The sequence below is a fragment of the Arthrobacter sp. UYCu712 genome (genome assembly GCF_040547005.1).
In the GTDB taxonomy this organism is placed as follows: domain Bacteria; phylum Actinomycetota; class Actinomycetes; order Actinomycetales; family Micrococcaceae; genus Arthrobacter.
This window is the reverse complement of the sequence record NZ_JBEPOZ010000018.1, coordinates 54532-96602: the sequence shown is the minus strand read 5'-3', so window position 1 is coordinate 96602 and position 42071 is coordinate 54532. Positions and strand designations below refer to the sequence as shown.

Genomic DNA, 42071 nt, shown 5'->3' with positions numbered 1-42071 from the left:
CGGCCCAACGAAGTCCACTCTGGTTATCAACAGCCAGCCCTGGCAGCGTAGAAGAATCCACTCAATCCGCTGTCCGAAATCCCCGCAGCAGCTCAGTGCTCGGTGAGGGATCCCTGTCGGACGGAATCGGAGGGCCCGATCCGACGGACTATGCTTTGACCGTGGCCAAAATCTTCGATTCCATCGACAAGAACCTCCAAGCGTGGATCGAGGAACAGCCCATGTGGTTCGTCGCAACCGCGCCGCTTGGAGCAGACGGGCATGTGAATATGTCCCCCCGCGGCCACGACTCGTTCTCTGTCCTGGGCGCCCACCGAGTCGGCTGGATTGACTACACCGGCAGCGGCGTCGAGACAATCGCACACATCCGAGAAAACGGCCGCGTGTGCATCATGTTCAATTCGTTCGGTAGCCGGCCCCGCATCGTTCGACTGCACGGCCGAGGCTCAGTGTTCCTTCCGGGTGAGGCAACATTCAAAGAAGTAGTGGCACTTCACCCCGAGCACCCAAGTACCCGAGCGGTCATCACGGTAGACGTCACCCGCATCAGCGACTCGTGTGGCTGGGGCGTCCCCGTCATGGAAATGACCGGCGAGCGTGACCTTCTTCGCTTGCAGGCCGAGAAGAAGGGCGCGGACGGCATGGCCGAGTACCGCGCCGAGAGGAACGCGTGGAGCATCGACGGTCTACCCGGGTTCCCCGCAGAGGCATAGTTGACACTCGGGAGGTGAGTCTCTCGCGACCGGCCCCGGTCTCGAAAAGGACGTGGTCGCTTCGGGATCCCCTTGCGGACAGCTCCGTGCGCCAAATAACGCTGTGAAAACGCCGCCATTTATCGCTGAAAGTCACATGCATGGCCTAGGCCAGCAACTGCGCGGAACATGTCAGCAGGCTCCCGCGGCACGCTGATCTACCGGCTTACGCGACACTCGGCTCCGCTCTCGTCAACATCTTTTTCATGACGACGCGCGGCCAGGCATCCAAACCATGTGCACTTTCTACTTGCACGATCCGACGCACACCCTGCGACCACTGGCATTCGGGCACCCGCACGAATCCTAAGCGCGTGTAATAAGGGGCGTTCCAGGGAACTTCTTCAAAGGTCGTCAACGTCATTCCTTCGAGTCCTCGTGCCACAGCCCAGCGAGCCACTTCTTCGATGAGTGACCGACCAAGACCCTGGCGGGCGTACAGAGGGTGGACGGTCACCTGCTCGATGTGGGCGCGCCGATCAACGTCTTCAACCAAAATGTAAGCGACCGGTTCATCGCCCGAGTCTGTGGCGACCCATGCCCTGCCCTCTCGCTGGTACGCGGCCAGGTCATCCAAGTCCGGTGGCGAGTCGTTAGCGATGGCTGCCATGTTGATAGTTCGAAATGCTTCGCCGGCCGCGACTTCGATGTCCCGTATCCTCGGGAGGTCTTCTCCCCGCGCTTCCCTGATCACACGACTAGTCAATCAGAGGCAACCCGCAAGAGAGCGACAGTCGACAAGGTGGCATATGGAGCCAACGGCACAAGTGTCGTCTGGTCTTAGGCTAGGCGTCATGGCAGTCGTTCACAGAGCTACGTTGATTCCGTCGAAAATGAAACTCCTCAAACGCTGGCTGCCCAACCAACCGTGGTTCAAGGAGAACGGTCCAACGAACCTAGGGCGTGTCGGCTCCTTCCGTTTTGATGATCCCGACGGTGAGGCCGGCATCGAAACACTTATCGTTGCAAGTGAGAGCGCAGTTTTTCAGGTTCCGATGACGTACAGAGACTCCCCTCTTCAAGGTGCCGACCCGTGCCTGATTGGCACTATGGATCGTTTCTCGGAAAGAGATGGGTTTACGATGCCGCTGGTGATCGCGTCTATGCGTCCGCCTTGGCCGCCACCATCCTGACCGGACAGCCACAGGCCGACCAATCCTTCGAGGTCGACGGGCGGCTTGAATTAATTCCTGAGTCCGTACACCTGCAGAGCACGGGAACGCCAGAGACCAGCATTCCCATCATCTGCTCGGCAGTTCCCGATATTGTGGACGGAGTAACAACCATCCATGCAGGGGAAGTGGACCTGTCGGTTAGTCGGGTACTCGATCTAATCAGCGAGCCTTTTGGGCAGAGGCTCCTGACAGCCACGTGGGATGAGCAGACCATCCCGGTGCAACTCGCTTCCGTGGTTCGAGTCTGACAAACCCATGGCGCTCGCCCAAGGTTCCCTTCCTGACACCGGGTTCATGTTGGCTTGCCATCGGCCGTCAACCGCTACAAGCTGACACACATGAGTGATGTTGCCAAGGCGGAGTTGCGCCGGTATTTGCAGGATGGCCGTAATGCGATTGTGTGGAAGCTCGAGGGCCTGTCTGAGTACGATCTACGCCGCCCCTTGACGCCGACCGGCACGAACCCCCACCGGGCTGGTCAAGCACCTAGCCGGGGTCGAAGCCGAGTACTTCGGCGTAGTCTTCAACCGACCCTTCGCTGAGGAATTAAAATGGCTTTCGCCCAATGCCGAGCCGAATGAGGACATGTGGGCGCGGTCTGAGGAGTCCCGCGACGCGATCGTCGGCCTATATCAACGGGTGTGGGCACATGCCGACGCAACAATTTCCCTGCTGCCGCTTGATGCTTCCGGCTACGTGCCGTGGTGGCGTGAGGCGAGCAACCCGGTCAGCTTCGCCCGCATATTGGTCCACGTGACTGCCGAAACGCATCGGCATGCCGGTCATGCAGACATCGTGCGTGAGTTGTCCGACGGCAGCGTCGGACACCGGGACGGCAACGACAATATGGCAGCCGTGGACCCGGCGTGGTGGCACGAGTACTGCGATCACCTAGAGTCGGTTGCACGCGGTTACGGGGGCAAGACCCAACCGCGCGCAACCGACACTCACCAGCACCGATAGCGGCGTTACACGCCAACCGTGCCATCGCCGAGCGCAAGGAAGCCGGGGCCGGCCGGGCAGCGGCGTAGTCGGCCGAGATGCGGGAGCTGAGGAAGCGCAACCGCTTATTGGAGCAGGAGAATGAGATTCTGCGCCGTGCCGCTGCCTATCTGGCGAGGGACATCAACCCAAAATTAGGTACCCGCTGGTCACGGATCTTGCCGCCGACAGAATCCCCGTGGCGGTGACCTGCAGGGTGATGAAGTTCAGCAAGCAGGACCGTCTTGTTAGGATCAAAGGAGTCATCAGCCTCCGACGGATCAGTGCGCGGTTGAAGTATCCGGAGTGTCAGCGTGCCGCACATCTTTATGCCATCACGGAAACACCGGCACGCGGCCGCAGCAGTTCCCGTCGCGCGCAGCAGGCGGTTGATATTCCCGGGTTTCACGTCCAAGAGTTGAGGTTAGATGGTCCTTCAGAATCGGGCGAAAGCCACCCGTGGGGCTATCATCATCGGAGCCGCTGCAGTCTTTGAGGAGCACGGCTACGGGAGTGCCAGCCTGACCCAGGTGTCTGAAGCGGCCGGGGTGACCAAGGGCGCACTCTATTTCCACTTCCAGTCCAAGGAAGATCTCGCCCGGGCTGTCATCGAGGACCAGCATCGGATCGTCCTGGCCGAAAGCGAAAGCATCCTTAACGAGGATCGGCCAGGCCTGACGGCCATGATCATCCTGTGCCGCGCTTTCGGCCTCCAGCTCCTGCACGAGCCAGTTGTCAGAGCAGGCATCCGCTTGACGTTCGAAGCGACGGCATTTGGTCCACCCGTACGCGGCCCTTACGAGGACTGGATCGCCGTCATGGAGCAGCTGACCGAGCGGGCCAAGACGGAATTGCAGATCAGGCTCTCCGTCGATGCCGCAGCATTCGCCCGATACATTGTTGCCTCCTTCACCGGAGTTCAGATGGTCTCCGGCGTGCTGACCGGCCGCGCGGACGTCATGCAACGGATCGAAGAGATGTGGGGGATCCTGCTGCCTGGGATCATGCATGAGAATTTTCACGAGGACCCCCGGGCCCTCTCCCGACTAATTTCCGCCGCAATCCCCAGCCCGGCTCAGAGTCCTACCGTACCGGCGCCCTGACCGGCTCGTCCGGCCAACGCCCTCCTCCGGCTCCCTCCCCCAAACTTAAACCGGATGACCGTCTTGTTTATGCGGTAGTCATCATTTACTCTTGTCACAGATCCATTGGGACCTCCGCTCGATGAGCGGCTGTGACGGCGCACATATTTGGGGGGCGCCTGCACAGAACGCCGGGATTGGAGCTCCCCGCGGGCCCGGCCCTCTTCCACGAGAGCATCCGCCACGGCGATCCCTTGATTTCCGGCCGGGACCACCAGGACAGCTCGGCAAAACGTCTCTGCCTTGTCCGGGCGTGCATCACTTTCCGTGGCAAAGGGGTTCTTTCGGACTCCAGGTCCGTATCCTGTTGCACAGGTAGGGGCCACTGACGGCGGCGATGCTCTCCACAGTCGCCGGTTTGACTTGATGAATTCCTCAGAATACGATTCTGATTCGCGCCCCGATGCATCCCCCAAGAGCATCGGGGCGCTTCCATGTCCGCTCACAGATGGGCCCCTCTGGGGAAGGCGAGCTCAGCGCATACCTAAGCTCGGCTCAGCATGGGTTCTGAGGCTGGCCCAGGGCATCTCGCTAGGCGTGGGCGGCGGCGTAGGCCTGTTGAATTTCCTGGCGAATTCGTGCCCGGCCACGTGCCAGGGCCTTTTACCTCAAGTCAGGATTCACTCCGGATGGGGCGCGGAAGCTCTTGCCGCCCGACTGGAGCGAGCTGCCAGAAATAAGATTGGTCCGTTCCTGAGCTGCGGAGTGAAAGTGTCCGGTAAAGGATCGGCGAATTCAGGCGGTCGTTGCAACGGCGGGTTTTTCTGGTTCAAATAGTAGCCGTTCCATGGCTTGGGCGGGGGTGATGCCGCCCAGGGTCTTGCGGGGTCGGTCGTTGAGTTCGGCTGCGACTTCGAGCAGCCGCTCGGGTGAGTGCACGGACAGGTCGGTGCCCTTGGGGAAGTACTGGCGTAGGAGTCCGTTGGTATTCTCGTTGGTGCCGCGCTGCCAGGGTGAGTGCGGTTCGACACCAACGGCGCCTCCAACGGGCCCACCGAAGCCATCAACGGCGTCATCGAAACCACCCGCCGGATCGCCCGCGGCTTCCGCAACTTCACCAACTACCGGCTCAGATGCCTACTCGCCGCCGGCGGCCACCGCCCCTACCGAAAGAACACCCTCAACCATGCCTAAATGCGAAGGGCCGCATAAGCACGGACGACCAAAGTGAGGCACAGATGAAAGGATCATAAAGGAGTTTTCATAAACCCATTTCCCAACGCTGAGTCGCCGCGTGGATTGTGAAATGGACCCGCATCCGCAGGCTGCCCAACCACCAGGGCCAAGTACCAGCCTGACGCCAACGGCAGTGCCCAAGGTTTTCCAAAGCTTGGGTGTCTAATATCCCACTACGGGTTGAAGTATTTATGGCCAGTAACCGAGGACTGACTATAGGAGGGATCCCTTTCCCTGCCCGGACCGTGCACAAAAACTGAGGTTGAGGCCAAAGACACGATGCGCGGTTAAAGATAACCGAATACACAACTCAATAGCCCGCCGGTACCTCACCCCGGCGGGCGCCGGAGTTTAAATTGCATTTCCTGATTCGATGGCGCTCTGTTTGCGAGGACCCGCGTTTAAGCACTCCGGCTTCGCAGGCTCCGACACCGCCCATACCATTCTTCCGCGAAACTTCGTAGCGAAGCCACGTCCGCCGGTTCGGAGGAATCCCTTATTCCGAGGCTACCGATCACCATTGGGGGGGGTGACCGGCAGCTCCGGCAGGGCCACAATGGACGTTGTCTCAGCTAACAGCGCTTCGGGAGGCGCGGTTCTATGACGTCTATAATCAAGTCCCTTTCATGGACTGCCATCATCCGGAGAAGTCCTTCCCGCGAGGCGAGTTCAATGTCCAGGGCCGTCGCTGCAATGTCCTCCAAGGCTTCGGGCATCCAATCCGCGGATATGCCGCCGGGGTGTGAGAACTTCTCGGAGGAGCGGAACAACGCATAGCGGATCACTTTGCCTTGCAGCTCGGCAACAAGGAACTCGATCTCAGCCAACAGCTGATCCGTCCACATGGCGTCGGTTATCGCGCCGCCGCGCCGGGTGCTGTCCGGCCCTTGGCCACGAAGCTCTGGCTCCTGCTCCGGCCGGGCGGGTCCAGGGTCGACCGCAGCGGGCCCGGGTCGCAGATCGGTGCTCTTGGATGCGGATTGATAAACGGGCGGCCTCGCATCGGTGTGATGAACTCCTGGTGGGGGCGCCGGCTGGGGCGCTGCCAGGGTCCGGGGCAACACATTAAGGCTTATCGGACGTCCGGCAATCGGGATAGGCCCGCAACAGCGGAGGGCTTGGCGGGATCAACACGCCAGCCGGGTTGCTTAGAGGTCTTCCTTGGCGAGGGCCTTTGTTTCGGCCGGCGTCGGCCGTCCGAGGCGCTCATCGAGGGTAACGCGCAGCCGGGCGGCAGCCACCTGGACGCGGTGCTCCGAGGGGGTCATGGCCCTGCCTGTCGCCTGGGCGTCGTGGCGGGATCCATGGGAGGTCTTCTTCTCCGGTGTGCTGGTGCTCATGATCTTCCCTCCCCGGTGTCGTCTGCCGTTGTCCCATTCTCGCCCATGTCGTCCGCGGAGTCCACGACCCCACCCGGGTCACTGCCGCCGTCCGATGCTCCGTTGACGGACTTCCAGGCAATATCAAGCAGCTCGAGCTCTTCGTTCCGCGCCAGGTCGCTGTGGGCCAGGACATCCAGGGTGGCAAGTCCGAGGGCTTTGGTGTTTTCGTCCTCATCGAGCGCGCGGTCCAGGGCCCATTGGGTCCTCTTCCACCACTCGGCCCGGTCGTCAGCGATCGCTTTCTGTTTCAGCGTGCGCCAGCCGATGAAGGCGGCTGCAACGGCGCCGAGGACCACAGCGATGGGCCCGAAGGCGGCAACAATCTGCCACCACTCGGCGGTGCCCGAGTGGACGAACACGTCTATGGGCGGCGGGGATGGGGTTGGGGGCACGTCACCAGCCTAAGGCGGGCAGTGACGTGGTCTGGTTTGCCCGGTCCCAGCGGCGTGGCCGGTGGTATCCGGAAGTCCTCCCAGACGCAGCCGCTGAACGTGACGTCCTTCGTCTCCGAAACGGCCGCCGTGCGGCCCGGCGCCGTCTGGTACTGCCAGTAAAGGTTCGTGTGGGCGATGACTTTGTCCGGCGGTGGGGCGCCCCACGCGCTCTGGTCCTCCGTCGTGTGGGCATCCCCGACCAGCGTCACGTCGTAGCCGCGCGTCAAAGCACCATGGATCGTGGACCGGATGCATTCATCCGTTTGTGCTCCGGTGACGACCAGGCGTCCGACACCGGCCCGGGCCAGCACGTCCTCCAGTTCGGTGCCCTCGAAGGAGTCGCTGAACGCCTTGTGCACCAGCGGTTCGGCGCTCCGGCGTGACAGTTCCGGGACGTACTCCCAGGCCTCGCTCCCCCGTTCGAGCTGTCCGTCGGAGTGCTGGATCCAGACGATCGGGACGCCCTCCTTACGGGCTTTGTCCACGAGCGCGCTGATGTTGGCAACGACGTCGTCGCGCCGGTGTGTCCCCGCCATGACGCCGTTCTGGACGTCGATCACCATCAAGGCGGTGCGGGGCCGATCTGCAAGCGTGGTCATGACGAGCTCCTGGTCCTCGGGCGCCGTTCGGGCAGGGTCCTGCCACGCGGATCATGCTAGGCCGATACATTGCCAGGCGCTACAGGCCGGACCGGACCTTGACGCCCACGCCCGCCGCTGGCACGCGCGGGGATCCCTCGAGATGCCAGTGCCAGTGGCTCAAGGTCCGGGACATGGACTGGCGTTCCGTCCCTGTCGAGGAAAGCGCCGAACGGCTGCGCGATCAGACCGGAAGCGGGGATCCCGGGGCGCGCACGACGAGCGGCCTGGTCGCCTACCTCGACGGTGAGCCGGCCGGCTGGTGCGCCGTCGAACCCCGCACTGCGTATGCGCGCCTGCTGCGCACCCGGGTCCCGTGGACCGGGCGGACGGAAGACAAGGGCGACTACGGCGTCTGGGCCGTGACATGTTTTGTCACCCGTTCCGGGTTCCGCCGCCGCGGGATCAGCCGCGCACTGGCGCACGCCGCCGTCGACTTCGCCCGTTCCCGGGGGGCGCCCGCGCCGTCGAGGGCTATCCGATGATCACGGAGCCTGGCCAGGAGGTCACGTGGGGTGAACTCTATGTCGGCAGCCGCAGCATCATTGCCGCCGCCGGGTGTCATGAGGGTCACTGCCCGGAACCGCCGTCTCCCAGCCATTTCCCGGTTGGATGCTGTACGGTTCAATCCCGGAAAGCCAGATCAACAGAAGCGAGAATCAACCAGGTGGCAACCGACTATGACGAAGTCCGATCCGATGTTGCGGAATCACGCAATGCCTCTCTGGAGGCCCTGCGCTCGGCAAATGCGCCGGACGCACGCAGCGTCGGCCGGGAACTCGATGAGGCCGACACCTCAGAGGGTGTGGAACTGCCCGGCGCCGATCTTTCAGGTGAGGAACTGACTGTCACGGTCATCCCGCAGAAGGAAGATGAGTTCACCTGCTACTCCTGCTTCCTTGTCCGGCACCGCTCGCAGCTCGCGCGCGAAAAGGCAGGTCACTCGTACTGCGCAGATTGCCTCAGCTAGCCGCACCGCCGCTTCACAAATCGTGCCAGGACCGCGCCGCGCATGCCCTGCGCGGCGCGGTCCGCCATTGTCCTGATTGACGATGCGGCGCCTGCCGGCACGTGGCCGGAGGCAGGACTGAATGTGGAACACCCAGTCGCAGGATGAAGCTGACGCTCTGTCCGCAGCGGCCGACGACGACCCTACCGCCGCTGACGGCCTCCGTTCCGGAGGGCCGGCTTCCGAACAGACCGGCTCCGGTGCCGCAGCCCCCGCGGCGGAACGCCGCACCTGGAGCCTGCAGCGCGAATGGTCCCGGGCCTTCGCTTTTATGCTGGCCGCCCTCCTCGTCAGAGCACTGGCCACGATTATCGGCGTCCATGGAGTCATGGACCAGGTCCGGGACACGGCGACCGACCTCCACCACCACTCGATGACCGTCGCCGGGCTGCGCAAGGACCTTGACGCCCACGAACAGGCCGCCTACCGGCTGCTGTCCGGTGCGTCCGCCGACAAAACCGCCTTCCTCCGGCAACAGGAGGACCTCAACCGCCGGTTCGACGATGCCGTCCTGGCTATTCCGGCCGAGCGGGACATGCGGTCCACCCTGGTCGGGGTGCGGTCCGCCTGGAAGGACGGCCTGGCGCCCGCGGCCTGTGGGGAAGCCAGGTGGAAGCCCTCACCGGCAACCACGTGGCCGAGACTCCGGCCCTGGCCGCGTCCGGCGCCGGCATCCGGGCCGGATTGGACCGCATCCAGGGCTCGGCCCTGGAGGCCATGGACAGCGGCCTGGCCCAAAGTGCCGAACTCCAGCAGATCGTCATCGCCGCCCGGATCACGCTGTTCGGGCTCGGGGCGGCCTGGGTGGTGTACTTCCGCAGCCGGATGGTCAAGTTCCTGCTCCGACCCGTGGAGGGCCTGCACCGGGGCGTGCTCCAGTTGAAGTCCGGGGACTACAACTACCGGATCGGTGTGGTCCGGCGCGATGAACTGGGGGAACTGGCCGAGGCGTTCAACTCCATGGCCTCCGCTGTCCACGACAGCCACCTGGCCCTGACCCACCGCGCCACCCACGACCCGCTGACCGGACTGGCCAACCGGGCCGCGCTCACTTAGTGCCTGGCATCCTCGCTTACCACGGTGAGCTCCGCAAGTCCCGGCACGCGGGCCTGCTGATCATCGACATTGACGACTTCAAGGGCGTCAACGATTCGCTGGGCCACGAAGGCGGCGATGCGCTGCTGGTCCAGCTGGCGAAACGGTTGCAGGGCTGCGTGCGCGCCCAGGACCTGGTCGCCCGCCTGGGCGGCGACGAGTTCGCGATCGTGATCATGGACGACGCCGACAGTTTGGTCACCGGCGAGATCGCCGGCAGGATTCACGACGAACTGCGGGCACCGTTCTCGCTCGGCGAAGTCCGGCTGAAGGTGTCCGTCAGCATGGGCGCCGCCCGGAGTCGTCCCGAGACGAATGACCCGGCCGAGCTGCTGCGCCAGGCGGACTTTGCGGTGTACATGGCCAAGCACCGCGGCAAGGGCCGGTACCAGCTCTTCGATGCCGAGGGCTACGACAAGATGACGTATCGCGCAGTCCTCCGGGCAGACCTGGCGGCTGCAGTACCTGCCCGTCAGCTGCGCCTCGACTACCAGCCCGTGGCCGATCTTCAGACCGGGAAGATCCTCGGTGTCGAGGCCCTCGTTCGCTGGGAGCATCCCACGTTGGGTCTGCTGGAACCGGCGGAGTTCATTCCCCTCGCGGAGGAGACGGGAGACATCGACGCCATCGGTTCCTGGGTGCTCAAGACGGCAATCCACGAAACCGCCCGGTGGCGTCGATCGATGAGCCATTGCGAAAACCTGTGGGTTTCGATCAACCTTTCCACGCTGCAGCTGCCCAGCCCGCATAACCTGGCTGCCATCGAAAAGATCCTCACCGACCCCGCGGCGCAGGCGCATCGGGTGGTCCTCGAAGTCACCGAAACGGAGCTGGCCAGCAGCGTCGACGGCGGGATCACCGCGCTCAACACGCTCAAGCGGCTCGGCGTCCGGATCGCCATCGACGATATCGGGACCGGCTTCTCGTCCCTGAGCACGCTCGCTGATCTGCCTGCGGACATCCTCAAGATCGACCGCTCATTCCTCGCCGGCCAGCTAGCCGACGGACCGTCCGCGGCCATGCTCGAGGGCATCCTGGGGCTGGCCCATAAGCTAGAGCTCGAGGTGATCGCCGAGGGCATCGAAGACGACGTCCAGTTGTCCGTTCTGCGCGGCCTTGGCTGCCGCATGGGTCAGGGGTTCTTGCTGGCCAAGCCGGGCCCCTCCCACCTGATCCAGGCGCTGCTCGGGTCCCGCACCCGGCTCCAGCCACCCTTCGAGGCCCAGCAGTCTGGCTCTTGACGCCGCCCGGCGTCCGGCTTTGATCCGCACCTCCGGTGCTATTTCCCCGCGTCGGGCGGACAATGAGTTGTAGTTCCTACTGCAATTACAGTTCCCACGCAGAGGATGGTGCGCCATGAAGATTCGCAGCGGCCGGGCGGCACTGCAGCTTCCGTTCCTGGCTGTTTTCTTCGCTCTGATACTCGCCGGAACAGGCGGGTGCGCCAGCGGCGGCGGAAGCCCGGCCGCGACGTCTTCGGCGCCGCCAGTTGCGACCGCACCGGCGAGCGAGGCCGCAACCGGCACCCCGGACTCCACCAGCTCAGCAGCGTCCATCACCATCAAGGACTTCGGCTTTGGCGATCCAATCTCTGTGTCCCCGGGCGCGACGGTGACGGTGACCAACATGGACACCGCGGAGCACACCGTAACGGCGGACCAGGGCTCTGCGTTTGATGTGGAGATCCAGGGCGGTGGCGCAACGGTTACCTTTAGGGCTCCGTCGGCGCCTGGAACGTATGCGTTCCATTGCACTTACCATCCCGGCATGCACGGGACGCTGACGGTCAAGTGAGCGCGCCAAGCCGCACCGGAAAGAGCGTGGGGCAGCGGCGACGCGGGTTGCCGTTGCGGATAATGACCGCATTGGCCCTCCTCATTGACGCCGCCGTCCACATCCATCTCGCCCCCGGCTACCAGGCCGGCAGTTCCGGCGGGCTCGGCCAGGGCACGTTGTTTCTGCTCGAGTCCGCCGCGGCAGTCCTGGCCGCCGCGTATGTCCTTCTGCGCGGGAGCCGTGCCGCCTACGCGTTTGCCTTCGTGGTGGCGCTGAGCGCCTTTGCCGCCGTGGTCCTGTACCGCTACGTTGACATCCCGGCGTTCGGGCCGTTTCCGGCGATGTACGACCCCACCTGGTTTATCGAAAAGTCGCTGAGCGCCATGGCGGAAGCCGCCGGGGTTGTCCTGGCCGGCATCGGCTTCATTCGGGCCGGGCGGACGGTGCGGGCCAGCAGGGCAGGCTGACGGCGTCGTCCGTTCTGAACCGCCAGAAGCGGTGCCCGCGGTTGTTGTCAGCATGGCGGCGAGGTGGTTCATGGACGGCAAGGCGGCGCAGCGGGCGGTGGCTGACGTGACGGCGGCGATCGGATTGTTCCTGGCCGCCGCCACTTGGCTCTGCCTCACAGCTGCTCCCGGAACCGGCGTGCAGCACTTATCCCTTGCCGCCGGCGCCGTCGTGGCCGGACGCACGGCCGCCTCCGTCCTGGGCCGGGATCCGTTGTACTGTTCCTCCGCGGACCGCGGACCGCGTCACGCTTGTCAGGTCCGTCCTGGCCGCCTGCCGCGCTGGCTGCTGCCGGCCTGTTGTCCGGTTCGACGCCGGGCGGCCTCATCGCCGCTATTGGCACCGCAGCCTTCCTGCTCGACGCCATCGACGGACGCGTGGCCCGGTCCACGGGCACCGCGTCCGCAGCCGGTTCGCAACTCGACTCCGACACTGATGCCTCCCTTGTCCTCGTGCTCTCCTGCGCCGCCGCAAGAAGCACCGGACCGTGGACCCTGGGCATCGGCCTTTCGTACTACGCCTTCCTGGCCGCCGGCTGGTTCAGGCCCTCGCTGCGGGATCCCCTGCCCCCGAGTACTGTCCGCAAAGTCATCGGCGCCTTTCAGCCGTGTGCCCTGCTGTTTGCCCTGGCACCAGGCGTACCGGCAACCGCGGGCGCCGCGGCGCTTGCCGTCGCGCTTCCGCTGCTGGTGATTTCCTTCGGCCGCGACGTCGTCGGGCTGGAGCTCCGGCGCCGCGAATATCACGTCGATGCCGCACCGGCGCCGCGTGCAAGGGCGTAGACTCAAGCAAATTTTCCCGGATGAAAGCCACATCATGAACAAGAACCGCCTGGAGGCGTTCAGCGACGGGGTGCTGGCCATCATCATCACGATCATGGTGCTCGAACTCCATGTCCCCGCCGAGCCGACCTGGCGTGCGCTGCTGGAGGAATCGCCGACATTCTTCGGCTACGTGCTGAGCTTCATCTACGTCGGCATTTACTGGAACAACCACCACCACATGCTTCACCTGGCGGGGAGGATCAGCGGCGGGGTGCTCTGGGCCAACCTGCACCTTCTGTTCTGGCTGTCGCTGGTCCCCTTCACCACCCGCTGGATGAGCAACGCGGAGCTCTCGGAGGTTCCTGTGTTGGCGTACGGTCTGAACCTGCTGTTTGCCGCCATTGCCTTCTATATCCTGAGGACCGCCCTGATCCGCCGGCAGGGACGCAACGGCGCCCTAGAACAGGCTCTCGGCCGGGACTGGAAGGGCAAGGCGTCCCCATTCCTCTACCTTCTCGGCATGGGACTAAGCCTCGTGCATCCGGTCGTGGGACTGGCCGTCTACTCCGGAGTTGCGGCGATCTGGCTTATTCCGGACCGCCGTGTGGAGCGGTACATCAGGCACGGGGCGGAGCGCGGGCCGGAACCGAAAACCGCCGACCCCGCCGGCTAGAAGCCGGCTCAGCGCCGGGTCCGCTGCGCCAAGGATGCGCTAAGGAATTCCAGGATGGTCGAGGTGGGCTTCTGGACATTGGCCGAGTATTCGGGGTGCTTTTCGAGATACGTCTTGATGTACGGGCAAACGGGGACGATGGCCAGGCCGGCCGCGACGGTCTCGTCGAGGGCTTGGGCGGCGAGGATGCCCGCAAGGCCCTGGCCGCCATAGGCTTCCTCGATGACGGTGTGATAGAAAACCCGCTGCCGTTCGTCGTCGCGGTCCACATAGGCGGCCTGACCGATGACGGTGTCGCCGTCGTGCACTTCGTAGCGGCTGCGATCGGGATTGTGGCGGATGACGATCGGGCTCAATGTTGTCTCGCTGCTCTGCTGCGGTGCACCTTCGGCGTTTTCCATGTAAACAGCCTATCGATCAGCGCCCGGTCCACAGAGACGGCATCATGGAGTCATGCCCACACTCGAGTCCCCTGTCACCCTGGCCGTCGGCGAGACAACCGTCTCAGGTGTCCACACCCGCCCCGATAATCCCGTCGCCACCCTGGTGGTGGCCCACGGTGCAGGATCCGGCATGGAACATCCGTTCCTCTCCGGCTTCACCCGGGCCCTGAACGCGGAGTCTGTTGCGACGCTGCGCTTCAATTTCCCGTACCGCGAGGCGGGGCGGAAGTTCCCGGACCGTCCGCCGGCAGCCATCGCCGCGTGGCGGGCGGCCATGGATGAGGCCGCGGCGCTCTCGGCCGGCGAGCCGCTGTGGGCCGCCGGCAAGTCCTTCGGCGGCCGCATGGCCTCGATGGCGGTGGCTGAAGGCATGCCGGCGGCCGGACTGGTCTACCTCGGCTACCCGCTGCATCCTCCCGGCAAGCCGGAAAAAATCCGCGACGAACACCTCTACGGGCTGACCCTGCCGATGCTCTTCCTGCAAGGGACCCGGGACCCGTTCGCGACCCCAGCGCTGCTGGAGGCCGTCGTCGCACGCATCGGGCCGACCGCGACGCTGCAGTGGTTCGAGGGCGGCGGCCACACCTTCGAGGTCGCCGGCACCAAGCAAAGCCCGGAAGACATCGGGGCGTCGTTGGCGGGCACCGTTGCGGCCTTCCTCAAGCAGCGCGCCTAAGTCCACCCGGTCCGGCGCAGCGGCGGTTCGGCTCCGCCGGACCGCTGGACCAGGACCTGGTTGACGCCGGTTATTCCGGCCTCGAATCCCAGTGCGCTCGCGGCCATGTAGAGCCGCCACACCCGCGCCCGCCCCTCACCCGCGGCCCGCACGGCCTCGGTCCAGTGGTCCTCCAGGTTCTGGACCCAGGCCCGCAGAGTCAGGGCGTAGTGCCGGCGCAGGGCCTCCACGTCGAGCACTTCGAAGCCCCCGGCTTCCAGCGCCCCGACGGTCTCCGCGAGGCTGAGCATCTCGCCGTCGGGGAACACGTACCGGGGTATGAAGGAATCCGGGTCCGGGTCCGTGGGGCCGGCGTTCCAGGAGATGGCGTGGTTGAGCAGCCGCCCGCCGGGCCGCAGGAGCTCATGCAGCCGCGAAACGTAGCCGGCCATCTGCTCGCGGCCCACGTGCTCAGACATCCCGATGGAGCTGATCGCATCGAACGGCGCGTCGTGGACGTCGCGGTAGTCCTGCACGCGGATGTCCACCCGGTCGGTCAGTCCGGCGTCGGCCACCCGTTTACCGGCGAGGGCCGCCTGTTCCGTCGAAAGCGTGATGCCGACGACGTCGGCCCCGTAGCGCTGCGCAGCATGGAGGGCTAAGCTCCCCCAGCCGCAGCCGACGTCGAGGACCCTCATGCCGGGCTGCAGTGCGAGTTTGCGGCAGACCAGATCGAGCTTGGCCTCCTGGGCCGCGTCCAGGCCGGTGCCTTCGTCATCCCAGGCCGAGCAGGAGTAGACCATCGACGGGCCGAGGACAAGGGCGTAGAAGTCGTTGCCGACGTCGTAGTGGTGCGAGATCGCCGCGGCGTCGCGGTTCCTGGAGTGCCGCCGGCCGGCCCGGACAACCTTGGCTTCTTCAGGCGGCGGTGCCGGATTTGGGCCCAGGGCGCCGAGCCGGACAGCGGTCCTGAGGATCGTTCCGAGCTCGCGGAGGGTTGGCCGGCGGAAACGACCCGGCTCCGCGAACTTGCCGGCGGAGCTCAGCGCCGCGAAGCTGGCAAAAACGTCGCCGGGAGCGGAACACCACCAGCGGGGCGCCGGCCGGTCCCGCTTCCGAACCGTCCCAGGCCTGCAGCCGCAGGGGGATTTCACTAGTGCCAAGGACAATAGCCAGGGCTTCGGCCAGCCCTGATGCCACACCCGCCGATTTCGTCATCATCATCGCCTCACTTCCGGTGCTGGTCACGCGATACTGCTCAGCCAAATCTATGTCCCGGCAGGGCAGCCGAACAGGGGCTGGACGGCCCTGACATCCGGGCGGCGCGTCGGTCCAGGTCGTCCCGGTAGCGCTGGTGTCGTTCGGTTTCGGGGGCGGTTCGGAGGCTGGCGCCGATGCTGCGGGTGACCGTGCGGCAGGCGGTGGGGGCGGCGGCTTTGTTCTCCCGCTCGGCGTCTACTGCCGTGGCGGGTGCGGACATGCGGTGTTCCGTCCCAACTCCATTGCGCTGCTGGCGGGGCTGGTGCCGTTGGTCTGCGCCGTTGGTCTGCGCCGTCGGCTACTCCGTGCGCGGCGTGATCCGTACGCTGCGCCGCTGACACGCGGCCGTTCGTCGGGGCCGCCGGACGGCCACGCCGGGCAGGCCCGGTAGCGTCACTTCTCCGACGGTGCCGGGGACGGTATTGCGGGTGGTGCGTAGAGGCTGCCGATCAGTGCCCTGGCGATGGCAGCCGCGGGGTCGCGTCCGTCGGCTGCCGGTGCGAGGTTGGTCCACACCACCAGGGTCACCTTGTTGACGGGATCGTTGCCCATAAAGGAGTTAAACCCGGGCAGTTCACCGGTGTGGCCGTACAGATTGCCGAACTTGGCCAATGCCAGTCCGTAGAGCGCGCCGGCCGCGTCGTCCGGATCAACCGGCCTGGGGCTGTCCAGCCAGATCTTCTGCGTCCCGGGATTCAGGACCTTGCCGCCCGTGATCGCCTCGGCCCAGTTGGCGAGATCTCCGGCGGTCGAGATGCCCTGGCCGGCCGCCCAGGTCCACGACGGATTCGAGTCCGTGTAATCGTTCGGAAGGAGGGTTCCGGCTTGTGCCTGGGCGATCAGGTCAGCCGGCAGCCTGCTTGTGGCGAGCGTCAGGACATTGTTCATGTACATGTAGCCCCGCGGATGCGGGGCTGGCAGGCCATTCGAGTCCGACGGCGGAAACGAAGTCTGCGCGAGGCCGAGCGGGCCGAGGATCCGGTCCTGGATGATCCCGGCGAGCGGTTTGCCTTCGAGCTTCTCCGCGATGAGCCCCAGCAGGACGGTGTTGGTGTTCGAATAGTGGAACCCCTCGCCGGGGGCGAAGTACACCAGAAGAGGGAGGGCGATGCCCACGAGTTCCTCGGGGGTCCAGACCCGCTGCGGGGTGGTGTCCAGGGCCAGGTTGAGCTCGTACGATTCCGAATAGTTGTACAGGCCGCTGCGCATGCTGAGCATCTGTTCGATGGTGATGTTGTCCCCGTTGGGAACATCCGGCCGGTACTTGGATACCGCATCACCCAGCTTCAACCGGCCCTCCTGGACCAGCTGCAGGATGACGGCCCCGGTCCAGGTCTTGGTGATGGAACCGACCCTGATGTGGTGGGCCAGCGAGACGGGACGGTCTCCTCCCCGGCTCTCGAAGCCGTAGCTGAAGCTGACCTCCCCCGCCGGCGTGCGCAACAGCATCACCGCGCCCGGGACGAGAAGCTGCTTGGCCTGGCCTTCGAAGGTCTCCCGCAACTTGGCTTCGTCCACCGGCAGCAGTGCACCCGCGGCTGCCGACGCCGACGCCGACGCGGCGCTCGCAGGCGCGCTCGCGCTCGCGTCCGCCGTTGCGCTGGCGCTCGCCGTTGCTGTTGCCGGCGGCGGGGCCGGGCCCGATGGGGTGCACGCGCCGGCCGGCAGCAGCACCGCTGCGGCCCAACACAAAGCGGCGACTGGGCGGCGCGGGCGCCGGGTGCGGTCTGGCGGCTTGGTCATCATGTACTCCAGCCGGAACTCACCGCAGTCTTCGACTGGTTGGGAGGCTGCCGTACCGGCGTATGGAGCTTAATTTAGCGCACGCCGATGGGTAAGCAGAAGGGCCTGTCCGGAACTGCGCTCAGGCCAGGCTCAGGAGCGGGCATTGAAGACGTCGGGGCCGAAGCTGTTCAGCCCGGGCGCCCCGGCATATCCCAGCCGCGGCAACGAGAAGATGTCTTCAATGCTGGCGAGGAGACTGTAATGGTTGTACGGCGTGTCCGACGTCGTACCGCCCCTCGAGAAGGGCGAGAGGACCAGGGCGCCGGTCCGGCCCCCGGCCGTTCCGCCAGGAATCCCTGAGGGGCCGCCGCTGTTTCCTTCGGCTTCGTCGAAGGTGATGACCAGCAGGCCGTCCTCCTTGAAGGCAGGCGACGCCTGGATGAGCGGGATCTGCTCCCGGAGCCACGCGTCGGCACTGGCGAGGCCACCCGGGCTTTTATCGACGCACGGAGTGTCGTGCCCGTCGTTGCACAGGTTCGGCGTGATGTAGGACAGGGCCGGCGTCGTCGCCAGGGACTTCAGGTCTCCGGCGAACCCGGTGAAGTCCACGACATTGGCCCTGCAGTCCGGGGACGATGTGATCTGCTCGAAATACACGAACGGGTTATGGCGGGTCGCGTACTGGTCGTGGGCCTTGGCTTGCTGGTGATCGTCTTTGGCCCCGAGCGCGGGATGAAGGCAGGGTGTCTTCATATCCTCCATGTAGCCCTTCCACGTCTTTCCGGCCGCGCTGAGTTGTCCCGGGAGGGTCGGAACTGACGCTGGATAAACACAGCCGTTGCCCTGCACCTGGCCCTGCGCCGCGAGTCCGGTCTGCGTGAACGGAGCATAGGTCGGACAATCATCGCGGGTCATCGCATTTGCTGCCTGCCCCGAGATCTGTGCGAGGTAGTTCGGGTTCGAGTGATGTGCGATGCCGTAGTACTGGGAGAGCAGCACCCCCTGCGCGCGAAGCGTGGTGGACAAGTACGGGGCCGCCGAACCTGAGCCCCAGACGGCGTCGTAGCCCTTGTTCTCGAGATTGATCACGAACACGTGCCCGGGCTTACTGGAACCCGGTGCCGTCGACGGCGCCGGGGAGCCCGGACCGGGCGGCGCACCGCCTTCCGGCGGCGCCGGGTTACATGCTGTTGCCAGGGTGAGGACCACTGCCACCACCAGCCACGCGGCACGCCCTGTGACAGTTGGACTCGGGGTTCTTGCTGCGTTCCGACTCATGGTTTCCGGCTTTCTCGTTGACCGATCCGGGCCGGGCGTGCGGCCCGGTGCTGGAACTCTCGCACACCAGACTCAGGGTTGCCGGCAAAGTCGCCCAAAGAACCCTGTGAAGTCACCGGTGGTAGTTTGCAATGATGGACGAGGAGACGACGGCGCCGGACGCACACCACGCTACGCCACGCAAGCAACAAGGCAGGCCTGCCGGGGCTGCCGGGCGACAGCGCCGTTCCCCGCTGGTGGGAACAGCTCGGCCTGCCGGGGCTGATCGATATCCACACGCATTTCCTGCCGGACCGGATGATGAAGCGCGTATGGGCGCATTTCGACGAGGTCGGGCCGCTGATCGGCCGGCCGTGGCCCATCACGTACCGCTGGGACCACGATCGCCGGCTGGCGCACCTGCGGCAGCTGGGAATCCGGCGTTTCACCGCCCTGACCTACGCGCACCGGCCGGGCATGGCGGCAGACCTCACCGACTTTGCCCTGGACCTGGCGGACAGGGAGGCGGACTGCGTTCCGAGCGCAACGTTCTTCCCCGAGGACGGCGTCCTGGACCACGTCCGGTCGGCGTTGCAGCGCGGCGCCCGGGTGTTCAAGATCCATGCACAGGTGGGCGGTTTTGACCTGCGCGAACCGGTACTCGATCCGGTTTGGGGACTGCTGGCCGAGGCTGGCGTGCCGGTGGTCGTGCATGTGGGCAGCGGCCCGGTCCCCCGGCAGGGATTCACGGGGCCGGACAAGCTGGAAGGTGTGATGCGCCGGCATCCCGGGCTGACCGCCGTCGTCGCCCACCTGGGCGCACCGGAGTATTCCGAGTTCCTTGCGCTGGCCGAGGCGTATCCCCGCCTCCATCTGGACACCACCATGGTGTTCACGGATTTCTTCGAGTCGGCCGCGCCGTTTCCGCCGGAACTGCTGCCGCGGCTGGCGGATCTGGCCGACCGGATTGTGCTCGGCAGCGACTTTCCCAATATCCCCTACACCTATGCCCACCAGCTTGAGGCGCTGGAGCGCCTGCGGGATCGGGAACCGCGCCTCGACGACGAGTGGTTGCGGGCGGTCTGCTGGCACAACGGTGAACGGCTGATCGGGGCCTAGGGCCTTCAGTCCTGGCTGCGGGCGCGGCTCGGCTGCACCCGCGGCGGTTCGCCCGGCATTTTTGGGAAATCCGGCGGAAAGGGCATTTCGCCCAGCCCGGCCGCGACGTCGCGTTCCCACCAGCCAAGGAGGACGTCGATGGTGCCGGCGGTGGAGTGCATCCCGGCCCACGGGTCCCCGTTTTTCTTGAGCCGGTCCGGCACCGTGGCGATGGTGAAATCCGTTGGCTGGGCGCTCTCGAGTTCGTCCCAGCCGATGGGGCAGCACACCGTGGCGTTCGCCAGGGCGCGGGGGCTGTAGGCGCCGGCCATGGTGCGGTCGCGGTTGGCCTGGTTGAAGTCCACGAAGATCCGCGTGCCGCGTTCTTCCTTCCACCAGGCGGTTGTGATTTTTTCGGGCATCCGCCGTTCAAGCTCCCGGGCGGCGGCAATGACGGCGTGCCGGACCTCCAGGAACTCGTGGGTGGGCTCGATGGGGGCAAATACGTGCAGCCCGCGGTTTCCGGAGGTCTTGATGAAGGACGTGAGCCCCGCCTCGGCCAGCACGGAACGCAGTTCCTGGGCGGCCGGGATGGCGTCGTCGAACCCGGTGCCGGGCTGAGGGTCCAGATCGATGCGCAGCTGGTCCGGGTTGTCCGGATTCCCGGCCCGTGAAGGCCAGGGATGGAACACGATGGTGTTCATCTGCACGGCCCAGACCGCGGCCGCGATTTCGTCGAACACCAGCTGCGGATGCGAACGGCCGCTCGGGTAGACAACGGTCACGGCCCGCACATAGTCCGGAGCGCCCCTGGGCGGATTCTTCGAGAAGAACTGGTCGCCGTCGATGTTGTCCGAAAACCGCTGGAGCGTCACGGGACGGTCCCCGTTCGCGGCCAGGAATGCATCACCGACGGCGACCATATAGTTGGCGAGGTCGAGTTTGGTCAGGCCAAGCTTCGGCCACAGGACCCTCCCGGGACTCGATATCCGGATCTCCCGGGTCCCGTGCGGGGAGCTGACAGCGATGTGGGCTTCTTCCTTGGCCATGGGGACAAGCTACTCCGCAGATGTCGCAAAAGAACAGCCTGCCCCCCGCGCAGCAAAGGGTGTGTCCCCTATCCCGCGGCGGCGCCGGTCAGGACTCGAGAACCAGCAACTGGGCCTTGTCCGCGTCCCAGCCCACCCACAGCTCCTGATCCGGCAGGAACGCGGCGCCCCGGTCTGAGCTCAATTCAAGCAGCTGGAGTTCATGGCCGCCGGCGCGGAGCCGGTGGCGCACCGTTGCCCCCAGGTTGGTGGAGGACACCAGCGTCGCGGCGCAGCCGTTGCCCGCGGCGGCCTGGGTGCTGAATTTGAGGTGCTCGGGACGGATGGAAACGGCGTAGTTCCGGCCGTCGGCCCCGCGGTCCCGGACCCTGGCCAGGCCGAGGCCCCCGAGATCCACAACAGCGTGGTCCCCGTTCCGCTCGCCGATGGTGCAGGGAATGAGGTTCGTATCGCCAAGGAAACTGGCCACCCAGTCGGTCAGCGGGTGGTTGTAGACCTCTTCCGGCGGCCCGGAATGGATGATCTTCCCGTCCCTCATCACCACTATCCGGTCGGACATGGCCATGGCCTCGTCCTGGTCGTGCGTCACGAACAGCACGGAGATGCCCAGGCTCTTCTGCAGGGTCTTGGTCTCCTCCTGCATTTGCTCGCGGAGACGTTTGTGGGCGAAGCCGGAGGGAGGCAAGGGCATCCGGGCAGGCGCGGGCGCCGAATCACTGTCATGGGCAAGGCAGAGAAACAGAACCTGCGCTACGTCGACTATTACTGCTTCATGTCGCTGGCAGAATTCACGGCATGGGTACAGGCGGACGGAGACGACGAGCCGTACACCTTCCGGCTAGGCCGGCAGTAGGCGGAACCGGATCCGCCGCCGGCGTCAGCCTTTCAGCAGGTCCGCGTGGTGTTCCGCGACGACGTTCGGGTGGGCCCGCAGCCGGTAGCGCAGGGCGTTGTCGCCGTAGGTTTCCAGGATCGGGCTGTTGGTCGGATCGACCGACAGCCCGCGCGCCTTGGCCTGGTGTTCCGGCGCCACCGCCAGTTGCGGCATTTTGGCGTCCAGAGCCGGATTGTAGAAGAACGGAAGCGAGATCCGGTCGGTGCCACGCAGTGGCGAAATCACGCGGTGGAGGGTCGCCTTAAGGTATCCGTTGGTGGCCAGTTCGAGCATCTCGCCGATGTTGACCACGAAGGTTCCCGGCACCTGCGGCGCATCGATCCAGCTGCCCTGGTGCTCCACCTGGAGTCCGCCCTTTCCGGGCTCCACCAGCAGCAGCGTCAGCACGCCGCCGTCGCGGTGCGACCCCACCCCCTGCTTGGGCTCGGGGTCGGACTCCCCCGGATACCGCACGATCTTGAGCACGGGGAAGGCGCGTGCGGCGAATGCCTCGTCGAACGTGTCCTCGGGCGCGCCCAGCGACACCGCAACGGCCCGCAGCAGTGTCAGGGAAATGGCGCTCAGCCGCTCGGTCCATTCCAAAACAACGGTCCGCATTTCCGGCAGCGCGTCCGGCCACAGATTGGGTCCTTCCAGGCGCCAATAGTCCGCCACTCCGGGGCCGGCCTCCACCACGCCACGTTCGACACCGACGTCGATCTGCTCGCGCCAGTCGACGGCACCGTCGGTGAGCTCGCCACCCATCCGCGTGTAGCCCCGGAACTGAGGGCTCAAGACGTTTTCGACGGCGAGCTTCTGCTCCTCGGGGAGGTCAAAGAACTTCCGGGAGACGTCCAGGATCTGATCGGTCAGCTGCTGGGGAACACCGTGCCCGGCCAGATAGAAGAAGCCGACCTCGTGCATCGCCTCACGGAGCTCGTCCCGGAACAGTGCAGCCTCTTCAGGACCGGCATTCAAACGGGAAAAGTCGAGGATGGGCAATGATTCGAGTGGCAACGTTCTTAGTCCTATTCCGTTAACTTGGCAAGCCGGCGCCTGTACTTTCCTCAATGTTACGGACGGCGCCTGCGTGTTGAACAGTAGCGTGTCGAAATGTGTCGCGCGGCCGCCGGCACCGAAGTTGCGTGACTGCAATTATGCATTTGTGTAATGGTTGCAGTCGTGCAATTATTTAGGCATGACCGAAACCTCCCCGACGCCGCTCCGTGCGCGGAGAAGGGCAGAGACCTGGTCCGCGCTGCATGAGGCGGCCGCCTCCCTCGCCCTGAAGCGCGGCGTGGAGCACACCACGGTCGAAGCCATCGCGGAGGGCGCCGGGGTCTCCCCCCGCACGTTCTTCAACTACTTCCGGGCCAAGGAAGATGCGATCCTGGGCCTCCATGAACCCCGGGTAGATCCGGACGAGCTGTCCCGCATCTCCACCGCCGGCGACCTCCTGGCCCAGGTGTCCCGGTTGCTGATGACGGTGGCATGGTCGGCACTTGGCGGATCGGATCCGTCCCGGCGCCGCCAGTTGCTGGCCACGTACCCGCACTTGGGCCGCCGAAAGATGGAACTGATGGTCAAGGCCGAGACGCTCGTCTGCGACGCCGTGGGCGCGCTGTTGTCCGCCGATCCCGCGTGGCGGTCCGGCGTCGAGGGCTTCGGCCCGGATGACACCGCCCGGATGCTGGTGATGATCGCCGGCGTCCCGCTCCGCTTCAACCTCACGTCCGCCGATTTCGACCCGGCCCGGGGACTACAACCCGAGGACCTCGGGCCCTCCCTCGCACTTCTCCACCACTTACAAAGGAAACTGTCATGACCACCACCCCCGTCCAGGACGCAGGACCGGCCGAAGGGAAACAGCACATCGTGCTGCTGTTCGTGGGCCTGATGCTCTCGATGCTCCTCGCGGCACTGAACCAGACGGTGCTCAGCACCGCCCTGCCGACGATCGTGGGCGAACTCCACGGCGTCAACGACATGCTGTGGGTCATCACCGCCTTTATCCTGGCCTCCACCATCACCATGCCGATCTACGGCAAGCTGGGAGACCTGATGGGACGCAGGTCCCTCCTGATCGCCGCCATCCTGCTGTTCATGGCAGGCTCCGTGGTTGGCGGGCTGGCCAACGACATGGGCGTCCTCATCACGGCCCGCGTCATCCAGGGCCTCGGCGGCGGCGGCCTGATGATCCTTTCCCAGGCGGTCATCGCGGACGTCATCCCGCCGCGGGAACGCGGCAAGTACATGGGCATGATGGGTGGCGTCTTCGCCATCGCCTCCGTCGCCGGCCCGCTGTTGGGCGGCTGGTTCACCGAAGGACCCGGCTGGCGCTGGGTGTTCTGGATCAACATCCCCCTCGGCCTGCTGGCGCTGGCCGGAGCCGCGTTCTTCCTCAAACTTCCCAAGCACAGCGGCCGGCCGCGCCTGGACCTCGGGGGCATGGTGCTCGTCGCCATCGCAACGACCTGCCTCGTTCTCTTCGCCACCTGGGGCGGGAGCAAGTACGCGTGGTCCGACCCCATCATCCTGGGCCTCATCGCGGGCGCCGTTGTCAGCGCCGCAGCCTTCGTCCTCGTCGAGAGCCGCACCGCGGAGCCGATCATTCCGCTGCACCTCTTCAAGGACCGGAACTTCAACCTCTCCACGATCGCCGGCCTGCTGATCGGTGTGGCAATGTTCGGCGCCATCGGCTACCTGCCGACCTACCTGCAGATGGCATTTAGCGTCAACGCCACCGAGTCCGGCCTGCTCATGATCCCGATGATGGGCGCCCTCCTGGTTGCCTCGGTCGCCTCGGGCCAGCTGGTCAGCCGGACCGGGCGCTACAAGTGGATGCCGATAGCCGGCGGGCTGCTGGTCGCAGTCGCGCTGCTCCTGCTCTCGACCCTCAAGCCCGGGGCGCCGCTCTGGGAGATCTGCGTCTACCTGGGCGTCATGGGGCTGGGGCTTGGCCTGAGCATGCAGATCATGGTCCTGATCGTCCAGAACTCCTTCCCGCTGCGCGAGGTCGGCACCGCCACGGCGTCGAACAACTTCTTCCGCCAGATCGGCGCCACGCTGGGTTCGGCGGTCGTCGGAAGCCTCTTTGCCAGCAGGCTGGCCGCGTTACTCGTGGAGCGCCTCCCCGCCGCGGCAACGGGCGGCACGCCCGGAGGATCGAACTCGCTGACCCCCGCCGTCGTCGGCAAGCTGCCGGCGCCGATCAAAGAGGCCATCATCTCGTCCTACAATGACGCGCTGACGCCGATTTTCATCTGGATGGTTCCCCTCGCGCTGATCGCAGCCGCCCTGATGTGCTTCATCAAGGAAACCCCGTTGGCCACCGCCATCGAACACGACGTGCTGTCCGAATCGATTGCGGAGGGCAACATCCTGATCACCGCCGATGACGCCGACGACGCCGACGCCCCCGTTCCGAGCGGGGCTCACCGGAGGTAGGTACCAACCGGAGGTAGTGACACCGGAGGTAGAAACAAGCCGCGTGCAGCCCGCCATCCCGGCGGGCTGCACGCGGCTTCTGCTGCGCCCTACATCCTGCTTTTGGTCCTGGCCGTTGCCGGCGCGGTCCACGGGTCCTCCGGCCAGGGATGCCTCGGGTAGCGGCCCCGCATCTCCGCCCGGACCTGCGCATAGGGTCCCGACCAGAAGGACGCGAGGTCGTCGGTCACGGCCAGCGGTCGCCTCGCCGGCGAGAGCAGGTGGAACAGCACCGGCACCCTGCCGCCCACCAGCCGCGGCGTCTGGTCCCAACCGAAGCACTCCTGCAGTTTGACCGCCACCACCGGGCGGCCGGCGTCGCTGTCCACCTCCGGGTAATCGATTTTCACCCGTGAACCGCTGGGGACTTCAAGGCGTTCCGGCACCAGTTCGCCCAGCCGCGACGCCTCGGGCCACGGCAGGAGCCTCCGCAACGGATCGGCCAGGTCAATCCCGCCCGCCGCGCCGCCGCCGGCCAGGGCATCGAGTTCGGGAACAAGCCACTCGTTCAGCCGGGCCAGGAGGGCCGGTTCGGAAACATCCGGCCAGGGGCTGCCCAGCTCACGGTGCAGCAAGGCCAGGCGGCGGCGCAACGCGTCCGCCCCCGGCGACCACCCGATCATCCCCAGTCCGTCCCGCTCCAGGGCGCGGGCCACGGCCTGACGTCCTTCCTCTGGAGAAGGCCGGACCGGGGTGGAGGACAGCACAATCGCGCCCAGCCGCCGTTCCCGCCGGGCCGTGACCCGGCCCTGGCTGAACCGCGCCTCCACGGTGTCGGTGAGCAACTGCCGGGCCGCGGCTTCGGCGGTGTCGGCGGCCAGCGGCGCCGCGGAACGGATGACGGCGCCGGTTCCCGCCGCGTCCCGCCCTTGGGCACGGGACACCTCGGCGACGGCCAGCCACTCGTGCCCTGCCAGGGAGCTGCCGGCCGGCAAACCGGCCCGGGTACCGGAGGACATCAGGTAGCGTTCCGGCCCCTCACCGGAGACACGGCGGGCCACCCGGTCCGGGAACGCCAGGGCGACGACGAAGCCGACGGCGTCGGCCGGCGCCGGCGGGGCGGCCAGTGCAGGGGGCGCGACGCCGGACTGCTCCTGGCGGGCGACCGCCTCCATCCGCCGGACGTCCTCCGCCCAGGGCCGTGACGCGGGTTCCCTGCCGGTCCGCAGGCCGGACAACAGCCGGGTGAGGTCGGCGCCGGGGGCGCGCTGGTCCCCGGCCACCAGGGCGACGGCCTCCGCTGCCGTGTGGTGGCCGACGGTCGCGGCGCCGTCCAGCAGCGCGCGGGCCAGGCGCGGGTCGGCAGGGACGCGGGAAAGGGCCCGGCCCAGGTCTGTGGCCATTCCATCCGCCGCCACGGCGCCGATTTCGCGCAGCACCTCCACGGCCTCGGCCATTGCCGCCGGGGGTGGTGCGTCCGGAAGGGCAAGCCCCCGGCCGCCGGGCGAGCCCCAGCAGGCCAGGGTCAGGGCGGCAGCCGTCAGGTCCGCCACGGCGATCTCCGGTGTCTGGTGCGCCGGCGCGGCCCCGAAGCTCTTCTGGTCGTAGCAGCGCACCACCTTTCCGGGCCCCTGGCGGGCCGCCCGGCCGGCACGCTGGTCGGCGGAGGCCCGGGAGCAGGACACGGTCACGAGTCCGGACATGCCGCGGCTGGCGTCGCGGCGCGGCTCACGGGACAGCCCGGAGTCGATGACGAGCCGGACTCCCGGGACCGTCAGCGAGGATTCGGCGAGGCCCGTGGCCACGATGATCCTGGCGGGGCCGCCTGGCTCCCGACCGGACACCGCGCGGTCCTGCTCTGCCGGGCCGACCTGGCCATGGAGCTCAAGGACTTCCGGACCATTCCGGCCGCGGAGGCGGCCCGCGACGTAGGAGACTTCCCACGCTCCGGGGACGAACACCAGGGCATCGATGTCCTGGCCGGCGGCCCGCGCCTTGCCATGTGAGGCCGCGGCAGTGTCCGCCACGTGGTCCAGGAACGCCCGCGTCACGCTCCGTTGATCGAGCCGGTGCCCCGCCGCGGGCGCCCATTCGACCTCCAGCGGGTACAGTGCGGACGGACAGTCGACGACGGCGGCCGGGCCGCCGCCGTCGTGCTCCCCGCCGTCCCCGATCAGGGCGGCGAAGCGCGGCGCGTCGAGCGTGGCGGACATGGCGACGAGGCCGAGGTCGCTGCGCAGTTGGCGGACCTCTCCGAGCATGCCGACCAGGAGGTCGGTCTCCAGCCCGCGTTCGTGCACTTCATCCAGGATGACGGCGCCGAAGGTCCCCAGCCCCGGATCCGTGAGCAGCCGGCGCAGCAGGATCCCGGGGGTGACGAACTCGATCAGCGTCCCGGGGCCAGCCTGGCGCTCTCCGCGGACGGTGTAGCCCACCCGGTCCCCGAGCCGGCTCCCGTCCAGGGCGGCCAGCCGGCGGGCCGCCGAGCGGGCGGCGACGCGCCGAGGCTGGGTCACCACCACACGCGGTCCGGAGGTGTTGTCCCATCCCTCCCGAAGGGCGAAAGCGAGGTTGGCGAGCAGCGGCGGGACCAGCGTCGTCTTGCCGGTACCGGGAGGAGCCTGCACCACTGCTGCGCCCCCCGGGCCTGCCGCCCGCAGCACGGAGGCAAGCTCCGGAAGCGACCCGGCAAAGGTCAACCCGGCCCCGATCGCTCCCAGGTCGAAGGGCCCGCGGGCGGCGGCGGGATCAAGGGGAACGAGCGGTGAAGTCAACCCTCCATTGTGCCTACAAACCCCCGCTGGAGAGGGACGGGCACTGTTGTGTGCATGTGTACGCGCAGGTGCGGTCCGCACGTGCGGTTCAGCGGATGCGGATTAAAGTGAATTATGGATACCCCCGCCCGGTGGGAAAGTCCGCGGACATCCCCCTACCCCGACCGCCATGAACCGGCTTGAAAACTACCGGTTCACCGGCGACGTCTGGGGCTACCCCCGAGGGGGAGGCGTACTTCCCGCACTCCCCCGTCCTCATGGTGGAGTCGAGCTTCGCCGAGGAGCGGTCCGGCTGGATTCCGGCGGCCTCGTGGCGCAGGCGACGTGGGTACGTCAGCGCCTGGACCGGCTGGGCAAAGTCCGTACCAAAATCGTGGTGACCTCCGACCTGGATGAGTACTCGCTCGCGGCGCTGCGGTCCGCCCCGGCCGACGCGTACGGGATCGGTACCGCCGTCGTGACCGGTTCCGGCGCCCCACCGCCGGCATGGTCTACAAGCTGGTGAGCCGGAGCAACGACGCCGGCGACTTCGTTCCGGTGGCCAAGGCCGCCCTGAACAAGGTCAACCCGGGCGGTCGCAAGTATGCGGTGCGGAGACTGGACCGGGACGGGGTCGCCACCCATGAGGTGCTGGGCATCGGGCGCCTCCCGGCCGAGCCGCGGGGGCGGCCGCTGCTCCGGCAGTTCATCAAGGACGGCGAACTGCTGCCGGGCTGGACCAGTCCGGAGGCTGTGGCGCGGACCCGGGGCCGGTATGCCGATTCGATGGCTGAACTTGCCGCCGTCGTGAACAGGCTCCAGCGGGGCGAACCCGCAATCCCTACTGTCTACGTGTGACCGAGCCGCCGGCGGCGCTCCGGCGGACGCAATCGAGAGCGGACCGGCACCTTTAGGTGCCGGTCCGCCCCGCCGGCGTTCCTGCTTAGACGCTGCTGCTAAGCGCGCCGTCGAATGCACTGCCACTCCGGCGCGGCGCCTAGTTCCTTCGCCTCGCCGCCCTGGCGGACGAACGCGGCTTGGGCCTCGCCCCGCACTTCGCGATGGAGATCCACCTCCACCTGGCCGCCGCCTACCCGCGCGAGCGGTGGGTTGAACACTTCGACTGGCTCGATCCGCTCTTCAACGAACGCCTCGAAACCAAGAACGGCCGCATGCTGATCCCGGACCGTCCCGGCCTGGGCATCACCCTCAGCGAGCAGGCGCGGGCGTGGACGACCGAATCCGTCGAATTCGGCCAGTAACCTTGAACCCATGAGCCGGAACCTGACCGCGGACCTCGCCGCCGATCTTCCTATGCGCATCGTCGACGGCGTCATCCAGCCGGGGGACAAACTTCCCAGCGAAAACACCTTGATCGGCGAGTTCGGCGTCAGCCGGACCGTGGTCCGTGCGGCACTCACGCACCTGCAGGCCGAGGGCCTCGTGGAAACCGAGCGGGGACGCGGCAGCTTTGCGCTGACCCCTCCCCCGGAGGGAAACCGGACGATGCCCGGCAGCAGGCCGGTGGCCAGCATGGAAGACCGGATCCACCTGCTCGAGTTCCGCATCGGCGTGGAGTCCGAGGCGGCAGCCCTGGCCGCCCGCAACGGCTCCGAGCGCCAGCTCAAGGCGGTACGGCAGGCGCTGGACGATTTCACGGCCAGCGGAGAACATCCGGCCCACGCCATGAAGGCCGACTTCGAGTTTCACCGGGCAGTCGCCGCAGCCACGGGAAACCCGTTCTATTCAGACTGCCTGGCGTCCCTGGGACAGACGATGATCGCGATGCCCCGGACGCGGCTCATGACCGGCGGAGAGCATAACGCGCGGGAGCACTTCGAGCAGGTCGCCACCGAGCACGCATCCATCTACGCCGCCATCGCCGACCGTGACGAGGCGTCGTCGTCGGCCGCCATGCGCAGCCACCTGGCAAACTCGCGACGCCGGCTGCGCGGACCGGCGGCAGCGAGTTAGTCCACTAAGGTATTCAGCGTTGCTAAAAGCGTGTTGGACGCGCATTACTGCCGAAGAAGAAGGTGGGGGAATCGCGATGGCGCGGGCCACAACATCCAGCCCGCGGCCAGTCGGCCTGCCTTCCCTATTCAAAGGATTCTCCCCATGCAGTCTGTAGACGCCGCTGTCACGGACGTAGCTCTCGCTACCAAGAAGTTCTTCAAGCGGGTGCTGCCGATCATGCTGGTCATGCTCGTGTGCAACCAGCTGAACCGGTCTAATATCGGCTACGCCCATGAGCACGTCGAGGCCGACGTCGGCATCGGTGCCGCAGCGTACGGTTTTGGTGCCGGGCTCTTCTTCATCGCGTACGCAATCTTCGAACTTCCCAGCAACATGATGATGGAGAAATACGGCGCCAAGATCTGGCTTGCCCGCATCATGGTCAGCTGGGGCATCGTCTCCTTCCTCATGGCGTTCGTCCAGAACGAAATGATGTTCTACGTTCTGCGGTTCCTGCTGGGCGCCGCGGAAGCCGGGTTCTTCCCCGCCGTCATCTTCTACTTCGCCCGCTGGGTGCCCGCCGCCAGCGGGGCAAGGCCACCGCGATCTTCATTGCCGGCTCTTCGATCGCCGCCGCACTCTCCGGGCCGATCGCCGGAATGCTGCTCAGCCTCCACGATGTGCTGGGCCTCCGCGGCTGGCAGTGGCTCTTCGGCTTCGAGGGACTGCTGTCCGTCGCCGTCGGCATCGTCGTGTTCTTCCTGCTCGACGCCAGGATCCAGGAGGCCAAGTGGCTCACCGGCCGGGAAAAGTCCGCACTGGCCGCGGCGATCGCGGCCGAAGACGCCCAGCACGCCACGGCCGGCCAGGGGAAGATCAACCGCTGGAAGATGCTCCTGAACGCGCAGATCCTGCTGCTCTGCGGTATCTACTTCTCCGCGCAGCTTTCCATCTACGCCAACACCTTCTGGCTGCCCAGCATCGTCAAGCAGATTCCCGGCACCACCGACCTGAGCGTCGGGTTCCTGTCCGCGATTCCGTGGGTCTGCGCCGTCGTCGCCAGGTACTTTGCCGCAAAGTGGCAGGACAAGGCGAAGTCGAAGCGCCCCCTCCTGGTACTGGCCCTGCTGGTGGCCGCCGCCGGCACATTCGCGGCCGCCGTCGCCTCGCCGGTGCTCGCCCTCGTCTTCCTGGCCGTCGCGGCCATGGGCTTCAAGAGCGCCTCCCCGTTGTTCTGGTCAATCCCCCAGTCGGGCCTGCACCCGCTGATCCTGGCACCGGCCATCGCCATCATCAACTCGCTGGGAAACCTGGGCGGCTTCGTGGCGCCCTCCGGCTTCGGCCTGATCAAGGAGCACACGGGAAGCGTCACCCCGGGTCTCTTCGCCCTCGCCACGGCGTCCACCATCGCCGCCGGACTGGTCTATTTCCTCAAGGAACGCCGCGCCGGACGTGAAACGGAAGGTCCCGCCGACGAGCCCGCTGAGCCTGCCGCTGCGGCACTCCTCGCGTCAAAGTAGCGCCGGGCTAGGCCCAGAACGCGTCTCCTTGGGCCGTGTCGGCAAAGAACTCGCGGCCTTCGATGATCTTTCCCTCACGGACCTGGAAGGCGATCGCGCCGTCAATGTCCAGGGTCCGGCCGTTGCTATCCGCCGCGTTGTGCTGCAGAGCCACGGTATGGATTTCGCCGGCGACAATGTCCTGCACGGTCACCTTCAGGTTGCCTTCCGAGCGCGTCCCGAGCTCACCGAAGTAGGCCAGAATCGCGTCCCGCCCCTCTTTCCGGCCCGAAAGCACGCCGTTTCCCGCGACGTGCCAGACCGCCTCCTGGGCGAATAATTCGCTGAGGGTCGCCATATCACCTGAGCTGAACGCCTCGTATCCGCGCCGGACCAGTTCAGCATTTTCTGCAGTTCCCATTGTGGCCACTTCTCCGTCATCGTTGTCCGGTCAGTCTCGAACGAATCAAGGCTATTCCTGGCCCATGGGCTTGTCGATGGGCCGCGGCTACTTGCCCTTTCAGCCCGCCGGCTGCCCCGGAACACGCGCGCCGGGCACGTAGCTGCGGGTTGCCTGGCCCGCCGCCAGGTTCCGGCGCAGCTGCGCCAGGGTTCCGGTGACAGCGCCGGCTGCGCGGGCCTGGACCAGTACGTTGCCCAGTGCCGTGGCTTCCACCGGACCGGCGACGATGCGCCGGCCCGTAGCGTCGGCCGTGAGCTGGCACAGGAGCCGGTTCTGCGAGCCGCCGCCCACAATATGGACGACGTCGATAGGCCGGTCCGCGAGCCCCTCCGCGTCGGCGATGGTGCGGGCGTACCCGGCCGCGAGGCTGTCTAGGATGCACCTGACCACTGCAGCGGGTACGTCAGGGAGGAGTTCACCCGTGTTCCGCACGGCGGCACGGATCCGCTCGGGCATGTTCCCGGGTGCCGTGAACGAGGGGTCATCGGCGTTGATCCGCGGTCCGCCGCCCGGCAGGGCCTCAGCTGCGTCGAGCAGCTCGGCCAACGGGACCGTCCACCCCTGCCCGGCCCAGGTCCGCTGGCATTCGCTGAGGAGCCAGAGCCCGCCCGCGTTGCGGAGGTAGCGGATGGTGCCGTCGACGCCGCGTTCGTTGGTGAAGTTGGCCTGCCGGCTGGCTTCGGTAAGGACGGGCTGGTTCAGTTCGACGCCGACAAGGGACCAGGTCCCGGAGGAGATGTAGGCGAAGTTCTCCTGGTCTGCCGGGACGGCGACGACGGCGGAGGCTGTGTCGTGCGAGCCGACTGCGACCACCTTCGTCGCGGCCGGCAGCCCGGTCCGGTCCGCAACGGCCGGTAGCAGGGTGCCGATGGTTTCGCCGGGCTGGATCAGCGGCGGGAAGAGGTTTTGGGAAAGGTTCAGGGCCGTCAGGAACTCCGTGGCCCACTCCCCCGCTGCTGCGTCGAAGAGTCCGGTGGTGGAGGCGTTGGTGGCCTCCGTGCGGCGGACGCCGGTGAGCAGAAACGCGATCAGGTCCGGAATCAGGAGTGCCTGGAGACCGTTCAGGTTTCGCTCGCTGGCGAGCTGGTAGATGGTGTTGAACTGCAGGAACTGCAGTCCCGTCGTGGCGTACAACCGGGCCGGATCCAGGAGCGTGTGGACGCGCGGAACCGCGGCCCGGCTGCGGTCGTCCCGGTAACTGTACGGCTGGCCGGCCAGCTCCCCGGCGGCGTCGATGAGACCGTAGTCCACGGCCCAGGTGTCGATCCCGATGCTCTCGATCTGCCCGCCCCGGCCCGCGGCCGCCTTCGCGGCGGCCGCGAGTCCGGTGAGAACCTCGGCGAACAGGGCGTCGAAATCCCAGCGGAGGCCACCGCCGGACTCCGCCACACCGTTCGGAAACCGGTGCACAACCTCCAGCGAGACGCCAGGGTCCCCGGCGGCATCCGTGATCCTGCCCAGGATCACCCGGCCGGAGGACGCACCGATGTCAACGGCGGCGAAGACGCCGCCGTCGGCATCGGCTGTTGGCACGGTGGTCATCGCAGGAACGCGGCCGCGACGCCGGCGTCGACGGGGATGTGCAGGCCGGTGGTGTGGGAGAGTTCGGCGCTGGTGAGCACCGCGGCGGCGTTGGCGACGTTTTCCGGCAGGACCTCGCGCTTGAGGAGGGTGCGCTGGGCGTAGTACTTGCCAAGTTCCTGCTCGTCCACGCCGTACACGGCGGCGCGTTTGGCGCCCCAGCCGCCGGCGAAGATCCCGGAGCCGCGGACCACGCCGTCGGGGTTGATGCCGTTGACCCGGATCCCGTACTCGCCGAGCTCTGCCGCGAGGAGCCGGACCTGGTGGGCCTGGTCGGCCTTGGTGGCGGAGTAGGCGATGTTGTTGGGGCCGGCGAAGACGGAGTTCTTGGAGGAGATGTAGACGATGTCCCCGCCCATGTCCTGGGCGATCATGACCTTCGCCGCGGCCTTGGAGACCAGGAAGGAGCCTTTGGCCATGACGTTGTGCTGGAGGTCCCAGTCCTTTTCCGTGGTTTCGAGCAGCGGCTTGGAGATGGAGAGACCGGCGTTGTTGACCACCAGGTCCAGGCCGCCGAAGGCCAGGACGGCGGCGTCTATCGCTGCGGTGACCTGGGCTTCGTCGGTGACGTCGGCCTGGACGCCGATGGCGGTGTCCGGCCCGCCGAGTTCAGCCGCGACCGCCTGCGCGTTCTCGAGGTTCAGGTCCGCGATGACCACGCACGCGCCGTCGGCGGCGAGCCGGGTGGCGATGGCCTTGCCGATGCCCGACGCCGCCCCGGTCACCAGGGCAATGCGGGTGGCGTGTGACTTCGGTTGGGGCAGCCGGGCGAGTTTGGCTTCCTCCAGGGCCCAGTATTCGATCCGGAACTTCTCGGATTCCTCGATCGGGGCGTAGGTGGAGATGGCCTCCGCGCCGCGCATGACGTTGATGGCGTTGAGGTAGAACTCCCCCGCCACCCGGGCGGTCTGCTTGTTCGCCCCGTAGGAGAACATGCCCACCCCCGGGACCAGCACGATCGCGGGGTCCGCGCCGCGCAGCGCCGGGCTGTCCGGGGCCGCGTGCCGGTCGTAGTACCCCTGATAGTCCGCCCGGTAGGCGGCGTGCAGTTCCTTCAGCCGGGCGGTCACGTCCTCGACCGTGGCGTCCGCGGGCAGGTCCAGGACCAGGGGCTTGACCTTGGTGCGCAGGAAATGGTCCGGGCAGGAGGTGCCCAGCGCACCGAGGCGCGGGTGCTCGGCGGCTTCGAGGAACTCCAGGACGGCGGGGTCGTCGCTGAAGTGCCCCAGCTGCGGTTTGTCCGTGGAGGCCAGGCCGCGGATCACCGGGGCGAGGGCGGCGGCTTTCGCCCGCCGCTCGATTTCCGGGAGGGCGGCGTAGCCGGGCAGCTTCGGGCCGAAGGGCTCCGGTCGGCCGTTCGCGGCGATGTACTGCTCGGCTTCCTCGATGATCCAGAGAGAGTTGGCCTCGGCCACTTCGCTGGTCGCACCCCAGGCGGTGATGCCGTGCCCGCCCAGGATGGTGCCGATGGCCTGCGGATTGGCGTCCTTGATCGCGGCGATGTCCAGGCCCAGCTGGAAGCCCGGGCGCCGCCACGGCACCCACGCCACTTTCTCGCCGAAGATCTCCTTGGTGAGGGCCTCGCCGTCGGCGGCCGTGGCGATCGCGATGCCGGAGTCCGGGTGCAGGTGGTCCACGTGCGCGGCGTCGACCAGCCCGTGCATGGCGGTGTCGATCGAGGGGGCGGCGCCGCCCTTCCCGTGCAGGCAGTAATCGAAGGCGGCCACCATCTCGTCCTCACGCCCGACGCCGGGGTAGACGTTCTTCAGCGCCTGCAGCCGGTCGAGCCGGAGGACCGCGAGCCCGGATTCGGCCAGCGTGCCGAGGTCCCCGCCGGAGCCCTTGACCCACAGCAGTTCGACGTCCTCGCCCGTAACCGGGTCCTTCTCCGTGCCCTTGGCGGAGGTGTTTCCGCCGGCGTAGTTGGTGTTCCGCTTGTCCGCGCCGAGGCGGTTGGAGCGGGCTACAAGCTGTTCAACTGTTGGGTTAGTCATGGTCTTAGGCTCCCCATCCGGCCTGGTGGCCGCCCTGGCGGTCGGCATTGATTTTCTCCTGGTATCCGCTGGCCGCGAAGGCAGCCATGGGATCCGCGGGCAGGCCGCGGGATTCCCGCCATTCCGCCAGTCCGGGGCGGATATCGGTGTAGAACGCGTCCATCAGCACCGCGTTCGCTGCCAAAACGTCGCCGGCGTTCTGCGCGGCGTCCAGTGCCGCGGTATCCACGAGCAGTGCCCGTGCCGTCATTTCCTGGACGTTGAGGACCGAGCGGATCTGGCCCGGGATCTTCCCCTCGATGTTGTGGCACTGGTCCAGCATGAACGCCACGCCGGCGACCGGCTCCAGGCCGCCTCCGCGAACCACTTCGGTCATGATGCGGAACAGCTGGAACGGGTCCGCGGCGCCGACGATCAGGTCATCGTCCGCGTAGAACCGGGAGTTGAAGTCGAACGAGCCGAGCTTCCCGAGGCGCAGGAGCTGCGCCACGATGAACTCGATGTTGGTGCCCGGCGCGTGGTGTCCGGTGTCCAGGCAGACCTTGGCTTTCTCGCCCAGGGCCGCACAGTGCACGTAGGACGTGCCCCAGTCCGGGACGTCCGTGTGGTAAAAAGCCGGTTCGAAGAACTTGTATTCGAGCACCAGGCGCTGATCGTCGCCGAGCCGGTCGTAGACCTTGCGCAGAGACTCCGCCAGCCAGTCCTGGCGGGCCCGCATGTTGCCCTGACCCGGGTAGTTGGTGCCGTCGGCCAGCCATATCTTCAGGTCCCGGGAACCGGTCATGTTCATGACTTCCAGGCACTCGTACATGTGGTCCACGGCCTTTTGGCGCACAGCGGGGTCGCTGTGCGTGAGGCTGCCGAACTTGTAGTCATCGTCCTGGAAGGTATTGCTGTTGATGGTTCCGAGTTTCACGCCCAGCCCGGCCGCATAGTCCGCCAGCGCCTGGTAGTCATCGGCCTTGTCCCACGGGATGTGCAGGGCCACGGACGGGGCCAGGCCGGTCAGCTCGTTGACCTTGGCGGCGTCGGCGAGCTTTTCCTCGATGGTGCGCGGGGTGCCAGGGGTGGCGAACACCTTGAAGCGGGTGCCGGAATTGCCGAACGCCCAGGAAGGCAGTTCAATGCTCTGATGTTCGAGCGTGGTCAAAACGTCGGTCGGGATGGACACGTCAGTCTCCTTTGGAGTTGGTCTGGGTGAGGACGGCCGCAGCGGAGGCCAACTGGTCCTCGAGGTTGAATACTTCAGTCAGTTGGAGGAAGCCCGTGTCCGGGGCGCCGTCGAGGTCTTCGAAGAAGCCGGACATTTCGTTCTGCCAGCGGGCGTTGACGTCCGTGGCTGCCATCCGCGCCTGGGCTTCCGGCAGGTTGTCGGTTTCGAAGTAACCGATCAGCAGGCCGTCAGTGCGGACGAAGAGTGAGTAGTTGGACCAGCCGGAGGACTTCAACGCCTGGAGCATCTCGGGCCAGACGGCGGCGTGCCGTCGGGTGTACTCGGGGATAAGTCCGGGTTTCACCTGGAGCTGGAAGCAAACGCGCCGGGTGCTCATGACAGCACCACATGCCGGTGTTCGATGCCCAGCAGGGATGCTGCCGCTTTGATGTCGGCAGCGCGGTGGCCGACGCACAGGGCCCAGTGGTGGCCGATGCCCGTCTGGCTCCATTCGTCCACCCAGACGCCCGGGTCTCCGCCGAAGTCCACGCGGGAGGTGGTGTTGCCGATCGCCAGGAGCGGTCCGGGCACCACAGTGCCCTCGGAGGTGACGAAGACGTAGCTGCCGTCCGGGTCCTGGCCGAGGCCGAACGTGGTGACCGGTCCCTGCCGGACATCGAACTCCACCGAGACGCCCCAGCCGCGTTTGCCGTGGAAGACTCCAAGTCCGCGCAGCAGGGGTTCCTGTGCCGAGACGGCCAGGTGCGCCGGGCCGTCGTGGCCCATTTCGACAACGTTGTCGAAGAAGTTCAGGGCCTGGATCTCGGTGAACGACCCGCCGGCGCCGATGGCCTGGGCGGCCAGCATGGCAATGGAGGTCCGCAGTTCGAACTCGCCGGCCATCGGGATCCCCCGGGCCGTGAGGATGGAGGAGCCCAGGATCATCCCTGCTCCGAGCCGTTCGTGCAGTTCCCCGGCGAGCCCGCGGTGGTAGTACGCCACGGAATCGAGATCGAAGTCCGCCACCAGGCGGTCCAGCCCGACGGAGACCTTGGCGCCCCAGGCGAAGTCGTCGTCGTTCACGGAGTCGTCCAGCACAAAGAGTTGGCGGGCCAGGTCCAGCCGTTCGGCCACCTCGGACCCGGTCACCGCGTTCACGCGTTCGCGCAGGTCATCGAATTCCAGCACCTCCACATGGGAGCCGAAGGTGGTCGAGACCGTGGTCAGGTCGGTGGCGACATCCAGCATGCCGGGGTACAGGTGGCCCATGAGCCCGTGGCGGGCGTTCCGCAGCCGGGCCCGGACGCCGGCGGCGTGGACCCACCGGGTGATCCGTTCCCAAGCGGATTCCTGCTTGAGGTGCCCGGACACGGAGCGGAAGTCGATTCCGGCGCGGCGGAAGACGTTGGCGACCTCCGGCACGGGGCACTGGCCGCAGTAGGCCAGCCACTTGCCGGTGTCGAAGTTGGCGTGGTCCATGGCCTCGGTCGGCTGCAGGTCGATCACCAGGACCGGGGTCTTGGCACGCTGGGCGATGGGCAGCACCATGGACGATGTCAGGTACGTCGTCAGGAAAATGACGATCAGGTCGCAGTCCGCCACGCGCAGCTTTTCGCCGGCCGCGGCCGCTTCCTGGGCGTCGGAGATGAAGCCGGTGTCGACGACGTCGGCGTCGAGTTCCTGGAACCGGGAGGTGACGTACCGGACGGACTCCTGCAGTTGCGGCAGCAGTTCAGGAAATTGGGGCCAGTAGGCGCCCAGGCCGCCGGAGACCAGTCCGATGCGGGTAGGGCGGCGCCGGTGCGTCTGCAGCAGCCGGTCGGCCGGTTGTTTCGGGTTCATGTGAGGTGGCCTTCCGGCATGAAAAAGGGAACTCTGGTCTCTGAAGCGGGGGGTGAAGGAGTGGAGGTGCCGGGCGGACTTTCAGCGGCCCGCCCGGCTGCCTGGTTCGGTTAGAAGTTGTACTTGTCGATATTCTCCGTGTTGAAGACGGTGGGCGGACCGACGATCACGAGTCCGCCCTTCTCGACTTTGCGTTCGCCGAGTTCGCCGGCCGTGAAGGTGTCCCCTTCGGCGCCGGTCATCTTGCCGTCCTGCAGGGCCTTACCGGCGAACGCCGCAACGTAGCCGAGCTGGGCGGGATCCCACAGTGCGAATTCCTTGACGGTTCCGTCCTTGACGAACGGGCGCATTTCATTGGGCAGGCCCAGCCCGGTGAGGGCTACCTTGCCCTTGTACGCGGACGTTGAGAGGTACCGGGCGGTGGCCGCGATGCCGACAGTGGTGGGGGAAATGATGCCCTTCAGGTTCGGGTGCGCCTGCATGAGGCCCTGCGCCTCCTGGAAGGACTTGGTGTCGTTGTCGTCGCCGTAGACCTTGGCCACGAGCTTGATGTCCTTGTACGCCGGGTTGGAGGCGAGCTCCTCCTCCATGTACTTGATCCACTCGTTTTGATTCGTGGCATTGGCGGTGGCGGACAGGATGGCGATTTCGCCGCTGCCGCCGATCTGCTCGGAGATCAGTTTGGTCTGGATCAGGGCCACGTCCTTGGCCACCACCTGGCTGATGAAGACGTCGCGGCAGTCGGGGTTGGCGTCCGAGTCGAACGCGACAATCTTGGCGCCGGCCGTCCGGGCTTCGCCCAGGGCCGTGCAGACGGCGTCCGGGTCGTTCGCCGCGATCACAATGACGTTGGTGCCGGCCTGCGTCTCGGCGTTGATGAAGGACACCTGGCTGGACGCGGACGCTTCGAGCGGTCCGACGACCTGGGAGGAGGCGAAGCCTGCTTCGGTGGCGCCCTTCTTCCCGCCGCCCAGGACGACGTCGGTGTACGGGTTGTTCAGCTGCTTGGGGATGAACGTGATTTTCATTTCCCCGCCCGCTGCCGGGCTGCTGCCGCCGGCAGATCCCGAGCCGCTGTTGCAGGCGGTCAGCGCCAGCGCGGCCACGGCGGTGACGGCAGCCATCGTCGCCAAACGGCCGGGCCGGCCTGTGTTCTTGCGGTTCAACATCATTGTTCTTCCCTTTTCATCGTTGGGTAGGTACATCCGGTCCCGGGCGGGCACGGTTGCTGGTGGGCAGGTTTTCAGGGTGTCTTCGGGGCGAAATTCCGGCGGACCCGCCGGGTGTGCCGCCATTGCTTGATGGCCGCGCCGACGCTCGGAGCCACGACGGAGAAGATCAGGAGCAGCCCGGTCACGGTGATCAGGACGACGTCGGACACGCGGGCCAGCCGGAGGGCGTAGTTGAGTGTCCCGATCAGCAGCACGCCGGCGATCACACCGGGGATGGATCCCTTGCCGCCGAAGATCGACACACCGCCAAGGAGTACAGCGGCGATGACGGCGAGTTCCAGTCCGGAGGCGTTGTCGCTGCGGGCGCTGGTGTAGCGCAGCGTCCAGTAGATGCCGGCCAGTGCCGAAACGGCGCCGGACGCGACGTAGAGCCAGAACTTGCTGCGGGCCACGTTGATGCCCACAAAACCGGCCGCTTCCTTGCTGTACCCCATGGCGAAGAGCCCGCGTCCGAAGGGGGTGAAGTGGAGCAGGACCCCGAAGAAGACCATCACCAGGACGACGCCGATCATGACTGTCGGGATGCCGGTGCCGCCGATTTTGGAGGTGAAGAACGCTGTGAGGGGCTTAGGGAAGTTGGCCACGGAGTTGTCGCCGATGATTACGAGGGCCAGTCCCCGGAACAGGGCCAGGGTGCCGATCGTGACCGCAAGCGAGGGCAGTCCCAGGACTGCGATCAGGAATCCGTTGAACATGCCGGCTGCGATTCCGGCCAGCAGGCTGATGGCGAGTACCAGCCAGATGTCCATGCCGCCGGCCCAGAGGACACCCATAAGGGCGCTGGTCAGGCCCGCGGTGCTGGCGACGGACAGGTCGATTTCGCCGGTGATGATGATCAGCGTCATGGGCATCGCGATCAGCAGGACCGGGATCACGTCCAGGAGCAAGAATCCGGTGGTGACCGGTGAGGCGAAGCGCGGAATGGCGATGGCTGCGTAAATCAGGAAGGCGGCCAGGGCGTAGATGGTGATGGCGTCGCGGCCGGTCAGGATCCGCGCGGCGCCGGTCCGGCCCTTGGGTTCGCTGGCGAGCGGTTTGGTGCTGTCGGCCACGGGAGCCGGGGCCGCGGTGGTTGATGTGGTCTCAGACATTGCGAGCCTCGCTTATCCGCAGTTTCCTGGCAGTGCGCAGGCTTGCCACGCGGTCGATGATGATGGCGGTGAGGATCAGGACGCCGACGATCGCCTGTTGCCAGAATTTGTCGACCCGCAGTGCGGTCAGCGAGCTGGTGATGGTGGTCAGCAGCACGGCGCCGAGGGCCGCCCCGGCCACGGACCCGCTGCCGCCGAAGATGGCGACACCACCGACGACGGCGGCGGCAACTACCGTCAGTTCCATGCCGGTACCCGTTGTGGCGCCGACGGAGTTGAACCGGCTGGCGTACAGCACCCCGGCCAGTCCGGCCAGCGCCCCGTTGGCCAGGAACGCCAGGAAGACCCGTTTGGAGACCTTGATCCCGAAGGCGGTGGCCGCATCCGGGTCCGACCCGATGGCGTAGAGGTCCCGGCCCGGCCGGGTGCCGGCCATATAGACCGCGACGGCGATGACGACCACGATGGCGAGGAGCGTGATGATGGGGAATCCGAGCACGGTGTCCACTGAAAGGGCGCCGAATGCGTCAGGGCGGTCACCGGCGAAGAACTGCTTGCCGCCGGCCCAGGCATTGTTGAGGCCGCGGAACACGTAGAGGGTGCCGAGGGTGATGACGAGGGCGGGGACCTTCGCCACCGTTACCAGCAGGCCGTTCACGGAGCCGAGCAGGGCGCCGAAGGCCATCCCGAGGCCGAAGACAGCGATGATCGGCAGGTCTGGCATCGCCGAGAAGACCGATCCGGTGCCGAAGGCCACCAGGCCCAGCATCGAACCGACGGAGAGGTCAATGTTCCGGGTGATGATCAGCAGCGTCTGTCCCGCGGCCAGGATCATGATGATGGTGGCGTTCAGGAGGAGGTCCTTCACACCCTGGGGCGTGAGGAACAGCGGGTTGATCAGGTAGGTGACGAGCACCAGTATCGCCAGTGCGATCAGTACGGGCAGTTCGCGCAGCCGCAGCACCGAGGCCATGGTGACCCGGGCGCCGGCGGCAGGCGCCGTCGTCGTTGCTTTCTTGTGGTCCAAAGCTGAGCTCACGGGGTTCCTCCTGCGGAAGACGTTGCTGCGTGCATGACCGACTCGGGATTGGCATCGGCGCGGTCAAGCTCGGCCGTGATCCGGCCCTCCCGCATGACAAGGACCCGGTCCGCCATGCCAAGCACCTCGGGCAGCTCGGACGAGATCATCAGAATGGCGATGCCCCGGCCGGCGAGG

At 66.6% G+C, this 42071-nt stretch carries 42 protein-coding genes and 7 pseudogenes (1 of these 49 running past the window's edge); 24 read left to right on the top strand and 25 right to left on the bottom strand.

The annotated features are described in order from the left end of the window. Positions 1–161: 161 nt before the first annotated feature. Entirely contained in the window at positions 162–713 is a 552-nt protein-coding gene (locus ABIB51_RS16580; protein WP_354189926.1) for a pyridoxamine 5'-phosphate oxidase family protein, read from the top strand. A gap of 205 nt (positions 714–918) precedes the next feature. Here ABIB51_RS16580 and ABIB51_RS16575 read toward each other — a convergent pair whose 3' ends face one another. Then, positions 919–1362 carry a GNAT family N-acetyltransferase gene (locus ABIB51_RS16575; protein WP_354189924.1) on the bottom strand — a complete coding sequence of 148 codons (444 nt, stop codon included), beginning with the start codon at positions 1360–1362 and terminating at the stop codon, positions 919–921. Between ABIB51_RS16575 and ABIB51_RS16570 the strand changes: the two genes are divergently transcribed. The 5 genes and pseudogenes from ABIB51_RS16570 (at position 1352) to ABIB51_RS16550 (ending at position 4011) form a co-directional block, all read left to right on the top strand. Then, positions 1352–1885 (top strand): maltokinase N-terminal cap-like domain-containing protein, encoded by a 534-nt coding sequence (locus tag ABIB51_RS16570; protein ID WP_354189922.1) that lies wholly within the window; start codon positions 1352–1354, stop codon positions 1883–1885. The two genes, ABIB51_RS16575 and ABIB51_RS16570, sit on opposite strands and share 11 nt — an antisense overlap. Next, on the top strand, positions 1786–2175 hold the full coding sequence (locus ABIB51_RS16565; RefSeq protein ID WP_354189938.1) for a hypothetical protein: 390 nt from the start codon (positions 1786–1788) through the stop codon (positions 2173–2175). Before ABIB51_RS16570 ends, ABIB51_RS16565 begins: the two co-directional genes overlap by 100 nt. 226 nt (positions 2176–2401) lie before the next feature. Beyond that, positions 2402–2890 (top strand): mycothiol transferase, encoded by a 489-nt coding sequence (locus ABIB51_RS16560; RefSeq protein WP_354189936.1) that lies wholly within the window; start codon positions 2402–2404, stop codon positions 2888–2890. 20 nt (positions 2891–2910) lie between these two features. Further along, positions 2911–3146, top strand: a pseudogene (locus tag ABIB51_RS16555) (IS3 family transposase); the annotation flags it as partial. Positions 3147–3336: 190 nt separating this feature from the next. Continuing rightward, positions 3337–4011, top strand: a complete 675-nt coding sequence (locus tag ABIB51_RS16550) for a ScbR family autoregulator-binding transcription factor (protein ID WP_354189920.1) — start codon at positions 3337–3339, stop codon at positions 4009–4011. A gap of 774 nt (positions 4012–4785) precedes the next feature. On the opposite strand, the pseudogene ABIB51_RS16545 reads toward ABIB51_RS16550, so the two are convergent. Continuing rightward, positions 4786–5016 (bottom strand): annotated as a pseudogene (locus tag ABIB51_RS16545) (transposase); the annotation flags it as partial. Between ABIB51_RS16545 and ABIB51_RS16540 the strand changes: the two are divergent. Further along, positions 5014–5184, top strand: a pseudogene (locus ABIB51_RS16540) (transposase); the annotation flags it as partial. The pseudogenes ABIB51_RS16545 and ABIB51_RS16540 overlap by 3 nt on opposite strands. A 614-nt stretch (positions 5185–5798) precedes the next feature. Here ABIB51_RS16540 and ABIB51_RS16535 read toward each other — a convergent pair. The 4 genes from ABIB51_RS16535 to ABIB51_RS16520 all read right to left on the bottom strand — a co-directional run bounded on the left by ABIB51_RS16535 (position 5799) and on the right by ABIB51_RS16520 (position 7641). Further along, positions 5799–6053, bottom strand: coding sequence for a hypothetical protein (locus tag ABIB51_RS16535; protein WP_354189918.1), 255 nt, complete (start codon positions 6051–6053; stop codon positions 5799–5801). Between the two features lie 321 nt (positions 6054–6374). Beyond that, on the bottom strand, positions 6375–6566 hold the full coding sequence (locus ABIB51_RS16530) for a hypothetical protein (protein ID WP_354189916.1): 192 nt from the start codon (positions 6564–6566) through the stop codon (positions 6375–6377). Continuing rightward, positions 6563–7000 carry a hypothetical protein gene (locus ABIB51_RS16525; protein ID WP_354189914.1) on the bottom strand — a complete coding sequence of 146 codons (438 nt, stop codon included), beginning with the start codon at positions 6998–7000 and terminating at the stop codon, positions 6563–6565. Before ABIB51_RS16525 ends, ABIB51_RS16530 begins: the two co-directional genes overlap by 4 nt. Continuing rightward, a complete protein-coding gene (locus ABIB51_RS16520; protein ID WP_354189912.1) occupies positions 6970–7641 on the bottom strand; it encodes a cysteine hydrolase family protein in 672 nt (223 codons plus the stop codon). The genes ABIB51_RS16525 and ABIB51_RS16520 overlap by 31 nt, the downstream gene beginning before the upstream one ends. 173 nt (positions 7642–7814) lie before the next feature. Between ABIB51_RS16520 and ABIB51_RS16515 the strand changes: the two genes are divergently transcribed. The 8 genes from ABIB51_RS16515 to ABIB51_RS16480 all read left to right on the top strand — a co-directional run bounded on the left by ABIB51_RS16515 (position 7815) and on the right by ABIB51_RS16480 (position 13504). Continuing rightward, the gene (locus ABIB51_RS16515; protein WP_354189910.1) at positions 7815–8165 is read left to right on the top strand and encodes a GNAT family N-acetyltransferase; all 351 of its coding nucleotides are present in this window, start codon (positions 7815–7817) and stop codon (positions 8163–8165) included. A 182-nt stretch (positions 8166–8347) separates the two neighbouring features. Next, positions 8348–8650 (top strand): DUF4193 domain-containing protein, encoded by a 303-nt coding sequence (locus ABIB51_RS16510; RefSeq protein ID WP_354189908.1) that lies wholly within the window; start codon positions 8348–8350, stop codon positions 8648–8650. Positions 8651–9298: 648 nt separating this feature from the next. Next, positions 9299–9745, top strand: coding sequence for a HAMP domain-containing protein (locus tag ABIB51_RS16505; protein ID WP_354189906.1), 447 nt, complete (start codon positions 9299–9301; stop codon positions 9743–9745). Next, positions 9745–11025: a putative bifunctional diguanylate cyclase/phosphodiesterase gene (locus tag ABIB51_RS16500; protein WP_354189904.1), complete on the top strand. Its 1281-nt coding sequence runs from the start codon at positions 9745–9747 to the stop codon at positions 11023–11025. Before ABIB51_RS16505 ends, ABIB51_RS16500 begins: the two co-directional genes overlap by 1 nt. A 115-nt stretch (positions 11026–11140) precedes the next feature. Next, positions 11141–11578, top strand: coding sequence for a cupredoxin domain-containing protein (locus ABIB51_RS16495; RefSeq protein ID WP_354189902.1), 438 nt, complete (start codon positions 11141–11143; stop codon positions 11576–11578). Positions 11579–11640: 62 nt separating this feature from the next. Next, positions 11641–12027 carry a hypothetical protein gene (locus ABIB51_RS16490; protein ID WP_354189900.1) on the top strand — a complete coding sequence of 129 codons (387 nt, stop codon included), beginning with the start codon at positions 11641–11643 and terminating at the stop codon, positions 12025–12027. A 291-nt stretch (positions 12028–12318) separates the two neighbouring features. Beyond that, entirely contained in the window at positions 12319–12849 is a 531-nt protein-coding gene (locus ABIB51_RS16485) for a CDP-alcohol phosphatidyltransferase family protein (RefSeq protein WP_354189898.1), read from the top strand. 34 nt (positions 12850–12883) lie between these two features. Then, entirely contained in the window at positions 12884–13504 is a 621-nt protein-coding gene (locus ABIB51_RS16480) for a TMEM175 family protein (RefSeq protein ID WP_354189896.1), read from the top strand. 8 nt (positions 13505–13512) lie between these two features. On the opposite strand, the gene ABIB51_RS16475 is transcribed toward ABIB51_RS16480, so the two are convergent. Next, the gene (locus ABIB51_RS16475; protein ID WP_354189894.1) at positions 13513–13905 is read right to left on the bottom strand and encodes a GNAT family N-acetyltransferase; all 393 of its coding nucleotides are present in this window, start codon (positions 13903–13905) and stop codon (positions 13513–13515) included. A 52-nt stretch (positions 13906–13957) separates the two neighbouring features. Between ABIB51_RS16475 and ABIB51_RS16470 the strand changes: the two genes are divergently transcribed. Next, positions 13958–14623, top strand: coding sequence for an alpha/beta hydrolase family protein (locus ABIB51_RS16470; protein WP_354189892.1), 666 nt, complete (start codon positions 13958–13960; stop codon positions 14621–14623). Here the strand turns inward: ABIB51_RS16470 and ABIB51_RS16465 are convergent. From ABIB51_RS16465 to ABIB51_RS16450, 4 genes and pseudogenes are all read right to left on the bottom strand, one after another. Beyond that, a pseudogene (locus tag ABIB51_RS16465) lies at positions 14620–15820 on the bottom strand (class I SAM-dependent methyltransferase). The gene ABIB51_RS16470 and the pseudogene ABIB51_RS16465 overlap by 4 nt on opposite strands. Positions 15821–15860: 40 nt before the next feature. Continuing rightward, on the bottom strand, positions 15861–16082 hold the full coding sequence (locus tag ABIB51_RS16460; RefSeq protein WP_354189890.1) for a hypothetical protein: 222 nt from the start codon (positions 16080–16082) through the stop codon (positions 15861–15863). Between the two features lie 173 nt (positions 16083–16255). Further along, complete coding sequence (locus ABIB51_RS16455; RefSeq protein ID WP_354189888.1) at positions 16256–17605, bottom strand: serine hydrolase domain-containing protein; 1350 nt, start codon at positions 17603–17605, stop codon at positions 16256–16258. A 132-nt stretch (positions 17606–17737) separates the two neighbouring features. After that, positions 17738–18865, bottom strand: a complete 1128-nt coding sequence (locus ABIB51_RS16450) for an alkaline phosphatase family protein (RefSeq protein ID WP_354189886.1) — start codon at positions 18863–18865, stop codon at positions 17738–17740. Positions 18866–19063: 198 nt separating this feature from the next. On the opposite strand from ABIB51_RS16450, the gene ABIB51_RS16445 reads away from it, so the two are divergent. Continuing rightward, positions 19064–19963, top strand: a complete 900-nt coding sequence (locus tag ABIB51_RS16445; protein WP_354189934.1) for an amidohydrolase family protein — start codon at positions 19064–19066, stop codon at positions 19961–19963. A 5-nt stretch (positions 19964–19968) separates the two neighbouring features. Here ABIB51_RS16445 and ligD read toward each other — a convergent pair whose 3' ends face one another. Both ligD and ABIB51_RS16435 read right to left on the bottom strand, forming a co-directional pair. Continuing rightward, positions 19969–20991 (bottom strand): non-homologous end-joining DNA ligase, encoded by a 1023-nt coding sequence (ligD, locus tag ABIB51_RS16440; protein WP_354189884.1) that lies wholly within the window; start codon positions 20989–20991, stop codon positions 19969–19971. Positions 20992–21079: 88 nt separating this feature from the next. Then, positions 21080–21682, bottom strand: coding sequence for an ABC transporter ATP-binding protein (locus ABIB51_RS16435; protein ID WP_354189882.1), 603 nt, complete (start codon positions 21680–21682; stop codon positions 21080–21082). 30 nt (positions 21683–21712) lie between these two features. On the opposite strand from ABIB51_RS16435, the gene ABIB51_RS16430 reads away from it, so the two are divergent. Continuing rightward, positions 21713–21844 (top strand): hypothetical protein, encoded by a 132-nt coding sequence (locus tag ABIB51_RS16430; RefSeq protein WP_354189880.1) that lies wholly within the window; start codon positions 21713–21715, stop codon positions 21842–21844. Between the two features lie 24 nt (positions 21845–21868). Here ABIB51_RS16430 and ABIB51_RS16425 read toward each other — a convergent pair whose 3' ends face one another. Further along, on the bottom strand, positions 21869–22882 hold the full coding sequence (locus tag ABIB51_RS16425; RefSeq protein WP_354189878.1) for an isopenicillin N synthase family dioxygenase: 1014 nt from the start codon (positions 22880–22882) through the stop codon (positions 21869–21871). Between the two features lie 181 nt (positions 22883–23063). On the opposite strand from ABIB51_RS16425, the gene ABIB51_RS16420 reads away from it, so the two are divergent. After that, positions 23064–23690 (top strand): TetR/AcrR family transcriptional regulator, encoded by a 627-nt coding sequence (locus ABIB51_RS16420; RefSeq protein ID WP_354189876.1) that lies wholly within the window; start codon positions 23064–23066, stop codon positions 23688–23690. Beyond that, complete coding sequence (locus ABIB51_RS16415; protein WP_354189874.1) at positions 23687–25312, top strand: MDR family MFS transporter; 1626 nt, start codon at positions 23687–23689, stop codon at positions 25310–25312. The genes ABIB51_RS16420 and ABIB51_RS16415 overlap by 4 nt, the downstream gene beginning before the upstream one ends. A gap of 89 nt (positions 25313–25401) precedes the next feature. Here the strand turns inward: ABIB51_RS16415 and hrpB are convergent, their stop codons facing one another. Next, a complete protein-coding gene (gene hrpB, locus ABIB51_RS16410) occupies positions 25402–28065 on the bottom strand; it encodes an ATP-dependent helicase HrpB (protein WP_354189872.1) in 2664 nt (887 codons plus the stop codon). Positions 28066–28345: 280 nt separating this feature from the next. Here hrpB and ABIB51_RS16405 point away from each other — a divergent pair. The 4 genes and pseudogenes from ABIB51_RS16405 to ABIB51_RS16390 all read left to right on the top strand — a co-directional run. Then, positions 28346–28902: pseudogene (locus tag ABIB51_RS16405) on the top strand (nicotinate phosphoribosyltransferase); the annotation flags it as partial. A gap of 143 nt (positions 28903–29045) precedes the next feature. Next, positions 29046–29306 (top strand): annotated as a pseudogene (locus tag ABIB51_RS16400) (enolase C-terminal domain-like protein); the annotation flags it as partial. Positions 29307–29316: 10 nt separating this feature from the next. Beyond that, positions 29317–30018 carry a FadR/GntR family transcriptional regulator gene (locus ABIB51_RS16395; protein ID WP_354189870.1) on the top strand — a complete coding sequence of 234 codons (702 nt, stop codon included), beginning with the start codon at positions 29317–29319 and terminating at the stop codon, positions 30016–30018. 144 nt (positions 30019–30162) lie between these two features. Next, positions 30163–31520: pseudogene (locus ABIB51_RS16390) on the top strand (MFS transporter). Positions 31521–31527: 7 nt separating this feature from the next. On the opposite strand, the gene ABIB51_RS16385 reads toward ABIB51_RS16390, so the two are convergent. From ABIB51_RS16385 to ABIB51_RS16340, 10 genes are all read right to left on the bottom strand, one after another. Beyond that, a complete protein-coding gene (locus ABIB51_RS16385; RefSeq protein ID WP_354189868.1) occupies positions 31528–31920 on the bottom strand; it encodes a nuclear transport factor 2 family protein in 393 nt (130 codons plus the stop codon). Positions 31921–32019: 99 nt separating this feature from the next. Further along, on the bottom strand, positions 32020–33504 hold the full coding sequence (locus tag ABIB51_RS16380; RefSeq protein ID WP_354189866.1) for a rhamnulokinase: 1485 nt from the start codon (positions 33502–33504) through the stop codon (positions 32020–32022). Next, a complete protein-coding gene (locus ABIB51_RS16375) occupies positions 33501–35537 on the bottom strand; it encodes a bifunctional aldolase/short-chain dehydrogenase (protein WP_354189864.1) in 2037 nt (678 codons plus the stop codon). Before ABIB51_RS16375 ends, ABIB51_RS16380 begins: the two co-directional genes overlap by 4 nt. Positions 35538–35541: 4 nt before the next feature. Continuing rightward, on the bottom strand, positions 35542–36708 hold the full coding sequence (gene rhaI, locus ABIB51_RS16370; RefSeq protein WP_354189862.1) for an L-rhamnose isomerase: 1167 nt from the start codon (positions 36706–36708) through the stop codon (positions 35542–35544). A 1-nt stretch (position 36709) separates the two neighbouring features. Further along, positions 36710–37087 carry an L-rhamnose mutarotase gene (locus tag ABIB51_RS16365; protein ID WP_354189860.1) on the bottom strand — a complete coding sequence of 126 codons (378 nt, stop codon included), beginning with the start codon at positions 37085–37087 and terminating at the stop codon, positions 36710–36712. Next, positions 37084–38532: an L-fucose/L-arabinose isomerase family protein gene (locus ABIB51_RS16360; RefSeq protein WP_354189858.1), complete on the bottom strand. Its 1449-nt coding sequence runs from the start codon at positions 38530–38532 to the stop codon at positions 37084–37086. The genes ABIB51_RS16365 and ABIB51_RS16360 overlap by 4 nt, the downstream gene beginning before the upstream one ends. 110 nt (positions 38533–38642) lie before the next feature. Next, the gene (rhaS, locus tag ABIB51_RS16355; protein WP_354189856.1) at positions 38643–39704 is read right to left on the bottom strand and encodes a rhamnose ABC transporter substrate-binding protein; all 1062 of its coding nucleotides are present in this window, start codon (positions 39702–39704) and stop codon (positions 38643–38645) included. A 71-nt stretch (positions 39705–39775) separates the two neighbouring features. Continuing rightward, positions 39776–40855, bottom strand: coding sequence for an ABC transporter permease (locus tag ABIB51_RS16350; RefSeq protein WP_354189854.1), 1080 nt, complete (start codon positions 40853–40855; stop codon positions 39776–39778). Further along, positions 40848–41894 (bottom strand): ABC transporter permease, encoded by a 1047-nt coding sequence (locus ABIB51_RS16345; protein WP_354189852.1) that lies wholly within the window; start codon positions 41892–41894, stop codon positions 40848–40850. The genes ABIB51_RS16350 and ABIB51_RS16345 overlap by 8 nt, the downstream gene beginning before the upstream one ends. Continuing rightward, a protein-coding gene (locus tag ABIB51_RS16340; protein WP_354189850.1) for a sugar ABC transporter ATP-binding protein crosses the window boundary here: on the bottom strand, positions 41891–42071 show its final stretch. Its footprint extends 1364 nt past the window's final position; only the last 181 of its 1545 coding nucleotides appear in the window; its start codon lies off the right edge, out of view — the gene reads right to left on this strand; it ends in the stop codon at positions 41891–41893. The genes ABIB51_RS16345 and ABIB51_RS16340 overlap by 4 nt, the downstream gene beginning before the upstream one ends.

Coding starts and splice junctions, on each gene's coding strand:
- ABIB51_RS16570 (WP_354189922.1), top strand. CDS start 1,352: ATGGCTGCCATGTTGATAGTTCGAAATGCTTCGCCGGCCGCGACTTCG.
- ABIB51_RS16375 (WP_354189864.1), bottom strand. CDS start 35,537: ATGACTAACCCAACAGTTGAACAGCTTGTAGCCCGCTCCAACCGCCTC.
- ABIB51_RS16350 (WP_354189854.1), bottom strand. CDS start 40,855: ATGTCTGAGACCACATCAACCACCGCGGCCCCGGCTCCCGTGGCCGAC.
- ABIB51_RS16460 (WP_354189890.1), bottom strand. CDS start 16,082: ATGTCCGCACCCGCCACGGCAGTAGACGCCGAGCGGGAGAACAAAGCC.
- ABIB51_RS16430 (WP_354189880.1), top strand. CDS start 21,713: ATGGGCAAGGCAGAGAAACAGAACCTGCGCTACGTCGACTATTACTGC.
- ABIB51_RS16365 (WP_354189860.1), bottom strand. CDS start 37,087: ATGAGCACCCGGCGCGTTTGCTTCCAGCTCCAGGTGAAACCCGGACTT.
- ABIB51_RS16575 (WP_354189924.1), bottom strand. CDS start 1,362: ATGGCAGCCATCGCTAACGACTCGCCACCGGACTTGGATGACCTGGCC.
- ABIB51_RS16435 (WP_354189882.1), bottom strand. CDS start 21,682: ATGCCCTTGCCTCCCTCCGGCTTCGCCCACAAACGTCTCCGCGAGCAA.
- ABIB51_RS16495 (WP_354189902.1), top strand. CDS start 11,141: ATGAAGATTCGCAGCGGCCGGGCGGCACTGCAGCTTCCGTTCCTGGCT.
- ABIB51_RS16380 (WP_354189866.1), bottom strand. CDS start 33,504: ATGACCACCGTGCCAACAGCCGATGCCGACGGCGGCGTCTTCGCCGCC.
- rhaS (WP_354189856.1), bottom strand. CDS start 39,704: ATGATGTTGAACCGCAAGAACACAGGCCGGCCCGGCCGTTTGGCGACG.
- ABIB51_RS16490 (WP_354189900.1), top strand. CDS start 11,641: ATGACCGCATTGGCCCTCCTCATTGACGCCGCCGTCCACATCCATCTC.
- ABIB51_RS16530 (WP_354189916.1), bottom strand. CDS start 6,566: ATGAGCACCAGCACACCGGAGAAGAAGACCTCCCATGGATCCCGCCAC.
- ABIB51_RS16550 (WP_354189920.1), top strand. CDS start 3,337: ATGGTCCTTCAGAATCGGGCGAAAGCCACCCGTGGGGCTATCATCATC.
- ABIB51_RS16520 (WP_354189912.1), bottom strand. CDS start 7,641: ATGACCACGCTTGCAGATCGGCCCCGCACCGCCTTGATGGTGATCGAC.
- ABIB51_RS16480 (WP_354189896.1), top strand. CDS start 12,884: ATGAACAAGAACCGCCTGGAGGCGTTCAGCGACGGGGTGCTGGCCATC.
- ABIB51_RS16455 (WP_354189888.1), bottom strand. CDS start 17,605: ATGACCAAGCCGCCAGACCGCACCCGGCGCCCGCGCCGCCCAGTCGCC.
- ABIB51_RS16385 (WP_354189868.1), bottom strand. CDS start 31,920: ATGGGAACTGCAGAAAATGCTGAACTGGTCCGGCGCGGATACGAGGCG.
- ABIB51_RS16395 (WP_354189870.1), top strand. CDS start 29,317: ATGAGCCGGAACCTGACCGCGGACCTCGCCGCCGATCTTCCTATGCGC.
- ABIB51_RS16515 (WP_354189910.1), top strand. CDS start 7,815: ATGGACTGGCGTTCCGTCCCTGTCGAGGAAAGCGCCGAACGGCTGCGC.
- ABIB51_RS16415 (WP_354189874.1), top strand. CDS start 23,687: ATGACCACCACCCCCGTCCAGGACGCAGGACCGGCCGAAGGGAAACAG.
- ligD (WP_354189884.1), bottom strand. CDS start 20,991: ATGGCCAAGGAAGAAGCCCACATCGCTGTCAGCTCCCCGCACGGGACC.
- ABIB51_RS16475 (WP_354189894.1), bottom strand. CDS start 13,905: ATGGAAAACGCCGAAGGTGCACCGCAGCAGAGCAGCGAGACAACATTG.
- ABIB51_RS16450 (WP_354189886.1), bottom strand. CDS start 18,865: ATGAGTCGGAACGCAGCAAGAACCCCGAGTCCAACTGTCACAGGGCGT.
- ABIB51_RS16470 (WP_354189892.1), top strand. CDS start 13,958: ATGCCCACACTCGAGTCCCCTGTCACCCTGGCCGTCGGCGAGACAACC.
- ABIB51_RS16360 (WP_354189858.1), bottom strand. CDS start 38,532: ATGAACCCGAAACAACCGGCCGACCGGCTGCTGCAGACGCACCGGCGC.
- ABIB51_RS16420 (WP_354189876.1), top strand. CDS start 23,064: ATGACCGAAACCTCCCCGACGCCGCTCCGTGCGCGGAGAAGGGCAGAG.